This window comes from Paraburkholderia sp. Cy-641 (assembly GCF_011752945.1).
GTDB lineage: Bacteria > Pseudomonadota > Gammaproteobacteria > Burkholderiales > Burkholderiaceae > Paraburkholderia.
In genome coordinates this window covers 57,442-113,029 of the sequence record NZ_VWWM01000024.1, presented here as the reverse complement: position 1 = coordinate 113,029, position 55,588 = coordinate 57,442, and the positions used below count along the sequence as shown (strand labels likewise).

The window sequence follows — 55,588 nt, the reverse complement described above, 5'->3', positions numbered from 1 at the left end:
GCCCGGAGACCGCGTGCGCGTGACCGCGCGCCACGGCCTCACGCTGAGCGTCGAGCCGGTCGAGCCGGTCGTGCCGGTCGTGCCGGTCGTGCCGGTCACGCCGGCCGGCGCCCAGATAAAAGGAGAACGCTCATGATCGGTTTTACATTCGGCTTCAGCAGCATCCTGATCCTGCTTGCCGCGGCGCTGATTGCGTCGTCGGTGCGGATTTTTCGCGAATACGAGCGCGGCGTCGTGTTCATGCTCGGGCGCTTCTGGAAGGTCAAGGGCCCGGGGCTCGTGCTGATCGTCCCGGTCGTGCAGCAGGTGGTGCGCATGGATCTGCGCACGGTCGTGTTCGACGTGCCGCCGCAGGACGTCATCACGCGCGACAACGTCTCGGTCAAGGTCAACGCGGTCGTGTATTTCCGCGTGGTCGATCCCGAGAAGGCGGTGATCCAGGTCGCGCGCTACTTCGAGGCGACCAGCCAGCTTGCGCAGACCACGCTGCGCGCGGTGCTCGGCAAGCACGACCTCGACCAGTTGCTGTCGGAACGCGAGCAGTTGAACGCCGACATCCAGAAGGTGCTCGACGCGCAGACCGACGCGTGGGGCATCAAGGTGTCGATCGTCGAGATCAAGCACGTGGACATCAACGAAACGATGATCCGCGCGATTGCGCGCCAGGCGGAAGCCGAGCGCGAGCGGCGCGCCAAGGTGATTCACGCGGAAGGCGAGCTGCAGGCGTCGCGGCAACTGCTCGAAGCCGCGCAGACGCTCGCCCGGCAGCCGCAGGCGATGCAACTGCGCTACCTGCAAACGCTGACGACGATCGCCGCCGACAAGAACTCGACGATCGTGTTTCCGCTGCCGATCGACCTCGTCAGCGCGGTGCTGGAGCGCTTCGGCAAGCCGTCCGCGCCGTGAGGGTCGGATGTTCTGAGCGAGAGCCTGTCATGAAAAAACTTTCCCGTATCGAATGCGGCGTACTGCTGGCCGCCGCCTGTATCGGCACCGTGTGCGCGCCAGCCGTAGCGCAAGCCGACCCGGCGGCGTCGCCAACGCGCGCCCAGGTGCGCGCCGATCTCGCCGAGTGGCGCGCCGCCGGCTACGAACCGCTCGACTGGCTCGGCTATCCGGTCAGCGCCCAGCGAGCAGGCCGCATCGTCGCCGAGCGGCGCGCGCAGCAGCACTCCGAGGCGGCGACGGTGCACTGAGCGGCGACGATGCGCTGAGCCGTGGCGGCCGTCAGTTCGCGCTTGCGGGCCGCGGCGAGGTATCATCACGGCCCTTCGATACCCTCGCCGCCGCGCAGCCGCGGCACAGCAGCCGGAGCCCGCACCATGCCAATCTGGGTCGATGCCGACGCCTGCCCGGCCGTCGTCAAGGACATGCTCTTTCGCGCGGCGCGCCGTACCGGCGTGTCGCTGACGCTCGTCGCCAATACGTTTCTGCGCGTGCCGCCCTCGCCGCTGATTCGCGCGATCCAGGTGCCGGCCGGTTTCGACGCCGCCGATCAGTTGATCGTCGAGCGCGTCGCCGCAGGCGATCTCGTCATCACCGCCGACATCCCGCTCGCCGCCGCCGTGCTGGAAAAGAACGCGCACGCGCTCGATCCGCGCGGCAACTGGTTCACGCCCGGCACCATCGAGGAACGGCTGCGGATGCGCGCGATGCTCGACCAGTTGCGCGGCAGCGGCGTCGATACGGGCGGCCCGTCCGCCTTCAGCCCGCGCGACGGCAAAACGTTCGCGGGCGAACTCGATCGCTGGCTCGCGCGCAACGTGCCGCGCGGCGATGCACCATGAGGCGCGATGGTGCGCAATAACGCGCAGTGATGCGCCGACGCCACACTCGGACGGCCAATCCACCGGCTGACGGGCCCCGGCGCGCCGCGCAAGCCGCCGCGAACGCCGGAGCGCCGCCATTCGTGATTACAATTCCGCGATAACGCTGGCGCGGTGCCCGCAGCACGGTCGGGAACCGCCGCCGCGCACGGGCCGCGCTGCCGCCCCCGCCGCGGTGAATCGAAGAAAATCGAAGCACCCGCATCAATCACAGAAACAGAAACGCCGCAGCAACGCCACAGAAACACCCGCCCCACGCCGCAAACAACACCTTCAGAACGACGAGAGAGAAAAGACCCGCCACATGGACTCGATCAAACGCTACTTCGGCTTCGACGCCGTCGACACCAACCTGCGCACCGAAGTGCTCGCCGGCGTGACCACCTTCCTGACGATGGCCTACATCATCTTCGTCAACCCGGCGATTCTCGGCGACGCCGGCATGCCGAAAGACGCGGTGTTCGTCGCAACCTGCCTCGTGGCCGCGCTCGCCTCGATCATCATGGGCTTCTACGCGAACTACCCGATCGCGCTCGCGCCCGGCATGGGCCTGAACGCGTACTTTGCCTACACGGTCGTGAAAGGCATGGGCTATACGTGGCAGGCCGCGCTCGGCGCGGTGTTCATCTCCGGCTGCCTGTTCCTGATCGTCACGCTGTTCCGCGTGCGCGAGGTGATCGTCAAGGGCATTCCGCACTCGATCCGCATCGCGATCACCGGCGGCATCGGCCTCTTTCTGGCGATCATTTCGCTGAAGTCGGCCGGCGTGGTGGTCGGCAATCCGGCCACGCTCGTCACGCTCGGCAATCTGCACGACCCGCACGTCGTGCTCGCTGCGATCGGCTTCTTCGGCATCGTCACGCTCGACTATCTGCGCGTGCGCGGCGCGATCCTGATCGGCATCGTCGGCGTGACGATCCTGAGCTTTTTCTTCGGCGGCAACGAGTTTCACGGCGTCGTGTCCGCGCCGCCGTCGATCACGCCGACGCTGTTCCAGCTCGACATCCGCGCCGCGCTGTCGTCGGGCGTGCTGAACGTCGTGCTCGTGTTCTTCCTCGTCGAACTGTTCGATGCAACCGGCACGCTGATGGGCGTCGCGAATCGCGCGGGGCTGCTCGTCGAGGGCAAGATGCACCGGCTGAACCGCGCGCTGCTCGCCGACAGCACCGCGATCCTCGCCGGCTCGCTGCTCGGCACCTCGTCGACGACCGCGTATATCGAAAGCGCGTCGGGCGTGCAGGCGGGCGGGCGCACCGGCGTGACCGCCATCACGGTCGCCGTGCTGTTTCTCGCGGCGCTCTTCTTCGCGCCGCTCGCGGGCGTGGTGCCCGCCTACGCGACCGCGCCCGCGCTGCTCTACGTGTCGTGCCTGATGCTGCGCGAAATGCTCGATCTGCCGTGGGACGACGCGACCGAAGTCGTGCCGGCCGCGCTGACCGCGCTGCTGATGCCGTTCACCTACTCGATCGCCAACGGTGTCGCGTTCGGCTTCATCTCGTACGCGGGCCTCAAGCTGCTGACGGGCCAGGCGCGCCAGGTGAAGCTCGTCGTGTGGATCATCGCGGCGATTTTCCTGTTCCGTTATTTCTATCTCGGCAGCGAGTAAGGACGTCGGCGCGTGGCGACGCTTCCGGGGCGCGGCCGCGCGTGCGAACGGGGCGGGCAGCGGGCAGCGGCCCCAGGCGGTGAACCCCGGCAGTGAAACCGGACGGGCGGACCAGACGAGCGGCCCCAAACGGGGCACGCCACCCGGCAGCCTCGCGGCACGTCAGCCACGGTCAGGCAACTGCCGGGCAACCGCCAGCCCGTGCCCCGGCGCCGCTCGCGTCCCGGCTAAGGGGCGCTTAAGCAAAGATCGACGATCGTTCTCCGAAACTGCAGCCACCCCCTGGCACCGTTTATCATCCGTTGATTCCGAAAACGACCGACTTCTCCCGAGGAGCCCCGCATGTCTTCCTATAACCGCGCGACGGACCGCTACACGAGGCCCGCCGTCTTTTTCCACTGGATCATTTTCCTGCTCGTCGCGCTCGCCTATCTGGCCATCGAGATACGCGGCCCGCGCGGCTCCGACAGCCGCGCGTTCTGGACCGGCATTCATTTGTGGGCGGGCACGCTCGTGCTCTCGCTATCGGTCTTGCGGCTGCTCTGGAAACTCTGGGCCGGCGCGCCCGAGGAAATCGAAAACACCCGGCTGCTCGCGTTCGCGGCACGCGCCGTGCACCTCGCGCTCTACCTCTTCATCTTCGTGCAGCCGCTGCTGGGCATGCTGATGCTCAACGCCGGCGGCCACCCGGTCACGCTCGCGGGGACCGGCATCGGCTTCACGCTGATCGGCGCGGATTCGATCGCCCGCCCGCTGCTCAAGGACGCGCACGAATTGCTCGGCAACGTGTTCTACGGGGTGATCGGCGTGCACGCGCTGGCGGCGATCGTGCATCACGTGATCTTCAAGGATCGCGCGCTGCGGCGGATGATCTGAGCGCGAGGCGCGCAGAAACACGCTCGCCGCGATCTTGCACGGCGCGGCGTGGACAATGCTCGGGCAGCGTTCAGCAGCGCTCACATAAGCGCCCAGGCGGCGCCCAAACGGCGTCGCTCAATTGCGCCAGTTGGCCTCGTAGAAGCGCACATAGCCGCTTCTAAGCACGAGGCATTGCGCCCGCGTCTCCGACAGCAGGCGGCGCGTGGCGGCCTCGATGCGGGGCCGGTGCGCGTCGAATGCGACGACCATGTCTTCGAGCCGCGGCGATAACGCGCCGAAGTGATCTTCGAGGGCTTCCGCAGTGATCATGCACTCCACCCTCTGCCCGTCGATCATCGCGGGAAACGCCAGGGTCAGTTCGCGACCTGAATATTCAGGCGCTTCGTTCGGGAATTGGATCTGCATGGGAATCACCTGGAAAATTGCCGCGCATGAGGTGATGCGGTAATGCGCGCACGGGTTGCATCCTGTCGTGTCCGCCGCTCGTTCCTCCTTGTCCCATGCAGCCGACGCGGGCCGTCACCTTGTTGCGGCAGCGAGTTCGCGGCGCGCCGAGGTGAATTGATTCACTTTAGACGAGTTCGCGCAAGGCGCAAGCCTTACCTGGGTTTTCCTTGAGATGCGTGCTGGTGGTGTGCGATTCGGTGCGCGATTCGAGGTGCCTTCAATGGGCTCCTGATGCGCATTTCGCCGCACACGCCGGTGCATGTTGCGGCGCGGTATGGCGCAACGGCAAAGAAAGGCGCGAAAACGGCGGTGAGGGCAAAACTGCGGAAACAACTGCGAAACCGGCCGCGCGATTGCGTGTAAAGTGTCGCGCTCGACCGCTCGCTGCCGCGCGCCGCCCCTCATTCGCACGATGCCCGACTCCATCCGCCCGCCTCTGGTTCGCGTCGAACCGCTCGGCCAGAGCTTCGAAGCCCCCGATTCGCTGACGCTTCTCGAAGCCGCCGCTTTCGCGAATCTGCGTTTGCCGCGTTCGTGCCGCAATGGCACATGCCGTACCTGTCTGTGCAGGATGACGGCCGGCCGCGTGCGTTACACGATCGAATGGCCGGGCCTCAGCCGCGAGGAAAAGACCGAGGGTTATATCCTGCCGTGCGTGGCGATCGCCGAAACCGATCTCGTGATCGAAGTGCCGGACGCGATCGAATTGCCGGCGCGCTGAGGAGCGAGGCAGCGACTTAGCGCCCGCGGTTCAAGGCTCGTAATTCAAGGCCCGCGATTCAATACCTGTGATTCAGGGCCGGTGACTCAGCGCCCGTTGCCGAGCGCGCGGGAAATCTTCTTGTCCGTGTTGTACTGGCTCAGCGCATAGACCGACCAGATCGCGGCCGGCACCCAGCCGATCAGCGTGACCTGCAGGATCAGGCAGATGATGCCCGCGAACGGACGGCCAATCGTGAAGAACTGCAACCACGGCAGAAGGATGGCAAGCAATAGACGCATTCGGTTTTCCTGTGGGTTTTCCTGTGGGTTTTCCTGTGGGTTTTCCTGTGTTTCTATCCGTTTCTATCGTTCCGGCAGACCGCGTTGAGGCGCATTTACCACGCATTTAGCACGCATCTGCCGCTCGTTCACGGCTCATGTGCGGTATCAATCGTCGATCGGCGCAAAGCGCGGCGCCTTCACGCCGTCAAGCTCGACAAGCTCGAAAAACACTGTCGCGGGCCGGGTCCAGATCGTACCATTGGCCGCCCGGTAGACGATCATCGTGACCGTCGGATCGGATTCGAGCGTCGCCTCGCAAATCAGTTCGTAAATGCCGCCCTTGTAGTGCCGGTAGCGCACGGTATCAGTCCTCATATCGGGTTCGATCGAAACATTTGCAAGTGCGGTCCGCGTGCGTTCAAGCACGCATCAGCCGCCCTCTTTCAGCTGCTTCAGAATCTTGTAGACGGTCGCGCGGCCCATCGTCAGCACCGCGGCCACGTAGTTCGCCGAGCTGCGTCCGCGAAACGCGCCCTGCGCATGCAGCGCCTCGACGATTTCGCGCTTGTGCTCGCGCGTGAGCGCATTGATGCCGATCTGCCGTTCGCGCAGCCAGGTATGCAGATAGGTGTTGATGCGGTCCTGCCAGTCGTCGCGGAACAGATCCTCGGCGGGCGCGTCGGTCATCGAGCCGCCCTTGATGAACAGATCGAGCGTCGAGCGCACGTCCTCGAACACCGCAATATTGAAGTTCACGCACAGCATGCCGGCGGGCCTGCCGTCGTCGTCGAACAGGATGTTGCTCACGCAGCGCATGCGACGGCCGTCCCAGTTCAACTTCTCGTACGGGCCGATGGTTTGACCGCGCGCCGCGAAGTGCGCGTCGTCGAGCACCGACGGCGCGCCCACCTCGAGTCGCGACAGATTGTTCGCCAGATACGCGACGGTCTGATCGCGCAGATCGTGAATCACCACTTCGGCGCACGGATAGAGCAGCGCGGCGATGCCGTCGGCGATCGGCGCGTAGCGCTTGAGCAGCAGGTCTTTGACAGGCGACACGTTCTGATTGCGCATGAGATAAACGCGGGGTTCGAAGAAGGCGGCAAGGGTGCGGGCCGCGAATAGCGCAGCGATGCGGCTCGCCGAAGCCGGGTGGTAAAGCGCGCGCGCCGGCCCGGCTCGCAACGCGCCATTGTAGCGAGATGGGCCGGGCATCGCGACCGATGGCCGCCGCCGCGACATCGACGGCATGATGCCGGGTCCGCACGCCTGCGTGCAAAGCCCCGCCAGACGGGCGATGCGGGGCACATGGGGGGCGTGCGCGGAACTTTGCACTATCCAATCAGGCCCATTTAAGGCATCATATTGCAATAGTTGCATTTCGCACCCAGCAGCACTGGCAGCACCAGGCAGTCTCAAACCGGCATCTCCGCACCACCCCCGACTGTTCGACCGCCGCTCGCCGGCGATCCCGTCACCCCGGCAATGCGCCGCATGCATTCGCCGTCGCGAGTCGTACAACTGAGCGGTTCAGCTTCATGCGTCCGATGCGCGCGGCGTCCGCGCGACTTCAGCGTGTTTTTTCCGTCGAATCCGCGATTTCGCGCGGCCGCTCGAGCCATTGTCATTGAGCCTGCCCGGCCGGTTAGCCTGGCCTGTGCCAACCCTTTTTCATCGCGGCGCGCCTTCGGGGCTGCGCCGCCCGGTCCGCGCCGTCGCGCCGTACATCATCACGCGCGCCACGCGGATCACGCCATACAGGACACGTTGTTCATGAATCCAGCAGTCAAGACCTACAAGGGTTACGAAATTCATCCGCTCGTTTATCCGCACCGCCCGGCGGGCGCGCAGACGAGCCGCGATCCCGGCGCCGGCTACGACGCGTCGGTGCGCATCTGCCGCGTCGGCGCGAATGCGGCCGCCGACGGCCGGGTGTTCCGCCTGCAGTATCTGTTTCCGTTCGACGGCATGGGCAAGGCGCGCATCGCCTGCATGGCGCACGCCGAACGGCTCATCGACGGCCAGGTGAACGGCCAGTCGGTCGCCGATCTTTGAGCGGCCAGGGCGGCCGGCGCCATCGCAGGCACGGGCCGGCGGCGCGCTCCGGCGCGACACCCCGCCCAACCACGTATTCTAGGCCGCGTCGCCCGGTTTTGCCGGCGACCGGCTCTCTACTCATCATCCATCGACCAGGAGTTATGCATGGCGAAAGAAGAACTGATTGAACTTGACGGTATCGTCGACGAAGTGCTTCCGGACAGCCGCTACCGCGTGACGCTCGACAACGGCGTCGTGGTCGGCGCTTACGCATCGGGACGCATGCGCAAGAACCACATCCGCATTCTGGCGGGCGATCGCGTGACGCTCGAAATGTCGGTCTACGACCTGACCAAAGGCCGCATCAATTTCCGCCACAAGGACGAGCGCCCGAGCGGCGGCGCGCCCCGCCCGACGCAGGCTGCGCGGCGGAGATAAGCTGAAGCAGCGCATGGCGCACTGCGTACCCGCAAGATGCGGCGATGCAGTGCGCGCAAGTAGCGGGAAGGCACACCTCGCACCGCATGCTGCGCGCACGGCCCCCTACCCCCCGAACACCGCCCCCAGATCCTCTGCCGCTGCGCTTCTGCGCACCTGCTCGATCACCCGCTCCTCGAGTTCCGATAGATGCTCGCGCATCGCCGCCAGCGCGGCCGGCAGGTCGCCGGCATCGAGCGCGTCGATGATGCGCGCGTGCTCGTCGGCGGAACAGCTCGAACCCTTCGACGGATCGAACAGCGCCTTGTACAGCTCGGTCTTCGCGACCAGTTGCCCGACCATGCCGAGCAGTTCGGTGCCGCCCGCGAGTTCTGTCAGCAGCACGTGAAACTGGCCGGCGAGGCGCACGGATTCGTCGATCGCACCCGTGCGCAGCGCCTTCTCCTCGCTGCGCACATGCGCACGCAGACGGCGCTTGTGAGCGGCGCTCAGCGCGCCGCACAGCGACGCGGCGATGCCCGCCTCGACGATCTGCCGCGCGCGATACACCTGACGAATGTCCTCCTCCGACGGCGACGGCACGAACGCGCCGCGATTCGCCTCAAGCACGAGCTTGCCCTCGAAGCCTAGTCGCGCGAGCACCTTGCGCAGCGCGCCGCGCGTGCAGCCGAACGCCGCCGCGAGGTCGCGCTCGACCAGTTGCGCGCCCGGCCGCAGACGGCCTTGCAGGAGCGCCGCGGTAATCGATGTGTAGATGCGCTCTTCGACGCTCGGCGCGGTGTCGTCTGTCGTCCCTGTAGCAGGCGCGGCGGATTCGGCAGGTAAAGGACGGCGGGTACGTGAGGCCATGAATTCAGTGACGGAAAAAGCGGGTAACGATGGAGCGAAGACCATGCAGAGCCGGTGTAAAGCCGGCGAGCATGGGCGATGCCGCCTTGCACGCCCGCGGCGTCCAGCCCGCGCGTAAGCGGCACCTTAGCCGCTCCTGAGCGGCAAGCCGGCATCGCGGCATCGCGGCATCGCGGCATCGCCTGGCATTCTAGCGGTGGCCCATGCGAGACGCCAAGGCGCTCGCGGCTCAGCCTGCATCGCGGCTTATGTGACGGCTTATACCGGACATTCCTCAAAATGGTTAACCATTTCAGGTTATTATGGCTAACCAAAAGAAAGCTTTCAGCGGTTTTTTCCGTTTCCGCGCCGCCCGCCCCATCGGGCTCCGGCGCACGCATGCGCCGCTGCTCGCCCGGTTCCATTCCGCGCCGCCGTTGCTCTTGTCAGGCCGCGCCGCTTTTTGCCTTCAGGTCCATCGTGAATTCGTCCTCCAGCGCCCGCTCGTCCCGCACCTCCGCGAACCACGCCAACCACGTGGTCCATGCCGCACTGACGTGGCACGACATCGTGTGGCTCGGCGCGATCGTCGTGATCGGCATCAATCTGCGGCCGTTGCTCACGTCGATCAGCCCGCTGATGACGACGATCCGCAACGCCACCGGCCTCAGCTTCTACGGCGCGTCGCTGCTGACGAGCCTGCCGGTCGTCGCGATGGGGCTCGGCGCATTCGGCGCGGCCGCGTTGACGCGCCGCCTCGGCGAAACGCGCGGCGTCGCGCTCGGCCTGCTCGCGATCGCGCTGGCCTGCGCGGCACGCGCGCTCGCATCGAGCGGCGCGACCCTGCTCGCGACGGCCTTGCTGGCCGGCGCGGGCGTCGCCGCGATTCAGGCGCTGCTGCCCGCCGTCATCAAGCAGCGCTTTCCCGCGCGCGTGCCGCTCGCGATGGGCGTGTTCTCCGCGTCGATCATGGGCGGCGGCGGTCTCGGCGCGAGCCTGAGCCCCTTGGTGAGCCGCGCGGCGCAATCGTGGCACGCGGGTCTCGCGGTCTGGGCGATGCCGGCCTGCATCGCGCTTGCGTGCTGGTGGCGGCTGACGCGCGGACACACCGCCCCCCACGCCGCGCATGAGCCCGCCGCAACGTCCACCGCACGCTTCTCGCCTTGGGTCACGCCACGCGCATGGACGCTCGGCCTCTACTTCGGCATCGTCAACGGCGGCTATACGAGTCTCGTCGCATGGCTGCCCGCGTTCTATCAGCAGCACGGCGCGAGTGTCGAGGCAAGCGGCTCACTGCTCGCGGTGATGACGCTGTTTCAGGCCATCTCGGCTTTGCTGCTGCCGCTCGCCGCGGCGCCGTTCCGCGACCGCCGGCCGTGGCTCGCGCTCGGTCTCTCCGCGCAACTGGCCGGCGTGCTGGGCCTGATCTTCTGGCCCGACGGCGCGCCGCTGTTGTGGGTCGGCATGGCCGGCGCGGGACTCGGCGGCGTGTTTTCGCTGACGCTCGTCACGGCGATGGACCACTCGGCCGATCATCGCGTGGCCGGTCAACTGGTCGCATTCACGCAGGGTGTCGGTTTTATCGTCGCGGCGCTCGCGCCGCTCGTGGCCGGCATCGTGCGCGGCTGGAGCGGCGGCTTCGTTGCCGCGTGGATCATGCTCGCCGGCTGCATCGCCGCAATGATCGCGTTGACGCTGGTGTTTTCGCCACGCAGTTATACGCGCTGGCTTCGAGCGCTTCAGTAAAGCCAGCGCTTCAGGCCACCCAGCCTCCCGGTTCGAACGCGGCCGTCCACGTGCAGTTCAGACCGCAATGCAGCGTGACGTGCCGCTTTAACAGACCGTACCCGGACAGGCCGTGCGCCTCGAATCCGGTCGATGCCCGCCGCTGGCGCGTAGCCACCCTACGCGCCGAATAGCGAGCCTGCCAACACCGAGCCTAGAAATTGAAGTTGTCGATATTGCTCGCGTCGAACGTGGTCGGCGGTCCGAGGATGATTTCGCCGTGCGCACCGACCGTGCGCTTGCCGAGCTTGCCGGCATCGAACGATTCGCCTTCCTTGCCGGTGATCTTGCCCGACGCGAGCGCGGCCGCCGCATACGCGGCGAGGTAGCCGAGCTGGTTCGGGTCCCACAACTGGAACGCCTGCACGGTGCCGTTCTTCACGAACGCGCGCATCTGGTTAGGTGTCCCGAGGCCCGTCACGGCCACCTTGCCCTTGCTCGACGACGACGAGATATAGCGCGCCGCCGCCGCGATTCCGACCGTGGTCGGCGCGACGATCGCCTTCAGGTTCGGATACGCCTGCAACAGACCCTGGGTTTCGACGAACGACTTCTGATCGTCGTCGTTGCCGTAGGCGATCTTCACGAGCTTGATCTTCGCGTACTCGGGCTTCTTCAGTTCTTCCTGCATCCACTTGATCCAGGTGTTCTGATTGGTCGCGTTCGGCGTGGCCGACAGAATCGCGAACTCGCCCTCGCCGCCCATCAGCTTCGATACGAGTTGCACCTGGCCCCGGCCGATGCCTTCCGCGTTCGCCTGATTCACGAACAGTTGCCGGCCCTCGGGCGCGGTGTCGGAATCGAACGTGACGACCTTGATGCCCTGGCCCATCGCCTTCTTCAGATACGGCACGACCGCGTTCGCATCGTTCGCGGCAATCACGATCGCATCCTGATGCTGCGTAATCAGCGTGTTGATGTACGAAACCTGCGACGACGCGCCCGCATCCGACGGTCCCACCACCTTGCCCACGCCGCCGAACTCCTTGATCGCGGCCATGCCGCCATCGTCGGCGATCACTTCATAGGGGTTGTTGATCTGCTTCGGCAGAAACGCGATTTTCAGGCCGCTTTTGAGGTCCGCGGCCCATGCGCCGCTGCAACTGACCGCGAGCAACGCGGCGCACAGCGCAGCCATACCGGTGTGACGTAGAGGTTTGAACATGAAGTGTCTCCTGCGTTGTTGTCGGGCATCGGAAGACCCGGGTTATCGGTCGTTGGGACTACGGAGATACGGAACTATCAGGAAACCGAAGCAGCCTCAGCAGTGGATGCCGCCGCGGACTTTGCGATGAAGCGCCGGTCGCGCGCCGCACGCCAACGCGCGACGAGGTTCGGTATCAGCACCGACGCGAGCAGCAGCACACCGGTCACGATGGTCAGCGTTTCGCTCGAAACGTCGTCGAGCGTCAGCGCGTTTTTCAGCACGCCGATAATCAGCAGCGACAGCAGCACGCCGACCATCGAGCCGCGTCCGCCGAAAATGCTGACGCCGCCGAACAGCACCGCCGCGATCACCGACAGCTCGAAGCCCTCGCCGTTATCGCCGCGCGCGCTCGTAAAACGCAGCGTATAGACGATGCCGGCCAGCGCGCTGACGAGCCCCGACAGCACGAACAGACGCAGCCGGATCTTCGCGACCTCGATGCCGGAGAACGCGGCGGCAGTCGGATTCGCACCGATCGCATAGAGGCTGCGGCCGAACGCGGTGGCTTGCAGCAATACCGTGAACAGCACGGCCGCGACGATCATGATGACGAACGGCAACGGAATAAAGCTCGCGCCGAGCGTGTCCATGCCGAACGCCGTATAACCCGCGGGAAAATCGGCGACCGCCTGGTCGCCGAGCAGCACATACGCGAGGCCGCGAAACAGCGCGAGCGTGCCGATCGTAACCGCGAGCGAAGGCAGGTTCAGCCTGACGATCACGAGACCGTTGAGCAGCCCGGCCAATGCCCCGGCGATCAATACGAGCACGATCACGACCGGCATCGGCAAACCCATATGCCACAGCACGCCCATCAAGGCGCTGGAGGCGCCGAGCACCGATGCAACGGAAAGATCGATTTCGGCCGCGACGATGATGAGCGTCATCGGCAGCGCCATCAACGCGATCTCGGTCAGATCGGCGAGCACGTTGCTCAGGTTCGCGCCCGTCAGAAACACCGGCGAGAGCCAGCGCCCGAGCCCGAGCGACGCAATCAGCACGAGCACGAGCAAGGCTTCCCATTGCAGCGGCGTTTCGCGTTTGCGCGTGAGCAGCGCGGAATCGGGTTTAGCCATGATCGCGTTTCCTCATCATGCGTTTGGCGACGGAGCGGGCCAGCAAGGTATCGGCGGCGATCGCGGCGACGATCAGCGCGCCCTGGATCGCCTGCTCCCAGAACGGCGATACGTGCAGCACCACGAGCGCGATGCTGATGACGCCGAGCACGAGCGCGCCGAGCGTCGCGCCGAGTATCGTGCCGACGCCGCCCGTGATCGCGACGCTGCCGACCACCGCCGCCGCCACGACCTGCAATTCGATGCCCTTCGCGGTGCTCGCATCGACGGTGCCGAAGCGCGCGAGCCACAACGCGCCCGCAAAGCCCGCGATTGCGCCGGACAGCAGAAAGCCCGCCATCACGCGCCGCTCGACGTTGACACCCGCGAGCCGCGCGGCTTCCGGGTTCGAGCCGATCGCATAGTGCTCGCGGCCGCCGCGAAACTGCTTCAGATAGACCGACAGCCCCGCGAGCACGACGGCCGCGATCAGCGCGAGCGTCGGGATGCCGAGCAGCGTGCCGGTGGCGAGCCGCGAATACGCGTCGGGCAGACTGGTCGCGTTGATCTGGCCGCCATGCACCCACGCGTAGTCGGCGCCGCGAAAGATGTAGAGCGTGGAGAGCGTCGCGACGAGCGACGGCACGCGTCCCACCGCGACCAGCAGCGCGTTGATGCCGCCCGCGACGAGACCGATCGCGAGCCCCGCCGCGAGCGCAACGAGCACCGGCATATGCGGAAACGCGACGTAGAGACTGCCGACCGCATATGCGCTGACGCCGACCGTCGAGCCGACCGACAGATCGATATGCCGCATCAGGATCACGACGGTCATGCCGGCCGTCAGCAGACTGATGATCGACACGTTGAGCAGCAAGTCGCGCAGATTCTGCAGATTGAGGAACTGCGGCCTGGCGAGCCCGGTGCCGACGATCAGCAGGATCAGGACGACGAACAAGGTGGTTTCGCGGCTTCTCGCGATGCTTGCGACGAGGCCGCCCGATGTGCCCGACGAGCGTTTCGGCAGCGACGGCCGGACCGGTGCGGGATGAGTCGAATGGCGCATCATGCCGCACGTCCCAATGGTGAAAGACCCTGACCGAGCGCGGCGCCCATGATGCGCTCCTCGTTCGCGTCGGCGCGCGCGATCTCGGCGCTGATGCGCCCTTCGTGCATCACGAGCACGCGATCGGCCATGCCGAGCACTTCGGGCAACTCGCTCGAAATCATCAACACGGCCATGCCGTCACGCACGAGTTCGGCGAGCGCGCCATACACCTCGGCTTTGGCGCCGACGTCGATGCCGCGCGTCGGCTCGTCGATGATCAGCACTTTCGGACCGGTCGCGAGCCACTTGCCGAGCACGACCTTCTGCTGATTGCCGCCCGACAGCGTGCCGACCGGCGCATGCGGATCGCCCGCTTTCAGGCGCAGGCGCGTGCCCCATCGGTTCGCGAGTTCCGTCTCGCTGCGCGTCGAAATCAGGCCGTGGCGCACGAGGCGGCCGAGCACCGTCAGCGAGGCATTGCGCGCAATGCTGAGTTCCAGGGCGAGCCCTTGCTGGCGGCGGTCTTCCGGCACGAGCGCGAGTCCCGCGCGCACCGCGGCGGCCGGCTTGCCGGTTTCGAGGCGCCGGCCCGCGAGCCACACTTCGCCGGCATCGAGCGGATCGATACCGAAGATCGCGCGCGCGACCTCGCTACGTCCCGCGCCGACGAGACCCGCGAGCGCGACGATCTCGCCTGCGCGCACCTCGAACGAAATGTCCTTGAACACGCCGATGCGCGTCAGCCCGCGCACCGACAGCCGCACCTCGCCCGGCGCGCAATCGGCTTTCGGATAAAGCGTTTCCAGATCGCGGCCGACCATCTTCGCGACGATCGCGTCGGTCGTCAGATCGGCGGTCAAGGCGTCGAACACTTTCGCGCCGTCGCGCATGATCGTCACGCGCTGCGTGAGCGCGAACACTTCGTCGAGCCGATGCGTGATAAAGAGGATCGCCACGTCGCGTTCGCGCAGCTTGCGCACGATCGCGAAGAGCCTCTCGACTTCGGGCAGCGACAACGCGGCGGTCGGCTCGTCCATGATCAGCACGCTCGCGTTCAGCGACAACGCCTTCGCGATTTCGATCACCTGCTGATCCGCAATCGACAGACCGCGCACGAGCTGATCGGCGCGCAACTCGACGCCGAGCGATGCGAGCAGCTCGTCCACTTCGCGATGCATCGCCTCGTACTGGATGCGGCCGAAGCGGTCGACCGGCTGCCGGCCCATGAAGATGTTTTCCGCGATCGACAGATCGAAGAACAGCGTCGGTTCCTGATAGATGACCGCGAGCCCGGCATCGCGCGCTTCGGCGGGCGTTGCAAAGCGGCGCGGCGCGCCGTTCACGAGCAGTTCGCCGGCATCGGGCTGATGCACGCCGGCCAGTATCTTCACGAGCGTCGACTTGCCCGCGCCGTTCTCGCCGAGCAGCGCATGCACTTCGCCGGGCCACAGCACGAGATCGCCGTCGGCCAGCGCGCGCACGCGGCCGAATGATTTGCTCGCATGCCGTAATTCGAGTCGCGGCACGGCGGATGAGGATTGCTGCACTGCCTGTCTCCTGAGTCTTTTTTCGCCGGGGTTTTCAGCGGGTTTTTTTGCGGATTCTTCCGCATTGCCGCCTCGCTGCTTCTGCGTTCTTTCCGTGCCTCGGTTGTACCGCGTCAAATGCGATAACAACGTTCCGCATTGCCGCGAAACAGCGCGTTCTTTTCAGCCTCGCTCGCATCGGCGACGATCGCCGCATACGCGCTCCACCACTCCGTATACGAACCGAACAGCCGGTCGACGGGAAAGTTCGACGCGAACATCGCGCGCTCGACGCCGAACGTATCGATCGTTTCGAGCACATAAGGCCGCAGGCTTTCGACGGTCCAGCGGTGATCGAACATCGCGAGGCCGCTGATCTTCACCGCGACGTTCGGGCAAGCCGCGAGCCTACGCATGCCCTCGCGCCACGCGCGATAACCGGCCACGCTATTACGATCGACGAACATGCCCGCATGGTTGACGATAAAAAGCGTGTCGGCGTGCTCGCGTGCCAGCGCGGCGGCCTCTTCCATTTGAGACGGATACAGTTGCAGATCGAACGACAGATCATGCCGGCGCAGCAGCGCGAAATGCTCGCGCCATTGCGGCTCGCGCATGAAGTGGCGGCCGACGTAATCGAACAGCCTGTTGTCGTGCACGTTGAGAATCTGCCGGATGCCGCGCGTATTCGCAAACGACGCATGCGCTTCGAGCAGCGCGGGTGCGTTCGCCGCGGACAGATCGACGGCAGCGACAATCGCATTCGGCATGCCGCGCGATTCCTTGCGATCGGCAATCGACTGAAGCCAGCGCGTTTCTTCGACCGGATCGGCGGGATCGTGATTCGCCTCGACGTGCACGAGTTTGAGCACTTCGATCTCGCCCGCTTCGCCAAGCAGATCGTCGAGCAGATAGTCGTGCTTCAGATCACGCGCGTCGCCGACGAACGACACGCCCGGATTGTCGAGCCACGGGTAGCGATGCGTCTTCAGGTCCCACAGATGAATATGCGAATCGACAACCTGCATGCGGCACCTTCGTCGAGTGAAAAGCGTTTCGAGGCTCGTTCGTGAGATTCGTTCCTGCGGTGCCCGGCCATAGTCACCGGCACCCGGCGGTACTCAACGGTATGCGGTACTCAACCGCCGAGCTGAAAAACCGGTTCGAGCCTCTGCTGAAACGGTGTGTGATCGGACTCGGTTCGCATGATGTCGGCCATGTAATCCCACCATTTGCGCATGATCGCGAGTTGCGGCAACTGGTCCATCGTGTGCTCGCTCGTGCGTGTCAGGATGGCGAAAAGATGATGCGAACCGGGATCGAAGAAAATCCTGTAGTCGCGCACGCCGGCGTGGTGCAGCGCGTCAACCAGCTCGGGCCAGATCTGCGCGTGACGCCGTTCGTATTCCTCGCGCATGCCGGGGTTGAGCACCATCCGGAAAGCGATTGTCTCCATTGCGGCCTGTCTCCACCCTACACGATGCTTGCGGTTCGTCGCTTTCTCGGGGAAGCGTATGGAACGACTATAATTCCAGCGTCGATAGCATCTCAATCCGTTGTTGGGATTGGGCGATCCACAAACCGAATCGCACCGGAACCATGAGCCAACATTCAGCCGCCGTCTCACTCGTCAACCGGCTCAAGTTCAAACACCTCGCCCTGCTCGTCGCACTCGACGACACCCGCAATCTCCATCAGGCCGCCGAGGCCGTCAACGTTGCCCAGCCCAGCGCGAGCCGCATGCTCGGCGATATCGAGGAAGCCTTCGGCTTCCTGCTCTTCGAGCGCAACGCGCGCGGCATGACGCCCACGCCGCTCGGCGTCGTCACGCTCGCCTACGCGCGGCGCGCGCTCGCCGAACTCACGCGCTTCGCCGAAGACCTCGACGTCAAACGGCGCGGCGGTCACGGGCAATTGACCGTCGGCGCGATCATGGGCGCCGCGCCCGATCTGCTGGCGATGTCGGTGGCCGTGCTGAAGACCGAAAGCCCGCTGCTCAACGTGCGCATTCTCGGCGAAACAAGCGACCAGGTCGTGCAATTGCTGCATCGCCGCGAAATAGACCTCGCACTCGGACGCCTGACGAATCCTCTGCAGCACAACGACTTCAGTTTCGAGCCGCTCGCGCGCGAAACGCTGCTGCTCGTCGTGCGCGCCGTGCATCCGCTCGCGCGCCGCGCGCGCATTACGCTGCGCGAACTGGTCGACTGGCCGTGGGTCGCGCAGCCGGTCACGAGTCCGGCGCGCGTGCTGTTCGAGGAAGAACTCGCGCGTGAAGGGCTCGCGACGCCGGTCAATCTGACCGAATGCGCGTCGATCTTCGCGACGCTGCAATTGCTCGAAAACTACGATGCGGTGGCGATGCTGCCGGAGTCGGTCGTGCGCGATCATGTGCGCGGCGGCCTGCTCGTCGCGTTGCCGCTCGAAATCGGCAAGAGCCTCGCGGGCTTCGGCATTCTCACACGCAAGGAAGAACCGCTCGCCGAACCGGCGCTGCGTTTCATCGAACTGCTGCGCGGTTTCTCGCGCAAGCTCGCGCGTGACGAAGGCGTGTCCGTCGGCAACGCGGCCGATACACCCGATACACCCATTACGCCCGCCACGGTGAATTGACGCAAGCATGGCTATTGCGCTCGACTCGCGCGCTTATTGCAAATTGACGAACAGGCCGCCATCGACGAGCAGCGCCGCGCCCGTCACATAGCGCGCGCGGTCCGAGGCGAGAAACACCACGCAATCGGCGACGTCTTCAGGGCGCCCCAGGCGACCAAGCGGAATGCGCTTCTCGAAGTAGGCTTTCTTCGCTTCATCGGCAAGGTCTTCCGCGTTGAGGTCGGTTGCGATCGTACCGGGCATCACCGAATTGCAACGGATGCCGAACGGTCCAAGCGCAATCGCGCACGACTGCATCAGCGAATGCACGCCGGCCTTGGTCGGTGTGTAATGCGTCTGCATCGCGCCGCCCACCAGCGCGCTGATCGAACTCGTCGCGACGATCGCACCGCCCGTGCCCTGCTTTTTCATCTGCTGCGCGGCGGCCTGCGTGACATAAAACGCGCCGTTCAGATTGACCGCGACCGTCGCTTCGAGCACCTCAGGCGTCATGTCGAGAAACGCGTGAAACGGGCAGATGCCGGCATTGCTCGCGAGCACGTCGACCTTGCCGAATGCGTCGACCGTGCGGCGCACCAGTTGCTGGCCCGTGTCGCGCTCGGCGACGTTGCCCTCCACCGCGATCACGCGCCGCCCTAGCGCCTCGATTTCGTCGACCACTTCCGCGACGGCGGAGCGGCGGCCATACGATGCGTCGTTATCGCCCCAGTAGTTGATCGCCACGTCCGCGCCTTCGCGGGCGCAGGCCACCGCGATCGCGCGGCCGATGCCACGCGAGCCGCCGGTGACGATCACCGCTTTGTCCTTGAGCAGCACGTCATTCTCCTTTGCTTCATTCGTCGTTTGGGGCAGGCGTAATGCGCCCAACGTGCTCAGCGTGCTCAGCGTGCTCAGCGTGCTCAGCGTGGATAAGGCCGCACCAGCGCGCATTCCGGATTGAGCCGCACGCCGAAGCCCGGCGTGTCCGGCACCTTCATGCGGCCATTCACGGGCACGGGCTCGTCGAGCAGTAGCGGGTTGAACATCGGCACGACTTCGTCGGCCTTCGGCGCCATCATCAGGAACTCGGAGAACGGCGAGTTGTGCCGCGTGACGACGAAGTGATAGCTGTACACCGACGAACCATGCGGCACCACCATCACGTTGTGCGCATCGGCGAGCGCGGAAATCTTGATCAGTTCGGTAATGCCGCCGCACCAGCCCACGTCCGGCTGGATCAGATCGCAGCACTGCATCTCGAGCAGCATGCGAAAGCCCCAGCGCGTCGCCTCGTGTTCTCCGGTCGACACCATCATGCCGCGCGGCACGTTGCGGCGCAGTTCGGCGTAACCCCAGTAATCGTCAGGTGGAAGACACTCCTCGACCCATTTGAGGCCGTATTCGTGCGCGCCTTGCGCGAGCCGCGTCGCATAACGCACGTCGAGACTCATCCAGCAGTCGTACATGAGCCAGAAGTCGTCGCCGACGCGCGAACGCATGTCGGCAAGTTTTTCGAGGTTCTGCTTCAGCCCCGCTTCGCCCTCGGCGGGACCGTGCTGCAACGGCAGCTTGCCGCCGATAAAGCCCATGTTCTTCGCGAGATCGGGCCGCGCGCCGGTCGCATAGAACACCAGTTCGTCGCGCACCGGACCGCCCAATAGCTGATATACGGGCTCCTTGCGCACCTTCGCGAGCAGGTCCCACAGGGCGAGATCGACGCCGGAAATCGTGTTGAGCACGATGCCCTTGCGTCCGTAATAGAGCGTCGCGAAGTACATCTGATCCCACATCTTCTCGATGTCGGTCACGAGCTGTCCTTCGAGAAAGCGCGCGAGATGCTTCTCGACGATGAACGCGCCGATCTCGCCGCCGGTCGTCACCGCGAAGCCGACCGTGCCGTCGCTCGCCTCGATCTCGACGACCAGCGTGCCGAGCACGTTGATGCCGAACGACTGGCGGCTCTGCCGATACTCGGGATAACGCGCCATAGGTGTCGCGATGTGATCGTCGATCCAGTGTCCTCCGGCTTGATCGTGATAGTCCGCACCGCCGCCGCGAACGATGAAGGCACGCACGTGCCGGATGGTAGGCATGGCCATGAAGGGACTCCGTGTGGGATGCGTCAAGGCATCGTCAATGCATGTGCGATGCGCGTTTCAGGCGGGCGCGATGCGCGCTCAATAAGTGGCGCGGCCACCCGACAGATCGAACACCGAGCCGGTGCTGAACGCGCAATCTTCCGAAGACAGCCAGAGGATTAGCGAGGCCGCTTCTTCCGGCAGCAGAAACCGGTTCATCGGAATCTTCGAGAGCATGTAGTCGATATGCTGCTGCGACATCGAATCGAAGATCTCGGTCTTCGCCGCAGCCGGCGTAACCGCATTAACGAGGATGTTTTTCGTCGCGAGTTCCTTGCCGAGCGACTTGGTCAGGCCGATCAAGCCGGCCTTGGATGCGCTGTAGTGCGAGGCATTCGGATTGCCTTCCTTGCCCGCTATCGACGCGATATTGACGATGCGGCCATAGCCCTGCCTGAGCATATGCGGCACGACCGCGCGGCAGGTCAGATAGGGGCCGATCAGGTTCACGTCGATCACGCGGCGCCACACGTCGGGCTCGAGCTCCCAGGTCGTGCCGTTGCCGCCGGTGATGCCCGCGCAATTGATCAGCACGTCGATCGAGCCGTGTTCGGCGACGGTCTGTTCCGTCGCTTTCTGGACCGCGGCTTCGTTGGTCAATTCGACCGTGACGGCGCTGACTTTGCCGAGTTCGGCCAGTTCGCGCTGGCTGCGCGCGAGACGCTCGCCGTCGAGATCCCACAACGCCACCGACGCGCCCGAGCGCAACGCCCGCTGCGCCACCGCATAACCGATGCCACGCGCGCCGCCCGTGATGACGACCGCGCGCCTCTCCAGATCGATCCGATTCATTGCCATGCTCCTGTGGGCACGCTTGGGCAGCATGCCATCGAGTTGTTGTATCGCTGCTATGCGCCTTGTTCGTGCCGACGCTTCGGTGAGGTCACCCGGCTGAGTCACTCAGTCAGGTCACTTAATCAGCTCAATATACGGGCGCTGCGATGCGCCAACAATTCGAGTATTGGAGAGGGCGATAGCAAAAGTGAATCGGGGTGGGCCGCGCGTACTTCACGAACACTTCGCGAGTACTTCATACTCGCCGGCCGCGAGGCGATGCAAGGCGAGGCGAGGCGATGGCGTAATCCTGCAAAAGCAATGTCCCGCCACCGCTAATCCGCGTCGACAAAAAGCATCGAAATATAAAGAATCGTCGACACGACGATAATGCCGACGCCGACCAGTACCCGCGTCCGGTCGAAATTGATGCCGCCGATGATGACCACGCCGATTCCCGCGATTGACGATAACGTGCCGAACGCCGCGAGGCCGACGTGAATCTTGCTGCTGATGAGCTTTCTGCGCTCGGCGTCTCCGTTAGGCTGCGATTCGTTCCGTTCCATTCGATGCTCCTTCGCGCGTTGCAATCGATCCGGATGCAGCGGCGAGCTTCATATCGAAAGACACCGCCGTCCATCCATGATGCGCTTCAACACGCATCCGCGCCTATGACGCGGATCACGCTGCGTTACTTCACCTCGGTGCCGCCTCGCGTCACCGACGCGGCCACCGCCGCGACGAACACCGCGTGCACCGAGTCGCCAACCTTGATCTGATCCAGCGCGACGTCGGGCGACACGTCGAGCGTTTCCATGCGCGTCGGGCCGCGCAGCGTGATCGTGCGGTTCTTGTGATCGATCTTGCGCACCGTCGCCACGACCTCGATGCGCCGCGCCGACGCAACGACACCGTTGGCCGCCGGCTGCGTGACTTCGGTATCGACACGCTTGCGGATGCCGTTCGGCGCGAGCCTGTCGACGCCGATCAGCACTGCCTTCTTGTAGGCGATCGTCACGATATCGCCGATATGCAGCTTGCTGACGTCGGCTGCCTGCGGGTTCACCTCGAACGTGTCTTCGCCGCCTCGCGGACCGCGCAGCGTCACGCTATTCGTCGCCGGATCGATCGCGACGACTCGCGCCTCGACATGCAGCAGCGCGGCCGCCGGCGCGTTTTGCTGCGCGAGCGCGGGCCCCGCCGTCGCGGCCAGCACCGCCAGTGCGATCGTCAGCGCTGTCACGCGCCCCCATCCCGAACCCGGTGTATTGCAAGCCATGCAACTCTCCTTTTGATTGCGTCGTTGGTATAGGAAAAACTCGTTATTGCCGATGACGTGCTACGCACCCGCACTCGAAAAAACGGGCGGACAAAAACAACGATGTGGAAAATAAACCGTGAATCGTGACGCGCGAAACACAATGCAATAAAGTGAACAACGCGTTGCCTTTATTCGCGAGACGAAAAAATCGCGCAACGCCGCCGCGCTTTTGCCCATGCAGCGAATAAGCGGACTTCTTCCGGATCACGGCGCGCGACGAGCCGTGCGGCTTCAGGCACGCGCTCGTGTGGGCGTCAGCGGCTGGGTCGGCGACGAGCCATAACATCTTCCTCGCGAGGATATCGATGACTGCACGATCACAGCACGGCCCGATTGATCCGGGCCAGGAAGTTGCCAATAAAAATTGGCAATGAATCGACAACGTTATGACTATTTCAAACTGTCAGGTGATGCTAACAAACGCGTAAAAGAATGGCAAGGCGAGTCACGCAACATCGCAATACACGCATTATCGAATGCATCATCTCTGCAAATTTTCGTGAAGATTTTCGTCAATCCGGATGCTGCCTCGATATCGATCGACCGATTGTTCGCATGACGATGCGAAACGAGTCATTCGTTGAGCTTCGATGCGCGGCGGCACGGCTCCTGCTCCGCGTTGCCGGGATACGTGAAAACCCTTAATGATAGGCATCGTAAGGGAATCATCGATTGCGCATCGCCAGATACAAAAAATTGTCGTCAATCATTGGAATACTGCGAGTATCGCTTTATCGGTCCGACGGAATTGCCGTCAAGCATCGCGCATGGAACTGCGAACCCGGGCATCGCGCTTGCTGCCCGCGTCGGCATCCGGCACAACACTTATTCAAAGGACATTGCACATGATTACCGCCCGCCCCTGCACCGCCGCCTGCGTGATCGACGGCCGGCTCGTCACGCTGACTTTCTACCCGGACAACGGCGTGCTGCGCATTGCCGATCCGTCCGGCGCGTGCCTGCGGGAAACGCGCTGGCACGGCTCGTGGCGCGCGTTGCTCGACGAATTCCGCGGCTATAACGACATCCCGGAAACGAATGAAACGGCGCGCGGTTACGACGATATCGTCGCGCGCCTCGGCGACCCCGCCTACCCGACGCGCGACATGGCCCTCGCGTGAAAGACCGTGTGAAAGATGAGCGAAGCGGTGCCGCTCCGCACTCGTCGCTGAAGATGCATTTAAAAACCGCTGCATTAAAAACGCATCGTTTCGCGGCACCGCGTTTCCGCACCGCTCGTCGTCAATGATTCGCCAACCGCACGCCGAGCCGCTCGCCGACCTTCACTGCCCGACATAGACCTTGCAGGGCGCCCCGGAAGCACATGAGCGACCGCCGCCCGCTTCCGATTGCCCCTCCGACGCGCCGCCATAAGACACATTGCGCACCGTCTGCGCTTCCTGCCTCGGCTGCCAGCCACGGCCGAACGACATGTCGGTGGTGGCCTGCGCCGATTCGTTCGCGTTCTGCTGCATCAGTTCGCGGCCCGACATGCCGGACCCCGGCTGCTCACCCGGTTGCGCCGCATGGGCCGTTCTCGGTGCGAGAAACAGCACGGTGCAGGCGGCAACCATCAATACGCGTACTTTCATTTCCGGACTCCTTGCATCCGGCGCAGCAGCTTTCGTCCTCCAGAAGAATTGATCCGCAAAAAGCCGGCCGCCCAAGCGGGCCGAGGAACGGGTCGATGCCAATGCGCCACTGCTGCGACGGGTCATCGAACTAAACGGGTGAAGAATTGCCACACTTGCAACCGACGTCGGACACGCATTCGCGCGTCGCCGGAATCGGCCGCCGCAAGAGCGGCAGCAAGTCTGCGTTCCGCAGTTTCTGTAGTTCTTTTATAGTTCGAACGAGAGGGAATTCAATCGAGGCGGTTCCGTCGATGTGGTCAAATGTCCACACCGTTCGATAAACCGCATTTGCCGATAAAATCCGTGCAGACAAAACGTGCCTTGCGCGCGCATTGCGTTATGATGTCGTCATAACGCACAAAAAGCGGCGGCCGTGCATCGGCGAAAGTCCGGTGAAAGACGGAAAGCGTGGAATTGATCCCAGCCATTCGCACTCAATGCGTCGAGACAAGGTTTTTTCATCGCGGACACCGGGCCTACCGGCCCCGTTTGCCGCGCTGCGACATGCTGAAATATTTTCTGATCGAAACACCGGGTTTGACGGTCGATTTTTCACGCGACCGTCTTCGGCATAGGCCGTCGTATTGCAATTCAGGGAGCAACGTTTTTTAACGCGGCTCGTGGCATTCCCTTCAATCAACAACCCCACCGCGGGCCGGCCCTCTTCATTGGGCTCGATGCTTCGCAGCTATTGCCTGCTATCTGTACCGACAGAACGCCGGACGTTTTAGAAGGACGAATATCTTATGGACGAAAGGAAGCGAGATAGCATGATTGCGTATCTCCGCCATCGTATGGACGAGTTTGGCATCAAACCGGAAGACCTCGCCGCCGCACTCGCCTCCGAGTCGATGGCGAAACAGGCCGAGCGCTATCGCAATGCGACCGGAGACAGTTGGGACGGCAACGGCGAAATGCCGCAATGGCTCAAGCAGGCCATTAGTGCCGGGCAAAGTATCGAACACTTCGAATTGTCGCCAAAGCCGGTGCCCACGCCCCAGCCGAAAAAACAGGTGGACTGGTCGAAAGATCCGTTTGCCGGAACACCGCTCGCGCGCCAGCAGGGCCGTTGAAGCCGGGCCGCCCTGCTTGCCTCAGGGCACGATTGAAATTGCGCCGGCTTCGAAATGCGCCGCCGCGCCGCGCACCGTTTTTGTGCCGCCATTCGTTCCATTTGCATCGTGCGCAACATTCGCGGCATGCTGCGCATATTGCGGCAATTCGATAAAAGCGCTCACCTGCCGCACGATTTGCCAGAACGTCTTGTCGAAAAGACGCGCCTGCTCGTCATCGGATACGTTGCCGCCCGCGAGTGGATCGGCGATCGCCCAGTCGAGAAATAACGGCTCGCCGGGAAATACCGGCGCATGAAGTCCGCTGACCGAAGCGTCGAGCGCGATCACGACATCCATGCGCGGCGCCCATTCTCCAGTGAATTCGAGCCAGCTTTTCGGACTCAGCATCGCGCGCCCGGAAATGCCGGGCCGCAATTGCGCCAGCGCCAGCGGATGAATTCGCGCAGCCGGCTCGGGGCCCGCGCTGAATGCTTCGAACCGGTGTCCCGCCAGTTCTCGCAGTAAAGCTTCGGCAATGATGCCGCGAATCGAATTGTCCCGACAAAGAAACAGCACCTTATATTTTCTGGTCACGCCGATCCCGTACCCATGTTTTCTATTGGCCCCTGAGCGGCATTTTGCCGCCCCTGTCTTGCGCCCCCGTGACACGATGGCGTCTCCACTTTTTGCGCCACGGGAATTCGTACTGGCATCGATTCACGGGCACTGAGCACAACGCACTGCCAAACATTGCGCAGTGTACCAGTGAGCGATACGTCTTACATTATCCTGTCAATATTCGATGAATCACGCGGCACTCGCGCCATCGTACCGCACCGGCGCGATGCGTCGTTCAGAAGCGCAGGCCGTGCAGAAACTGCAACCAGAGATTGCTGAGCGTGCTGGCTGGGTGTATCCCGCTCGCGGGTTCGTCGTGCTTCACATCCTGTCTCGCATCATGCTGCGTGTCGCCTGCGTGATCTGCGCCGCCAGATCGATGCGCGTCGTGACCGGTGGCCTGATTCGTCTGCGCTGTGCCGGTCTCCGCCGTGGCTTCAGGTGAATCGTCTGCGCCAGCTTCGGCCTTCGTGCGCGCGCTCTGCGCGGCCGCTTTCGCCTGCTTCTTCGCATCTTTCGTTTTTTGCGCGGCTTGCGCTTCCTCTCTGCGCGCCGTCTGCAACGCAGCCACGCTGTCCGCAATCTGCGCGGCACGCTGCGGCTCGCATTGACGGCCGAGCAACACGCCGAACAACACGTCGCGATTGTGCCCTTCGTCGGCGAAGCGCATCGCGAGCGACACCATCTCCGCATACGCCGCTTCGTCGGCCGCGCGCGCCACCGCTTCGCGTTTCGCCTGGGCGCGTTGACGGCGCGCGAGCTGCGCTTCGAACGCGCGCATCTGCTCGGCGTAAACGGCGTCGTAGACCTTGCGCTGTTCGGCGTCGGAAAGAATCGCGTACGCGTCCTTGATCTCCTGGAACGCGGCGCGCGCCGTGTCTTCGGCGCCATGATTGCGGTCGGGATGCCACTTCATCGCGGCTTTCCGGTAGGCCCGCTTGATTTCTTCGTCGCTGGCGTGCGCATGCACGCCGAGCGTGTCGTACAGGGTTGCCATGCTTTGCTCGATCTCGCCGGTCATTGACCAGGCCATCGTAGCATGCGAAAAACGGCGTCACCGTGAAGCGGCCGCGCCCCGCGACCGGGCGCGCGGGAACAGCGGCAAAAATCGCGAAAAACCCGCAAAAAAAGGCCTCGCCACCGATGTAGCGAGGCCGAGTCCCATGTCAAAGGAGATGCCATGGAGGAGACGAATCCATCATAAGCGCCATGCGGTGCGGGCCCAACCAATGGTTCGCCATATGCTTATCGGCCGCGCCTTCACGTGCATTGCAGCGCGCCGGCCATCGCGCGGTTATATCGTTAGAACAAAAAGTCGCTTAGCGGCGCGGCTCGGCGTCATTAAGATGACACTTCAAAGTCCGGTTCGCCGGCCGGCTCTCGCGCAGTCCGCCTGAACCGCATCATGAACCGCGCCATCCGCCGCTACCGAAGGAGCATTTCGTTGAGCAGATTCGATCATTCCCGCCGGCCGCTTATCGTCGGCATTGGCGGCACGACACGCGCGGCCTCGTCGACCGAGCGCGCGCTCGCCTTTGCGCTGCGCGGCGCCGAAGCCGCCGGCGCCGACACCCGGCTGTTCGGCGGCGCCTTCCTGCATAGCCTGCCGCATTACGCGCCGGAACAGCCCGAACGCACCGCGGAACAGCTCGAACTGATCGAGGCCGTGCGCCGCGCGGACGCGCTGATCGTCGCGACGCCCGGCTACCACGGCGGCGTGTCGGGCCTCGTCAAGAACGCGCTCGACACGCTCGAGGAACTGCGCGCCGACGCGCGTCCCTATCTCGACGGCCGCGCGGTCGGCTGCATCGTCACGGCCTATGGCTGGCAGGCGGCGGGCTCCGTGCTGAGTTCGCTGCGCTCGATCGTGCATGCGCTACGCGGCTGGCCGACGCCGTTCGGCGCCGGCATCAATACGCTCGAAACGCGCTTCGATACCGCCGATAGCTGTTCCGACCCGAAGGTCGTCGAACAACTCGCGACAGTCGGCCAGCAGGCCGCGCAATTCGCGCTCGCGTTCAATGCACACCGTACTTCGGGCGCCTCGGGTGCCGTGGGCGCATCATCGGGCGCTCCATCCAGCCAGACAGCCGGCAAGCCCCTTGCCGCCGCGGCCGACACCCGCTCCGCGCGTATCCTGCAAGCAGTCTGATCCGCCTGCTTTCGCGCTCCGTGGCGCCTCCTCGGCGGCGCGCGGCGACGCGCCGCGCGCAAACCGTGCGCCACATAACAGACACCTCGGGCGTGCTGCCGATAGTGTTACCGGACACAGCGCCTTTGATCCGATCCGGGCTCCTGACTATCGCTCCGGCGCCTCGCTGATTTGCTTACGACGAAAGATTGGTTCACCCGCTGCACAGTGCGGCCCTATCTTAGGGTCTGTGCGCCGCTTCGCGAGCTTCTCGCACGATGGAGCGGCGTCGCACGCACTGGTTTCGATACAACGCACGGGGCAATACCGACAAGATCATGAACTCACACATCCGCTATAAGGGCTACGAAGTCGAAGCGGCTACGCAACTGCTACCGAATGGATTATTCGCCGCCAATCTGACCATAGAGGAATCCAGCGCGACGCGTCGCAAAGCGTATTCGTTCGATGCGCTCGATTACTTCTTCGACGAAGAGCATGCGCTCGCCTATGCGTCCGACTGGGGGCGCATGTGGATCGACAATCGTCAGTAACGTCGGCAAGCCACTGGAGTTGACCCGGTCATTCCGGACACAGCTTCGTACCACGGTTGCCGAATCCATCGAGCGCCGGAACTCGCAAGGCGAGCGGTATTTCCGCGCGCTATGGCGATGCTTCCCGTTGCAATGCTCGAATGCGATAGCACAGATTATGCGAGCCATCTTGTCGGCCTGCGCCACAATCACCACGTTCGGTGTCCGTTCGCGACTAAAACGACAAGCTGCGTGATCGCGCGGGTTGATTGGTTTGCACCCCATCCCCATTCGAAGCCAGTGCGTCCAACACCTCGTATGCGCCACTACCCAGGTTGGACCTAAATACGCTCAGGATAGCGGTACGGGCCCGTTTGTCTGTGACCGTACCTCCACCCTCCCGATCTCTGACGGAGTTTCTGACACTGGTCCTGACAACCGTGCCCGTAATGGCAATGCCGCACTCCGTGGCGTTGCCGACCTCGCGAATGAAATCCATATTGCGACGCACTTGCGCCTCCACAGCGTGGACGAATCTCTCTGAATGGTTGTTCCTCAGATCCGTCAACTCCTGAGTCAATACCTTTTCAGCCCAGTTCAAACGCTGCCGCTCTCCAGATTTCATCGTGACTTCGGGGATGCGCCGGCACAACGCTTCGATCGAATTGTTGCGTACGTTGCTTGTGAAAATGAAGATCGCGTCAATATCGTGCCGGGCACCGCCGTTCGTGTATTGCTTGAAGTTGTCGGAATCCATAATTCGTTTGATATCCGCCACTTTGGCCGAGTGCTCGTCGTCGCCGAAATCTGCTTCGTTGACGAGGACGATAACGTCGTTGCGGCCAAACTCCATCTTCTTCGCGTGCAGTATGCCGGCGACTTCGGGCAGTGGCGCATTCAGGGTGCCTAAGGACCAATCGCCAGGCGGCCCCCAGAATTTCGGGCTCAGCAGTTCTTCTAGCGTGGTCTCCACAATAGGACGCTTCACCACGGCGGAAAAATTTTTGACGAACTGCGTTTTTCCAACCCCGCCTCTCCCGGTCAAAAAAACGGCGGGCCGGCTTTCGATGCCCAACTTGTCGAAGAAAACCGTTTTCAGTTCGTCGGCCGTGGAGTCCGGGAAAAAGTCGGCCAGCTCATCCAGCTCTTTGCGCACCCTGGAACTCTTGAGCCACTCATTCCCGTGCCTTGTCACCATCCGCGAGCCCACCAGCACTTCTCGCCTTGCCATCAACAGCTCGGCTTGCGCCAGTCCTTTCATACCATTGGCTGGATTTTGCAGGCATTGGACAATTTGGCTATCGATATCGTTGATTTTCCCCTGGGTCAGGGGATCAAGCGCTTGAGCCATGTAATCTCGGGACTCATCCATCAATTTAGTGTGCACCCGGATTTTCGATTGGTAGGGATCGAGTTCCGTGCGGGGACGCTGCGATGCGCGCAACTGTTCGATCCCGTTGTGCACTGCAGCCCAGGTTCCTTCATAGGCGAAATTGCTCAACGTGTTCCTGGCGAGCGAAACCACGATGTTGCGGGCGCTCAGCCCGTCAGGCATTTTTTCGACCGAATCTCCAGCCGCCTGCGGCTTTGCGCCGGCAATCATGCCCGTCGTCTTGCTAGTGACATACCAGGCAAGCGCGGTGGTGACATCGCTGACGGTCTGAGCCACGGCGGGAGCAGTCGTTTTCATTACGCTCTCGCTCGAACCCAGCCAGAATGCCTCCCGCATCTTGCTGAAATCGAAAGATAGCGGCTCGTCATAGTGCCTGGCGGCAAGCAAGGTCTTGAGATTGCGGCTCCGGGCCGCAAGCGAAAACGGGCTTTCGGCAGGAGCTGGTTCGCTCGATGCACGCTCCTTCTCAAGCACTTGCTCGCGGGCGGTTTCGCCTGTTTCCGATGTCGGCCTGATCGACGGCGGCTGGTCCTTGACACGCACTACAGCCTGCTGTGACTTGATCGCGGGGATCAGCCTGGTGCGTACCTGCTCCGCGGGCACGATCCCCGACGATAGAAGGTACCGTGCGACCTTGAGACGGTTATCCAGTTCGGGGAGTCCTCCCAGCGCACCGGAGATAGGCTGGCGGGTCGGCGGAGATGATCCTGACGGTGCAGTGAGAACGTCTGCGGACGGGGCTTCAGGAGAAAAAACGGTCGTCAATAAAGACGACACCTTGTCGATGCCTAGCATGTTGTCCCCTGCGATCTTGACAGAAATTCGCTTGCTATCAATTCATCGCAGATTGCCAGCGAACACATTTTCTAACCTGAACGCCACCGTGTGTACGGTCATGCAGGAGCGAGTCCAAATAGTTGACTCGCATGCATCTCGCACCGGCTTCCAAAGTAGTTACCCACCCCACTTTGACGCCCGGGCATGGCACATTCAGCAGGCCTTATGCCGGACGGAGTATCACCGGAAATGATCGGTCGAACTTCGCCTGGGAAACTCTTTTGATGCGAAGCATGTTTCAGAAAAACGAACGGGCTGTTGCCAAGGCAGGCAATTCGGCGACAAATCGCATGCCGCTCGCCTTAACCCGCTGCGCGGGTGGACGCGATTCCTGGCCGGCACGGCAAGCACAGACACCCCTTACGCCAGCCCCAAATCGGGCAAGGCGGCCGTGGATAGAATTCTGGCGCGCAGGCGTTGATGCCCGTTACCTCTGCGCCGCCGTTGCATTACCCGGCATCCTCTTTCAGGCGGTTGTGCCAGAATAGCTCAACCCCTGCGTTCGCTTTCCGCACGCGTAACCTGTCCGCTACTTCGACGGATGCCGCAGAAACTCCCGCCCCCTCTCTCCGGATTTCGTGTTTGCCGGACAGCACGCCCATCCCGGAGCAGGTTGCGAGCATCGATACGGAGCCGCCGCTCATGACATGGACCGTCGACGCACAACTCGCGCTGACCGCGACACAGGCGGTCGAGGCGCTGCAGTCGGGCCGCCTCAAAGCCGCCGACTACGTCGCCACGCTGCTCGCGCGCGCCGCCGCGCTCGCGCATCTGAACGCGCTCACCACGCTCGATCTCGACGGTGCGCTCGCGGCCGCGCGGCATATCGACGCCTTGTCCGCGCAAGCGCGAGCACGTCTGCCGCTGGCCGGCCTGCCGATCGTCGTCAAGGACAATATCAACACGGCGGGCTTGCAGACCTCGGCGGGCACACCCGCGCTCGCGGGCTTCGTGCCGGCGACGAACGCGCCTTCGCTGCAACGCCTTCTCGATGCGGGCGCGATCGTGCTCGGCAAGGCCAATATGCACGAACTCGCATTCGGCATTACGAGCACGAACTTCGCCGCGCATGCGGGGCCGGTACGCAATCCCTATGATCCCTCGCTGATGCCGGGCGGTTCGTCGGGCGGCACGGCCGTCGCCATTGCGGCGCGCATCGTGCCTGCCGGACTCGGCACCGACACCGGCGGCTCGACGCGCATTCCCGCCGCGCTGACGGGCACTGCGGGATTGCGTCCATCGGTCGGCAATGGCGGCGCCGAGCGGCGCTATCACGATCCCGACGCGGTCGTGCCGATCAGCCATACGCGCGACACGGTCGGACCGATGGCACGCAGCGTGGCCGATCTCGCGCTGCTCGACGGCGTAATCAGCGGCGACGGCACGCTACCCACGCTCGCGCCCGACCAGCTTCGCATCGGCCTGCCCGAACCGTTGTGGGACGGACTCGAAGCGCAGGTCGACGGTGTCGCGCGGGCCGCGTTGCGCAAGCTCGAAGCGGCCAGCGTGACGTTCGTGCCGCTCGCGCTGAGCGAACTCGAACATCTGAACGGCATGGTCGGCGGACCGATCGCGATTCACGAAGCGCGCGACGACGTGCTCGCGTGGCTCGTCGCGAATCATGCGCCGGTGAAAACGGTTGCCGGAATAGCCGCGCGCATCGCGAGCCCCGACGTGCGCGCAATCTACGACGAAGTACTCGCCGACGCGCTCGGCTCGCACTATCCGACGGCGCTCAATTATTGGCGTCCGCGTTTGCAACGCTATATGGCCGCCGCTTTCGCGCACGCGCAACTCGACGCGCTGCTGTTTCCCACTACGCGGTTGACCGCGGTGCCGATCGACGATCTGCAAGGCTCGTCGACGGTATCGATCGACGGCGGCCCGCCGATCGATACGATGGAAGCCTTCCTGCGCAATACCGATCCGGCCAGCACGTCAGGCATTCCCGGGCTCTCGCTGCCGGCCGGCATCAGCGCGAACGGCTTGCCGGTCGGTCTCGAACTCGACGGCCCGCTCGGCAGCGATAGACGCTTGCTCGCAATCGGCATCGCGTTCGAACACATTCTCGGCGCGTTGCCCGCGCCCGTGCTTTGACGACCACGCGGCCGACCGCGGCGATGTCATCCGCCGCTGTTATCCCTTGAAGTTATCCCTCTATATCATCCTTGATACCCGCGCCTTTGACAGGCTTTTGAAAACACTCCGTTAAACAACAATGACGACACCCGCCACCGCTCATCCGCAACGCGGCCTTTTGCATCGCCTCTCGCTCCTGACCGCGGCACTGGCAGCCGCCCTCGCCACGACTTCATGCGCACGCCTCGCAACGGTCGATTCCAACGCGCTATGGAAAATCGTCGACATACGCTGCGTGCCGTCGCAGCAGGCAACCGGCACGCCGGGCCAATGCACGCTCGTCGATCTCGACAAGCGCTATGTCGTCCTGAAGGATATTCTCGGACGCTCGCAGTACCTGCTGATGCCGACGGACCGCATTACGGGAATCGAAAGTCCGCTCGTGCTCGCGCCCGATGCGAAGGACTATTGGAGCGACGCGTGGGACTCGCGCCACTACGTGCAGGAAGCGGTCAAGCGCACACTACCGGACGATCGGCTGGGCCTCGAAATCAACTCCGAATATCGCCGCTCGCAAAACCAGTTGCATATCCATATCGACTGCATGCAGCGGGAAGCTGGCGTCGCACTCGCGAACCACGCACACGATACGCCCGGCCAATGGCAATGGGACACGCTCGACGGCAAACGCTACCGGATCATGCGCGTCATGTCGCTGACGGGCGCCGACAACCCGTTCCGGATCGTCGCGCGCGATAACCCCGAGCCCGCGACCATGGCGAGGCAAACCATTCTCGTGACGGGCGCGGGAGCCTCCGCCGCGACCGATGGCTGGCTGATCGTCAATAGCGGCATCGACGTCGACAATGGCAGCGGCACGGCCGAAGGGCTGCTCGACCATGCGTGCCGCGTCGCCCAGGATCATTGAGCGTTGGCCGCACACGCGCTATTCACGATGGCGTGGATGCATGGCTCGATAAACCAGTTCGGGGCGCGCCGCGCAGTTGACGCCTGAGATTACCGGCGGCTCCCCTCAACCATCAACGCCGAAACAGCCCCCGCGCTGCAGCGCTCCGATCACAGGAGCGATGCATGCGCGGCCCCCTCCGATCAGAACGCGTGGCGAATCCCGACCATGCCGACGAACTGCGAAGGCCCGGACGACGGCGTACTGCTCTGCGAATCGCCCACCACCGCCACCGTGTCCGCGATCGTTACGCCCGAACCCGACGCGATCAGCGACTTGCCGTGCGCATGCTGATAGGCCTCGAGCGCGTAGAGCGTGGTCCGCTTCGACAGATTGTAGGTTTGCTCCAGCGAAATCTGATGGTATTGAGCCGGGTCTTCGATACCGTTGGCCTTGCTGGCGCGCGTATAGCTGTAGCCGATGGCCGCAAACAGGGCCGGCGTAATCTGATAGGTCGCAATCGTGCCATAGGTGTTGAATACGGCCTCGTTCACGAACAACGAATGTGCGTTCGGCGTGTAGCGCACGTTCGAGTAATTCAGACCGAGCACCAGATTGTTGAGGCTATAGCGCGCCGCGGCGGCCACCATCTGCGTCGTGTTGGCGGTCGCATAGCCGTTGTTGACCGGCGAGCTATTCGCGAAGCTGCCGAGCGCCTGGCTCGTCGCGATGTTCCTGAGATTGACGTAACCCACGGCTGCCGACAGTGCCTGATAGTCGTAGCGCAACGCCGCGCTGAAATGGCTGCCGTTGGTCACGCTGCCCGGCGTACCGCCTAGCCCGTACTGCGCGCCGAACGTCAGTCCGGCGATATTCGGCGAAGCGTAGTTGATCGAATTGTTCAGGCGCAGCGTGGTATCGAGCGCATCCAGATCGCCAGGGTGCGCGCCCGTTGCACCTGTCAGCACGTTCGTCGGGCCGAGTGCACCGACCAGCGTGAAGTAAGGCGTGTATTGGCGACCGAGCGTCAGCGTGCCGTACCGGTCATTGCTCAAACCGACATAGGCCTGGCGGTTGAAGATATATCCCGCACTGCTCTGCGCCCCGGTCGCGGAGTTGAAGCCGCTCTCCAGGCGAAATACCGTTTTGGTGCCGCCGCCAATATCCTCCGCCCCCATCAAGCCGAACTTACTGGCCCCCAGTTCGCCCTGGCCCATGTAAAAATTCGCCTTGCCGTGCTGGTTGCTGGAGTAGGCCAATGCGTTATCGATCGTGCCGTACAACGTGACGCTGCTTTGTGCCAGAGCGCCGGCCGACAGAAAGGCGCCCGCCAGCGGCAGACAGTTCAAAACCAGAGCGCGCGTGCGCTTGATCGTTTTCATGGTAAAGGGTCCCCAAAAGAAATTTGAATTGCGAGTAAGGCAAGGTTTGTTGTTAGGGTTACTTATAGATTTTCGACTGCCACGCCGCCATCCACGATGTCGCCGCAATGGATGCCCATCGCGCCGGCGATGCGCGCATACATCTTCGCGTTGGTCGCCGGCTTGATCGACAACACGGAATGGGCGCCGCCGGCGATCTGCCCGCCGCGTCCATCGGGTCGTAGCCGGGGCACGTTCATGAACACGGGCCCGTTGGCCGTCACGGGCGCGGGCGGCAATAAGCCGTCCGCGCCTGGATTGCGATAAGCGTTACCGGAAATTCAGGCCCGCTTCGCCGCCGGCGTCCGATCATTCAAGAACCAATACATGATCGCGACGGCCGCCAGATCGATCAGCCCCAGGAAGATCAGAATGGGTTTGTAGCCGCTGACGCCGACAATCGCGCCCATCACCAGCGAGAAAATCGTGCCGCCGATCCACGCGACGCTGCCTCTAAACCCGTTGACCGTGGCAACCTTGTTCGGCTCGAATTCCTCGATCACCAGATTCGTGAACATCAGGGACTTGATCATGTGCCCCATCCCGCTAATGGAAATCAGGGCAATCGCCGCCGTCGCACTGCTTACATAAGGCACGGCCATCATCGGGATCATCAGCAGCGCCCCGATGAGCGCGGTCGCGACACAGCTATTGACGACCGTCAGATCGAATCGGTCTTTGAAAAACGCTTTCAGATAGCCGGTGCTGATACTGCCCAGATCCGACATCAGGAACGGCAGCCAGGTAAACATGGCAATCTGCTTCAGCGGCATGCCGCGCTCGTTGGCGAAATAGAGCGGAACCCAGAAAATCAGGAACTGCCAGCCCGGTTCCGAGAGGCCCGCGGGAATTGCAATGCCATAGAATTTCCGCTGCTTGACGGTTTCCTTGAATGCACTCCACAGCGAACGCCGTTGATACGAGGTAATCGGATCCTGGTCCGATACGATGTATTCGAGTTCGGCCGGGGAAATCAGCTTGCTCTTGGCCGGCGGGCTATACAGCCGCCACCATGCCAGGGCCCAGACGATCCCGACGACGCCGGGAACCGCGAACGCCGCACGCCAGCCCCAGAGCACGCCGATCCCGCCGATAACCGGAGCGGCCAGCAGCGCGCCGACCGAGAAGCCCATACTGACCCATCCCAAAGCGACGCCGCGGCGCCTCTTCGGAAACCACTCGCCGACGATTTTCGGCTGTGCGGGCAATGCCACCGCTTCGGTCGCGCCCATGAAAAAACGCAAGAAGGCGAGGCTCATCCAGTTCGATGCGCCCGCATGCAGCAAGCACGCCATCGACCAGATGAAAGCGAACAGCGCCACGCCGACTTTCAGCCCGATGGCATCGACCAGCCAGCCGCAGATCGGCTGAAACACCGTGTAGCCCACCTGAAACGCGGCCACGACCCACGAGTATTCCTTGGTCGTGATGTGCATGTGCGTCTGCAATTCGGACGCCAATACGCCCAGCGAATTGCGGCTCACATAGTTGAGCGTGACCCCGATCAGCCAGAGCAGGGAAATTGCCCAGCGCACGTTGCCAATCTTTATTTTTCCCTTCACATGGGCAGGATTGCTTTCCTGCCCATCACTGCGCAAGGCGCTTTCTTCAGAAATAGACATGTCTCCTCCAGGGCCTGGCCCGTACTCCCACGCTCGATTGAATTCACCCGTAAACAATCAACCCTGCAGATCAGTAATCCTGATATTTGTTGCTGGCTTCATGAAATCGAAAGGCTCTCAAGGAGACGCCGGGGTGATTGCGAATCAATGGAAAACCCGACCGGGACCTTCCTTGCGGAAGTCCCGGCCAAGCGCGTTATTCGTTACCGAAGCCGAAGCGACGCGATGCGGGAACCCAATCGCTGTACCTCGGATGATCCGCAGCGATCGGCAGTTGAATGGCGTTGCCGGTTTCCGCCGAGTGATAGATCGCCGTAATCAGCTCGAGCGACTGGCGTGCGTCGCTCAACGTAACCGGCGTCTCCGCCCCATTGACGAGCGTGTCGTAAATCAGCTCGAACTGGCCCGCGAACGAGCTATGCCGCGGTACGAAATCTTGCAACGCGGCCTCGATGGCTGCATCGATCTCGGCGCTCTTGCCCTTGAAATGCCACGGATCGTCGCCGGGACGATAAGGATGCGTGCTGCGGCTTTCGACGGTCAGGTCGGAGAACATGAAGCGAATTCGCGAGAGTTCCTCGGCAGCACCGAGCGTGACGGCCAGAGTCGCGACCGAACCGTTCTTCATGCGTACGGAAATCGCCGCGCAGTCCTCGGCTTCGACCTTGTTCACGCGCGTCGCGAGATTCGCATAGAGGCTTTTGATCGGCCCGTTCACATAGGTCAGGATGTCGTGCGCGTGAATGGCGTGCGTCAGGCAGCAGCCGCCCAACTCGGTGGCCCATTTACCGCGCCATTCGACCGCGTAATAGTCCGCGTCCCGGCGCCATGAGGTTTCGACGGTCGTCAGAAAAGGCGTGTGGGCAAACCCTTTCGCCTGCAAATGCTTCAGCTTCTGCAAGCCGTGACCGAAGCGATATTGGAAGATCGGAAACAGTACGCCCTTGGCCTGCGCTTGCGCGGCGGCGATGGCATCCGCATCGGCCAGCGAGCCGACCAGCGGTTTTTCGCAAATCGCATGCAGTCCAGCCGCGAGCGTCTGTTCGATCAGTTCGCGATGGATATGCGGCGGCGTGCAGATGTCGATGATGTCGACCTTGTCGCCGCTCAGCAGCGATGCGAAGTCGGTCGTGACGTGCGGCACGCCGAATTTTGCAGCAGCCTCGCGCGCTTTGGCTTCATCGAGATCGCAGACAGCCACGACGTCGAACAACTCGGGGACTTCGGCATAACCTTGCAGATGCGCCTTGCCGATGCCCAGTCCCACTACCGCCACTCTCAGTTTCTTGCTCATGCTTTTGCTCCAATTCGAACGGCCATCGCTTCGGCCTTCAGGGCCAATTCTGTTGCGAGGAAACAGTGTTTCTGACTCATGGCGGTTTCCGTGCGGTTCAGCACGTCGTCGATAAGACGCGAGCCATACGTCAGTTGCTCCTGCGAGCAGTCGATATGCTGGGTGCCCCGTTTGTCGACGAGGAACAGGTGATCGCGGCCAGGACGGCCCGCGATGTCGATGTACTTGCGCACTTCGATATAACCTTCCGTGCCGAGCACCGTCAGACGGCCGTCGCCCCACACGCCGAGACCTTCCGGCGTGAACCAGTCCACGCGGACGTAGCCCGTGCCGCCATTGCCGCGAACCATCAGTTCGCCGAAATCTTCGAGTTCGGGCGTGGCCGGATTCGCGATGTTGCCGATATGCGAAGCGACGATTTCCGCTTCGGTGGAGCCGGTGAAATACAGGAACTGGTCACACTGGTGAGCGGCAATGTCACAGAGAATGCCGCCATAACGCTGACGCTGGAAAAACCAGTCCGGACGCGGCTTGCTTGCTGCTTCGCGATTGCCGCTCAGGCGGTGCGGACCGAGGCCGACGGTTTGAATGACCTTGCCGATCGCGCCGGCGGCCACGAGTTCGCTGGCTTTCTGCGTTGCCTTGCTCTCGAAACGCTCGGAGTAGCAGACGGAGAAGATACGCCCGGTTTCCGCTTGTGCGGCTTTGACGCGGTCCAGTTGTTCGAGCGTGATGACACCGGGCTTATCGACCATCACGTCCTTGCCGTGACGCATGATCTCGATGGCCATATCCGCGCGAACATCCGGGATGGTGGCGCTCACGACCAGCTGAATGGTCGGGTCTTCGAGAATCTCGCGTTTGTCGGCAACCCGTTTCACTTGCGGGAATGCCTTGATGTATTCCTCGACGAGATCGTCTTCTTCCGCATAGACGCTCACGAGTTCGGCGCCGGCGTCGAGTACGAGCCTGGTTTGACCGTAGATATGGTTATGATTGAGACCGATCGCGGCAAAGCGGATTGTTTCTTTTCGTATGATGTTCATTGCTCTCTTTCCTGTTTAAGATGTGAGGCGTATTCCAGAGGAGCACGCCTCCAATTCGTTAATGACAAAAAAACCAAGCGTTACGATTCGCGACATCGCGGCGCAAGCGAACGTCTCCGTCTCGACCGTGTCGCTGGTCGTGCGGGAAAGTCCTCTTGTCGCGCCGGAAACCCGCAAGCGAGTCCTCGCGACGATGGCCGAATTGGGCTACGTTCATAACCGCGGCGCGGCGGCCATGCGCTCGCGTAAAAGCGGCGTGATCGCGATGTCGGTCAACGATCTCGCCAATCCCTACTTTGCCGGGCTGACCTCCTCGGTCGAACACGCGCTGCAGAAAATCGACCGGACCGTGCTGCTGACCGACGTGCGCGAAGATCCGCAACTGCAGGCACGCTTCATCGAGAAAATGCGCGGCTACAACGTCGATGGCCTGATCCTGTGCCCGGCGCATACGACCGACGTCACGCGGTTGCTGGAGCAATTGCGCAGCGCGCCGTTTCCGTGCGTACTCGTCTCGCGCGACCTGGCCGGCAGCGGCCTCGACTACGTCGGCTACGATCACCGCCGCGGTATGGCACTCGCCGTTCGACATCTGATCGAGCTGGGTCACGAGCGCATCGCGCTGCTCGGCGGGTCCCATCGCACGTGGGTGGGCCATGAACGGCTGTCGGGTTATCGGGAGGCACTGCGCGCGGCGGGATTGCATCACGATGCCTCTCTCGAAGTCGAGGGGGAATTGACACGCGCATCGGGCATGAGCCTGCTGGATCGCGTGCTCGATATGAAGACTCCGCCAACGGCGGCGGCATGCGCGAACGATATCGTTGCGTTCGGCGTCATGCTCGGCTTGCGTCGCCGCGGGCTCGAACCCGGCATCGACTTTTCGGTGACGGGAAACGACGACCTGCCCGAAGCCGAACTCTGGACGCCCTCGCTCACCACGTTGTCGATCGACTTCGACGAGATCGGTCGCCAGGCGGCAACGCTTCTGCTACAGCGCATCGAAAATCCCGCATCGGAGGTCCGGCATGTCAGCTTGCCCGTGCAGCTCGGCGTGCGGAATTCCACGCGCGCGCCAAAATCGCATGCGTAAGCACCCCGCTGGAGGCTGACGGCAATGGCGTCTGATCGCACTGTATTCATTCCGATAACGAGTGTCCGGTCAATTTATAACGTTCTAATTCGTGAGGCGAACAAACGGCTCATCTACCAGGAGCCGCTATGGTTCGTTTTCGACATTCGAATTAGAACGTTCTAATATACGTAGGATATCCGACAACAGGCTCGTCTCCAAATTAGTGTTTACCAGACTATCGACGACCGGTTGGCACATAATTGTCGCGTCACTGTCATATTTTGGTGAACATAGTCAGTCGTCGTACAACATGGGTGCCATGCCCACCTATGACGGGAGCGGACACCTTCCCGCCTCGCCGCCCAACCAGCCCGGGTATTGCATCGGCAATGCAACCCACGCTGCGGCGCGTTTGCCGAAGTCTTCCGCGACCGCTTTGAGCGATTCGTCCAGTGCCTGTGCCAGAAAGGTACGGCCTGGAAATACGCTGACAAGTCCACACCCTGTTGGACATAATGATCGCCGCTGACTGGACACAACGGTAGCCCGTTTCGCTCACGACGACCATGCGCACCGACCACCCTTCCGATTTCTCGCAACCCGTCTGGACCACCATCCGCAGCGATGCCCCAAACGACCCGCGCACGGCCACGGTCGAGATCAGCGGATGGATGACTCCGCTCGACCCCGCACAGTCATCAGTCGACTATTTCCTGCTTGCGGAACAAGAACCGTGTTGCGGTGCGTGCGTGCCGCGCGATCCTTTCAACTGCATTGAAGTCATCACGTGTGAGCCCGTCGCGCTCGAAGGCGGAGCCGTCCACTTGCGCGGACGTCTGATACGGCTGGTCGACGATCCTGCCGGCTGGCGCTATCGACTCGAATCCGCCGAACGGGTTCAGGATGCAGGCGGCTCATCCCTGCCCGCATCCGGCTTACGCCGCCGGGCGTTTCTCGCCTCGGGAGCCGCGCTGGGTCTCGCGGCATGCGCGCCCGGACGTTTCGCGCAATACACCGATACGCACGACGAAGCGCCCTCCAGCAACAGCGAACGCCCACCCTGGCAAGCTTCCGCAGGTATCCTGACTATCGACATGCATAGCCACGCGGGTCATGTCATCGTCTCGCGCAATCCCGCCATCGGTGCGCGTCGGCCACTGACGCCCGTCAGCGCGCCGATGCGCGCGGGCGGCATGAACGTGATCTGTCTCGCCATCGTTACGGATACCGTCGTCACGCGCGTATCCGCCGACCGCAAGCGCTTCGAAGCCTGGCGCACACCCGAGCCGGGCGAGCTTTATCGGCTCAGCCAGATCGAGTTCGAAAGAGCGGGAAATCTGGTGGAGCGCGAGCAACTGGAAATCGTCACCGGTGCGGACATGCTCGCTGCGGCCAATAGACAGGGGCCGCGCGTCATCATCGCAGCCGAAGGCGCGGACTTTCTCGAAGGCCGGCTCGAACGCATCGACGAGGCCTATGCATCGCACCGATTACGGCATCTTCAGTTGACGCACTACCGTGTCAACGAGCTTGGCGACATCCAGACGGAAGCGCCGGTTCACGGCGGGCTGAGCGATTTCGGCGCCGACGTCGTGCGCCGCTGCAACACGCTTGGAGTCGTCGTGGATGTCGCGCACGGCACCTATGATCTCGTGAAGCGCGTGGCGTCCGTCACGACGAAGCCACTGGTGCTCTCGCACACGGCGCTCGCGGGACACCCTGGCCCGCGCAGCCGCCTGATCACGGCGGATCACGCACGCGCCGTGGCGCAAACGGGCGGTGTGATCGGCGTATGGCCCAGCTCGGGGACATTTCACGATCTCGATGCCATGGCGCACGGGTTCAGACGCATGGCGGACATCGTAGGCGTCGAACACGTGGGCCTCGGCACGGACATGTACGGGTTCATCTCACCGCCCGTATTTCGCAGCTACGAGCAGTTGCCGGCGCTGGGCGCAGCGCTGCTCGCGGCCGGCTTCTCGCAGCAGGAAACCGAACAGATGCTCGGCGGCAATTATCGGCGCGTATTCGAGGCGTCGTTAGCCTGACCTGCCCATTTGCCATTTGCCCATCGGCTCGCCAGAACATCTTCTGGCATGGCCCGCGAAGAAATGCCGTGCGCTCACAATCCCGCGAGCCAACCGTTCGGCGCCTATGCGGACAACAGCCGGCGCACGCGCGGCACGACCTCTTCCGCGAAACCGCGCATGTCCGCTTCGAAGGGCTGAAACTGAAGCATGAAAAGTTCGATGCCCGCCCGGTGAAACGCCGCAACGCGCTGCGCGACGGTGTCGTAATCGCCGACGAGTCCCGCTGCCGTGCCGCCGTTCGAACCGACCCGCGCCGAGCGGGCAAAGGTCTGATGCATCACGGTATGGGGATCGGTGTTGGCCTTCTGCCGCTCGCGCAATGGCTTGTCGAGTTCGGCCAGCGCGAACAGATGTTGCAGATGATCGTCGGCCTGCGCCTGTGTCTCGCGCGCGATGACAAAAGCCGACAGACCGAAGCGCAGCGGCGCGTGCCCGGCCGGACGCGCACGCGCGGACACGTCGGCGATCAGGCCCGCGACGTCGTCGTGCGGCTGGCCGTTGATGAACCACACATCGCCATGCGCCGCGACCAGCTCGCGCGCCGGTTCCGATTCGCCGCCGACGTAGATCAGCGGGCGCGCGCGATACGGATCGGCCGGAAGCAGCCGGTAGTCGTCGATGCGGAAATTGTCGCCGCGATGGTTCACGCTCTCGCCGCGCAGAAGCCGCTCGACCACTGAAATCCATTCGCGGCCATACGCGTAGCGTTCGTCATGTTCCGCGAAACCGATCCCGGCGCGTTGCAGTTCCGGGCGATTCCATGCATTCACGAGATTGATCGCGAAACGCCCGCCGCTGATGTGCTCGATCTGCTGCGCCATCTTCGCGAGCACGACCGGATGATAGAGATACGGCTTGATCGCGGCGATGATCTCGATGCGCGAGGTGAGCGCCGCCAATGCGGCGCAAGCCGTCCATGCTTCCAGTTGATCGAGCGACGGGTCGTGCGGATTGACCGTATGCTGCGCAACGAGCACGGAGTCGTAGCCGAGACGCTCGGCTTCAAGCACGAGGGCCCGGTTTCTGGCCCAGGAAGCGTCGTAGGGTTCCGCGGGGTCCTGAAGCGCGGCGCGGCTGCCGTGCACGAGCGCCCAGACACCGAAGCGTGGAAATTTAGCTGACATTGACTTGAGACACGGAAAGACGGTTTGAAGGGGTAGTCATCCTAATCTTGTCCGCGTACTCGCCGATCTATTTTCTATCGATATGGAATGCACCGAATGACGGTAGAAGCTTATGCCTCAATAGACGCCTATTCTTTTCGAACCGCAAGCGAACGCGGCATTGGCGCGAAAGCGTGAGAAACGACCATTTCGCGGAAAGAAAGCCACTACAACGGAAAAATACGCGACACGACGCCTATCCATTCTGCGATCGCACGCACTCCGCCGGCAAAGCCAATCGCATCGGCGCATATCCATAGCTGCAATGCTTGCTTGTCCTGAGGAATGAGCTCGACAAGAATAAGCGCTCCATCACAACGCCACTATTCATCGCAATCACGGAATCGGCATGGCTGATATCACAACCTCTTCTTCACACAGCCCTGTCCCGTGGTCCCGGGCTGCGGACCGCTTTTATCACGGGCTCTCGTGGGCTATCCCGCTACTGATCGTGGTGTTCTGGGAAGTCGCCGCGCGTACGGGATGGATCGCGGCACAGGTGCTGCCGGCGCCGAGCAGCGTCGCGGCGACCGCGTGGAATCTTGCCCGCAGCGGCGACCTGTTCGTTCATCTCGGCGTCTCGCTGCTGCGCGCCATGACCGGCTTCCTGGCAGGCGGCACGATCGGCCTCGCCCTCGGCGTGCTGTCCGGCTTTTCCCGGCTCGCGCAGGCACTTGTCGACCGCCCGCTCCAGATGGTGCGCGCGATTCCCTTTCTCGCGATGCTGCCGCTCGTTATCGTATGGTTCGGCGTGGGCGAAGTCGCGAAGATTTTTCTCGTCGCGCTCGCCGTGCTGTTCCCCATCTACGTGAACACGATGCTCGGCATTCGCCAGATCGATCCCAAACTGATGGAACTCGCCAAGGTGATCGGCATGAACTGGCCTGCGGTTGTGCGCCGGATCATTTTGCCCGGCTCGATGCCGTCGATCCTCACGGGCATTCGCTATGCGCTCGCGCATGCGTGGCTCGCCCTCGTGATCGCCGAAACGCTCGCGACGACCCGAGGCATCGGCTTTCTCGCGATGGACGCACGCGAATTCCTGCAAACCAACGTCATTCTTCTGACCATCATGATTTACGCGATTATCGGCGTCGCCGCGGACGCTCTCGTTCGTTCGCTCGAAGCGCGCTTCCTCTCGTGGCACGCGAACTACGCCAACGGAGGCAAGCCATGAGCGCCACCCTCGCACTATCGCGTCACGCGACGGACGAACCTGGCGGAGCAAGCGAAGCCGCCGTGCAGCCTTCAGCCGTATCGGTGCGCGGCCTGCAGCGCCGGTATGGCGCGCGCGTCGTCATCGACGCGCTCGATCTCGATATCCGTCAAGGCGAATTCGTCGCGCTGCTCGGTGAAAGCGGCTGCGGCAAGACCACGCTACTGCGCGCGCTGGCGGGTCTCGACAGACTCGATGCCGGACTGATTCGCGCCCCCGAGCGGCCATCCGTCGTGTTTCAGGAGCATCGCCTGTTGCCGTGGGCCACCTTATGGGAAAACATCGCGCTTGGCCACGAGTCCCGCATTGGCCGCACAGGCGCGGCGCATGCGCTGGCCGAAGTCGGACTGGCGGGCCGCGAGGACGACTGGCCGCGCAATCTCTCCGGCGGTCAGGCGCAGCGTGTCGCACTGGCGCGCGCGCTCGTGCGCGACCCCGCGCTGCTGTTGCTGGACGAACCGTTTGCCGCACTCGACGCACTCACGCGCATCAAGATGCACGGGCTCGTCAAGGAACTGGTCGCGCGCCATGCACCGGGCGTGCTGATCGTGACTCATGACGTCGACGAAGCACTCACGCTCGCGGACCGGCTTCTCGTCATGCGTGCCGGGCGCATCGCCGCGTCGTTCCGCCCGCAGGATCACACGCCGCGAGCATTGCGGCTCAGGCTGCTCGAAGAACTGGGCGTTCAATCCCACTGAACCGCTCGCTCTCCACACAAGGAACCACCACGAATGAACGATGCTTCACTGACTCGCCGCCAGCTTCTGCGCGCGGCGGGCGGACTGCTGGCCGGCGCCGTCGCCGCGAACTTCCTTCCCGCCCGCGGTGCCGAACCGCGCAAGCTCACGCGCAATACCGACACGGTTCGCATCGGCTGGGGCTACGGCAGCCTGCCCGACATCGCGAGGCAGCGCGGCGTGTTCGAGAAAACGCTCGGCGCGAAGGGGATCAAGGTCGAATGGATCGGGCCGTTCCCGAACCATGCGCCGTCGATCCAGGCCGTGGTCGGCGGCAGCGCGGACTTCGGCTTCTGGGGCTCGACGACGCCTGCATTTGCCGCGATGCTGGCGGGCTCGCCCATCGTCTTCACCGCCTTCGACGTGTATTCGCCGCGCTCGACCGCCATCATCGTCAAGAAGTCGAGCGGCATCCACTCGGTTGCCGATCTCGCCGGCCGCAAGGTTGCGGTGAATCGCTCGGGGCTCGGCGAATTCCTGCTGATTGCGGCGCTGGAGAAGCATCATGTCGATCGCAGCAAGGTCGAGTTCGTCTATCTGAATCCGCCCGATGCCGCGCCCGCATTCGCGCAAGGCAAAGTCGACGCGTGGTCGATGTGGTCGCCCGCCGTGGATATCGCGCGCTATTCGAACGACGCCCGCGACATCTTCAGCGAAGGGCGCGATCTCGACTTCCTCGTCGACTACAGCTCGCTCGTCACACGCCGTCAGTTCGCCGAAGAAAATTCCGCACTGGTGCGCGCCGTACTCGACGCGTATTACGTGGAAGGCGCGTGGCAGTCGGCTCACCCGGGCGAATCGGAATCGCTCGCGCAAAACGAGGCCAAATATCCGGATCAGGTGCGCGACTATCTCGCGAGCCTGAAGCGCGTGAACCAGTTTCACGAGCCCGACGACGCGGCCTTCATGGCGCAACTGCAACGGGCCGCCGACTGGCTCGCCCAGCGCAGGATCATCAACGCGCCGATCAAGGTCGCCGATTACAGCGTCAAGATATGAGCCACCGCGCCGGCAACGGCGCGAAGAAACGCGGTGCGCAGCCGGCGCGCAACCGCACCAATGGCGCCAATGGTCAACGGGCGTCAGTCGATATAACGCAAGCCCAGCTTTTCTAGCGGCTCGCGCATCTTGTACATGTCGAGCCCGAGTACGCCCGAGGCGAGCGTCGCGCGCTTCTGCGCTTCGTTCGCCTCTCGCGCCTGGGCGTTTTCGAGCGTTTTCTCCGCCATCGCTTGCGGCACCACGACCACACCGTCCTGATCCGCCACCACGACATCGCCGGGTACGACGAGTGCGCCCGCGCAGACCACCGGGATATTGACCGAACCCAGGGTCGCCTTGATCGTGCCTTTCGCCGAAATCGCCTTGCTCCACGCGGGGAAGTTCATCTCGGCGAGCACGCTGACGTCGCGTACGCCCGCGTCGATAATCAAGCCGCGCGCGCCGCGCGCCTTGAAGCTGGTGGCCAGCAAATCACCGAAGTAGCCGTCCGTGCAATCGGCGGTCAGCGCGGCCACGACCATGTCGCCGGGGCGAATCTGCTCGGCCGCGACGTGCAGCATCCAGTTGTCGCCGGGATGTAGCAGCACGGTGACGGCCGTGCCGGCCGCCGTCGCGCCCGCATAGATCGGGCGCATATAAGGCTTGAGCAGGCCCACGCGGCCCATGGCCTCATGCACGGTGGCGCTGCCGAGCGCGCCTAGTTTTTCGGCCACGCCGGCATCCGCGCGCTCGATGTTGCGATAAACCACTCCGAGTTCATACATGATTACAGCCCCTTTGATTTGAGCAAGGCATCGAGGCGCGGATAAACACGCCGTGCATTTCCTTCATAGATCTTCTGGCGTTCCTGCGCATCGACATGCGCCGCTTCGATATAGCGCTTCGTATCGTCGAAATAGTGGCCCGTCTCCGGATCGATGCCGCGCACCGCGCCGATCATCTCGCTCGCGAACAGGATGTTGTCGACGGGGATCACGCGCGTCAACAGATCAATACCCGGTTGGTGATAGACGCAGGTGTCGAAGAAAATATTGTTGAGCAGATGGTCCTTCAACACAGGCTTTTTCAACTCCTGCGCGAGACCGCGAAAGCGTCCCCAGTGATACGGCACCGCGCCACCACCGTGCGGAATCACGAAACGCAGCGTGGGGAAGTCGCGGAACAGGTCCGAGGTCAGGCATTGCATGAAGGCGGTCGTATCCGCATTCAGATAATGCGCGCCGGTCGTGTGGAAGCATGAATTGCAGCTCGTGCTCACGTGAACCATGGCCGGAATGTCGTACTCCACCATCTTCTCGTAGATCGGGTACCAGTAGCGATCCGACAGCGGCGGACTGGTCCAGTGACCGCCCGACGGATCGGGATTCAGATTGATCGCGACATTGCCGTATTGCTCGACGCATTTGACGAGTTCAGGAATGCAGGTGGCCGTATCCACGCCCGGACTTTGCGGCAGCATCGCGGCCGGCACGAAATGCCCGGGGAACAACTGGCTCACGCGATAGCACAGTTCGTTGCAGATCGCGGCCCATGTTGCCGAGATGGCGGCATCGCCAATGTGATGCGCCATGAAGCTCGCGCGCGGACTGAAGATCGTCAGATCAAGGCCGCGCGCGAGCATGAGCCTCAACTGATTGTTCTCGATCGACTCGCGCAGTTCGTCGTCGCTGATCTGCAACTCCGATACCTTGGGCATCGCCGACGGATTCGCAATGCCTGCGATCTGGCGGTTGCGCCACGTCTCCAATGCTTTCGGCGCAGTCGTATAGTGGCCGTGGATATCGATAATCATGCCTGGCTCTCCCTGGAAATTCAGCGCGCGATACCGCCAACGCGCGTTTGCCTGTCGGTTTGAACGGTTAGAACAGCACGTCGAGACCCACGGTGACGGCGGTCTGACTCGACGCGCCGGCCGGGTTCAACGTGCTGACCACGGCGTGTTTGTACGACGTGTAATCGAGTTCGCTGTACAGCGTAGTGCGCTTGGACAGCAGATAAGCGAGCGACACCACCGAGATGCCGCGGCGGCTCGCCTTGTCGGTGGAAACGGTGGTCTCATAGTAGCCGCCGGTGAAGACCAGGTCCGGCTTGATGCTCCAGGCAAGGCCGCCGAACGCGTTGTTCGTCACCTGGTGCGCCGCGTTGGGGTTCTGCTGGTCTTCCGACATGAAGCCGCCCGACACACGCACCGGGCCGATCTGGTAAGCGGCGCCGGCCATGTAATAGCTGTCGCTGACGTAGGTCGTGCCGCTCAGAATGTTGCGATGCCCGTACACGCCGCCGATGCTGGCCGGCCCCATGCCATAGCTCAGGCCGACCGAGCGCGTCGCCCCGCTGCTGAAATCGCCCGCCACGCCGCCGAACGAGTTGTCCGCTTCGAACAGCAGCGGCCCGAAGTCGTTCTTGTACTTGATGGCGTTGTTGTTGCGCGTGCCGTCCGACGCGGTGGTCAACGGCAGGATCGGCGTGAAGTGAAAGCCGAATGGATCGTAAATGCTGATGATGTCGTGCGAGATCGTGTACTGGCGCCCGAGATCGATCGACCCGTATTTCGTGTGCCCAATGCCGACATACGCTTGCCGGTTGAACAGCACACCGTTGGTGTTGTCCAGCTGGCCATTGCCGAGATTGAATCCGCTCTCCAGCCGGAAGTGCGCGTTCCAGCCGCCACCGAGGTCTTCCCGGCCCAGAAAGCCGAGTTTGTTCGAACTGTAGTAGCCGTTGGAATTCATCGTCACCACCGAGCCGCCACCGACGGCCGCATTGTTCTGGTAACGCACGCCGCCATCTACCGTGCCGTATATCTGGACACTGGTTTGCGCATGCGCGGACATCGTGCCCGCCGCCAGCGACAACCCTGCTCCAATCGTTCTCCAAATCTTTATTTTCATGATATGTCTCTAATCCGATGTATTTATCTGGATTGAATGAAGAGAAAAAACCTCTCATCCGATTCGTATAACTCGTTACGCGAAGTGATCCGTTGCATTCTTTTCGGGTGCGTCGAACCCGCTGAACCGGCTCGGCGGCTCAGCTGGTGTGACAGGCAAGTGCTTCAGGTGATTTAAGTGCTTTTAACTGCCGGCCTGGCCGCCGCTCGGGTGGCTCGTGTGGCTCAGGTGGCCGGACGCAATCGCATCCGGCCGGAAGCCCGCCGCCAGTTCGCGGCTCAGCGCAACGCGGTCGAGCGCCTTTTCCCAGTTCGCCACGACAATGGTTGCGACGCTGTTGCCGATGATGTTGGTAAACACGAATCCGCTCGACATGGCTCGGTGAATACCGAGCACGAGAGCGATGGATTCGACCGGAATCGTGTTCGACGCGGTCAGCGTAGCCGCCAGCACGGCGATGGCCGCGCCGGACACCCCTGCCGCGCCTTTCGACGTGAGCAGCAGTACCGCGAGCAGGACCAGCTGATCGTGCCAGTTCATCGGCGTGTTGGTGGCCTGGGCGAGAAAGACCGCCGCCGCGGCGAAGTACAGGCAGGTGCCGTCGTGATTGAACGTATAGGCCGTCGGCAAAACCAGACCGACCACCGACTTCTCGCATCCGAGCCGTTCGAGCTTGTCGATCAGTTGCGGAAATACCGTCTCCGAAGAACTCGTGCCGATCACGAGCAGCAACTCCGCGCCGATATAGCGCATCAAACGCAGCAGACTGAAGCCGTTGACCCTCGCGATCGGCCAGAGAATCAGCAGAATGAACAGCGCGCAGGTCAGATAGAACTCGAGCACGAGCTTGCCGAGCGAGATCAGCGTGCCGAACCCGAACTTGCTGACCGTGAAGGAGATCGCGCCGAATGCGGCGAGCGGCGCGATTTTCATCGTGAGCCCGATGATCCAGAAGAGCGAACCCGACACCGCTTCGATCAGGTCCATGGCCGGCTGTGCGCGCTCGCCGATCGCGGCGAGTCCGAATGCGAATAGCACCGAGAAGAACAGCACCTGCAACACGTCGCCGCCGGCGAACGCGCTGATTGCCGTGTGCGGAATCACATTGAGCAGGAATTCGCTCGTCGTGACGAAGTGATGCGCCTTGGCGACATACGTATCGACGGCGGCGGAATGCACGCTGTGCATGTCCACGTTCATGCCGACACCGGGCTTGAGCAGGTTCACGACCACGAGACCGAGTACCAGCGCGATCGACGTCACCACTTCGAAATAGAAGAGCGCCTTGATCGCGACGCGGCCGACTTTCTTGAAATCGCTCACGCCCGCAATGCCGCTGCACACCGTACAGAAGATGATCGGGCCGATCAGCATCTGGATGATGCGGATAAAGGCATCGCCGAGAGGTTGCAGGTTGATGCCGAACTTCGGAAAGAAGTAACCCGTGGCGATGCCTAACGCCATGCCGGCCAATACCTGGAAGGACAGATCGAGGTAGAACGGACGGCGTTCCCTGGGTTTCGCGGCGGCGGATTTGCCGGGCAAGCTCATGGTGTCTCCTTGACGGACTGCGGCGAATTCGGATTCGCTCAGGATGCGTGAAGCGGACGTGCGTTGCGCTAACGCGCGGCGTCGCCCAGAATGCCGAGGCTGTCGGCGAAGATTTCCTCGACGCTCAGCTTGCGCGGCAGCAATTGCTGTTGCTCGCAGAAGGCCAGGGTTTCTTCGAGCGGCCCGCGTAGTGCGTCATAGCCGAACAGCAGCTTGTCGGGCTGGCCCGTGCTCTGCCCGGCAGCCGCGGCCTTGCCGCGTTTGAGCAGGTCGTACACCGCGCGCACGGCTTGCGGATTCGCATCGGCCAGCGCCTGTGTCACCACAACGACATGATTGATCGGCACGTAACGATGCAGCGCGTACCACTCACGGTCGGCGACCGCGGCATTCTCGATCAGCGGCTTGAATTCCGGCTCGCCCGGCAGATCGTTGCCGAGGATCGCGGCGTCGATCTCGCCCTCACGCAGCATCGACAGCAATTGCTTGCCGGCCTCGGCACGGCGCACGAAAGCGGGTTCGACATACTCTTCCAGATGTGCGCCTTCGATCGTCACCCACTCGATCTCGTCGAGCGGCACGCCGTAGGTTTCCCCGAGAATCGCGCGCACCCACACGCCGGTGGTCTGCGAGTAGGCCCGCACGCCGATCCGCTTGCCCGCGAGATGGCTCAGGTCGGGCTTGTCACGCTCCGCGTTGTAGATGATGCAGCCTTGCTGGAAGCGCGCGGCCACGACCGCGGGCAAGAGCACGAGCGGCTTGCCGTAGGCTTTCGCCTGAAGATACGTGACGATGGCCAGTTCGCTGACGTCGAACGCCTGGCGGCGCGCCATCGGCGCGAACGCGCGATGGATCGGCTCGATCTCCTCGAACAGCAGTTCGACCGCCGGGTCCGTCAGCTCGCCCGCTTTCAGTGCTCGCGTATGCGGATAGGTTTTCAGTGCGGCCTTCAGGCGCAGAGGTTGCGTTGCAGTACTCACGTTCGGGTCTCCCGGTTGCATTCGAAGTCGACGTTTCAGGCGGCGAGCGCCGGATAGATCGCGCGCGCGGTGCCGGAGAAGATCGCGGCTTGCGCGTCGGCCGGCAGCATCGCAAGACTCTCGCGAGCGTCGGCGAGCAGTTGCGGCAGCGCGCCTTCGGCCGCCGGGAAATTCGAGCCCCACGCAATGCGATGCGCGCCGAACGCTTCGAGCACGCGCGGGAAAAACGCCGCGGGCGTCGACGCGCCTCGGCCGGCTTCGGCGATCGTGCGATTCGTGAGCTTCAGATACACGCCCTGATGCGGCGCGAGGCTGAAGAGCGGCGCGGCTGCTTCGTACGGCGGGCCGCCGGCCAGTTCGGGACGCGCGAGGTGATCGAGCAGAACGCGGATGTCCGGAAAGCGCGCGAGCATGTTCAGCAGCGCGGGAATGCCCTGTGCGGTCATCTGCAGACAAATCGACACATTGTGGCGCTGCGCGTATTCCCAGACCGGGAACGAGCGCTCGTCGTCGAGCCAGCCCGCCTGCCCCGGCATCGTGCTGCCGGTCGTGAACAGACGCAGGCCCGAGAGGCCCGCGTCGAGCCAGCGCTGCATCTGGGAGACGGCGTCGTCCGCCAGCACGTCGATCGAGAACACCCCCGCGAAGCGATCCGGATGGCTGCGCACCGCCTCGACCACATAACTATTGTCGTTGCCATACACCGTCGACGCCTGCACCACGACCGCCCGGTCGATGCCCGCTTCGTCCAGCGACGCGAGCAGCCCTTCGAAGCTGACCGGGCGCTTCGCCGACCACTCCGACTGGTGGCCGCCGACCGGGGCGATCGGATAGCGTTGTTTATCGGGGGAAATTGCATGAGTATGCGTGTCGATGACGATTGACATGAAGGCGCTCCTGACGGGAAATGTTCTGCTGGAATGGGTGTTAATGTAAGCTCGATAGCATTGAACGCCTCAATATGAAGTGAGGCCCAGCTCATAAATTCTGGTTAATCTAAGGGTTTTTTCGGGGCCGTCTGGAGGGCCAATGAAAGCGTCAGGAGAAACGTCATCGGATGAAGATCAGGCGCGCCTGCGGCGCCTTTTCCTGTTCGATGCGGTGTGCGAGGCCGGTGGCATCGGGCAGGCGGCGATCCGCGCGGGGCGCACGCAGCCGGCGGTCAGCGTCGCGATCAGCAAGCTCGAAGCGGGCTTTGGCGGCCCGCTGTTCGAACGCGGCTTCGGCGGCAGCGAATTGACCGGCGAAGGCCTCATCCTGCAGCGGCGCGTGCGCCGCATGCTCGATCAGATCGAGCGTGCCGTCATGGGCCTGACGGGCCAGGCGACGGCCACGCACGCGGCGAAGATCTGCCGCCGCCTCACCGACGCGCAGGTGCGCTGCCACATCGCGATCGCCGACGCGGGCTCCGCGGCCGAGGCCGCGCTGTCATTGGGCATTTCGCAGCCCGCCGTGCATCGGGCCGCGCGGCAAATCGAACAGAACGTCGGCGTGTCGCTATACCGGCGCCGTGTGCATAGCGTGTCGGCGAACGCTGCCGGCATCGAGTTCGCGCGCTGTTTGAGCCTCGCGCTTCATGAGATCGCGCAGGCGGGCGAGGACCTGGCCTACGCTCGCGGGCAGCTCACCGGCAAGGTGGCGATCGGCGTCCTGCCGCTGCTGCCGCCGCGCCTCGTCGCGCGCGTCATTCAGCGCTTGCGCGAGGGCTATCCTGCCGCACGCGTCACGGTGGAAGAAGGCTCGCATGCGCATCTGCTGCGCAAATTGCGTAGCGGCGCGCTCGACATCATCATCGGCGGCTTGCGCGGGGCGCGTCTTGCCGGGGCCGCACAGGAAACGGAGCTGTTTGCCGACCCTTACGTGGCGGCCGTGCGCAAGGGGCATCGGCTGGCAAGGCGCAAGCGCATCGCCCTGCTCGATCTCGCCGGCCACGACTGGGTCATGCCCGAGCACAACGTGCCGCGCCGCGCGGTGATCGATTCGATTTTCGAGCAGTTGCCAGTCAAGCCGCCGCTGGTGCTCGAAACCAGTTCTCTTGCGATGATGCTGGCGATGCTGATGGAAAGCGATTGCATCACGTTGTTGTCGCGCGCGCAGATTCGCGACGCCTATCCGGGGCGCGAACTGGTCGCGCTGGAACTGGCCTTGCCCGAAGCGCGCCGCGCGGTCGGCTATACGGTGCGCAGCGACTGGCTCGGCACGGCGGTCCAGCAGGCCTTCGTCGAGCTTCTGCGCTCGGAGAGCGCGTTAGAATCCGCTCACGAACGATGAAACGCGCACCTGTGCGTCAATTGCACGGCCAGGGCGCGCCCTGCTTCGAGCAAACGGTAGCTCAGGCCTGCTCGTTCACGAGGCCGCCGGTTTTCCCGGAGCCGAGCATCAATTGGGACAGCGCGGCCGTCGCCTGCTCGATGGCCGACGAAATCGACGCGACCTGACCGCGCAGCGCGCTGGCCGCGCTCTGATCCCCGGGTGACGACAGCTTCGTCAGTTGGGATTGAAGATGCGCCAGTTCCTGCTGAAGGCGCCGGATTTCCGCCTTCAGCGCGCGCATGGCCGGAGACTCGGATGAAGATGACGAAGAGGCGAAACCCGATGTTTCCGCTCCCGCGCTATGGCTCGCGGGATTCGAATTCGCCGCGCCGTTGCTCGCGGCCGGCGGCTTCCCGCTATCGGCGCTAGTGCCCGGGTTCTGCGCTGGCGAAACGGAAGCGGCCGAAGTGCTGCCGATATTGCCGACTGGCGTAAGCGTCATTGGTAAACTTCCCATAGTTGTTTCGATAGCTGTATGTCGGCAAGATGAAAAAAGTTCTTGAGGCCAATCACGCATACTCACGGCCGGGTGTTCCGGCTTCGCCGATGAGTTCCGGGTACATACGGCGAACTATTGGCAGGAAGCCGCTTTTCAGAGGACATCATGAACGATCCCCTTCACGCGCTCTCATGGGACGACCTGCGCATCGTCAAGGCAATCGGCGATAGCGGCGGCCTCGTCGCCGCGGCCGCCGTGCTCGACATGAATCACTCCACGGTCAGCCGCCGGCTCGCGGCCGTCGAGCGCGTGCTGCAAGCCGTGCTGTTCGACCGGCGCCGCAACGGCTATGTGCCGACCGGCGCGGGCGCCGAGCTGATCGCGCTGGCCGGGCGCATCGAAACCGACATCCACGCCGTGACCCGGCGCGTGTCGGGTCATGCGCACAGCTATACGGGCAACCTGCGCATCACGACGAGCGACGCGCTGCTGCTCGACTTTCTCACGCCGATCATCGCGGACTTCCAGCGCCGCAACGCGGGCCTGCGCATTGAAACCCTCGTCGGCAACAAGTCGCTCAATCTCGCGCGCGGCGAATCCGACATCGCGTTTCGCGCCACCGTGGCACCGCCCGAGAACCTGTTCGGCCGCAAGCTCGCCACCATCGCATGGGCCATTTATGGGCGCAGGGCCGACTACGTCGGCGTATCGCCGTCGAGAGAAGTACTCTATCAGCGCCGCTGGGTATCGTACGGCAAGAACCTCGCCGGTCTCATGGCGTTCGACTTCGTCAACGCACACGTACCGGCGGAAAACATTCTCCATCGCAGCGATTCCGTCGTCGGCGTCACCTCGGCGATCGCGGCCGGCATCGGCATCGGCCTGCTGCCCTGCATGCACGGCGACCTGCTCGGCGGACTCGTGCGCATCGGTCCTGTCGAGCCGCGAGTCTACGACGAATTGTGGGTGCTGACGCATCCCGACATCCGCAAGTCGGGCCGGGTTCATGCGTTCATGAAGCATTGCGCGGAAGCGATTACGCAGCATCGCAACTTCATCGAAGGCAG

Annotated in this window: 57 protein-coding genes (1 of these 57 cut by a window edge); 23 read left to right on the top strand and 34 right to left on the bottom strand. The window is 63.3% G+C overall.

Features of this window, described 5'->3' with window-relative positions; translation table 11 throughout:
* Positions 1 to 132: 132 nt before the first annotated feature.
* The 5 genes from F3J20_RS15810 to F3J20_RS15790 all read left to right on the top strand — a co-directional run bounded on the left by F3J20_RS15810 (position 133) and on the right by F3J20_RS15790 (position 4,308).
* Positions 133 to 906 (top strand): slipin family protein, encoded by a 774-nt coding sequence (locus F3J20_RS15810; protein WP_167041558.1) that lies wholly within the window; start codon positions 133 to 135, stop codon positions 904 to 906.
* A 29-nt stretch (positions 907 to 935) separates the two neighbouring features.
* Positions 936 to 1,196 carry a DUF4148 domain-containing protein gene (locus F3J20_RS15805; protein WP_167041555.1) on the top strand — a complete coding sequence of 87 codons (261 nt, stop codon included), beginning with the start codon at positions 936 to 938 and terminating at the stop codon, positions 1,194 to 1,196.
* A gap of 126 nt (positions 1,197 to 1,322) precedes the next feature.
* Entirely contained in the window at positions 1,323 to 1,787 is a 465-nt protein-coding gene (locus tag F3J20_RS15800; RefSeq protein ID WP_167041552.1) for a YaiI/YqxD family protein, read from the top strand.
* Between the two features lie 343 nt (positions 1,788 to 2,130).
* The gene (locus F3J20_RS15795; RefSeq protein WP_167041549.1) at positions 2,131 to 3,432 is read left to right on the top strand and encodes an NCS2 family permease; all 1,302 of its coding nucleotides are present in this window, start codon (positions 2,131 to 2,133) and stop codon (positions 3,430 to 3,432) included.
* Positions 3,433 to 3,774: 342 nt separating this feature from the next.
* On the top strand, positions 3,775 to 4,308 hold the full coding sequence (locus tag F3J20_RS15790; RefSeq protein WP_167283843.1) for a cytochrome b/b6 domain-containing protein: 534 nt from the start codon (positions 3,775 to 3,777) through the stop codon (positions 4,306 to 4,308).
* Between the two features lie 117 nt (positions 4,309 to 4,425).
* On the opposite strand, the gene F3J20_RS15785 is transcribed toward F3J20_RS15790, so the two are convergent.
* Entirely contained in the window at positions 4,426 to 4,716 is a 291-nt protein-coding gene (locus F3J20_RS15785; protein ID WP_167041543.1) for a DUF1488 domain-containing protein, read from the bottom strand.
* Between the two features lie 454 nt (positions 4,717 to 5,170).
* Between F3J20_RS15785 and F3J20_RS15780 the strand changes: the two genes are divergently transcribed.
* Positions 5,171 to 5,479, top strand: coding sequence for a 2Fe-2S iron-sulfur cluster-binding protein (locus tag F3J20_RS15780; protein ID WP_167283842.1), 309 nt, complete (start codon positions 5,171 to 5,173; stop codon positions 5,477 to 5,479).
* 86 nt (positions 5,480 to 5,565) lie between these two features.
* On the opposite strand, the gene F3J20_RS15775 is transcribed toward F3J20_RS15780, so the two are convergent.
* The 3 genes from F3J20_RS15775 to F3J20_RS15765 all read right to left on the bottom strand — a co-directional run bounded on the left by F3J20_RS15775 (position 5,566) and on the right by F3J20_RS15765 (position 6,816).
* Positions 5,566 to 5,760 carry a YqaE/Pmp3 family membrane protein gene (locus F3J20_RS15775; protein WP_167041537.1) on the bottom strand — a complete coding sequence of 65 codons (195 nt, stop codon included), beginning with the start codon at positions 5,758 to 5,760 and terminating at the stop codon, positions 5,566 to 5,568.
* Positions 5,761 to 5,907: 147 nt separating this feature from the next.
* Positions 5,908 to 6,117 (bottom strand): DUF1653 domain-containing protein, encoded by a 210-nt coding sequence (locus tag F3J20_RS15770; protein ID WP_167283841.1) that lies wholly within the window; start codon positions 6,115 to 6,117, stop codon positions 5,908 to 5,910.
* Between the two features lie 54 nt (positions 6,118 to 6,171).
* The gene (locus F3J20_RS15765; RefSeq protein ID WP_167041531.1) at positions 6,172 to 6,816 is read right to left on the bottom strand and encodes a PAS domain-containing protein; all 645 of its coding nucleotides are present in this window, start codon (positions 6,814 to 6,816) and stop codon (positions 6,172 to 6,174) included.
* Positions 6,817 to 7,515: 699 nt separating this feature from the next.
* Here F3J20_RS15765 and F3J20_RS15760 point away from each other — a divergent pair.
* The gene (locus F3J20_RS15760) at positions 7,516 to 7,797 is read left to right on the top strand and encodes a hypothetical protein (RefSeq protein WP_167041527.1); all 282 of its coding nucleotides are present in this window, start codon (positions 7,516 to 7,518) and stop codon (positions 7,795 to 7,797) included.
* 147 nt (positions 7,798 to 7,944) lie between these two features.
* Positions 7,945 to 8,217: a translation initiation factor IF-1 gene (infA, locus tag F3J20_RS15755; protein ID WP_167283840.1), complete on the top strand. Its 273-nt coding sequence runs from the start codon at positions 7,945 to 7,947 to the stop codon at positions 8,215 to 8,217.
* 105 nt (positions 8,218 to 8,322) lie between these two features.
* Here the strand turns inward: infA and F3J20_RS15750 are convergent, their stop codons facing one another.
* Positions 8,323 to 9,066, bottom strand: coding sequence for a GntR family transcriptional regulator (locus F3J20_RS15750; RefSeq protein ID WP_205299311.1), 744 nt, complete (start codon positions 9,064 to 9,066; stop codon positions 8,323 to 8,325).
* 516 nt (positions 9,067 to 9,582) lie between these two features.
* Between F3J20_RS15750 and F3J20_RS15745 the strand changes: the two genes are divergently transcribed.
* Positions 9,583 to 10,791, top strand: a complete 1,209-nt coding sequence (locus F3J20_RS15745) for a cyanate transporter (protein ID WP_345889892.1) — start codon at positions 9,583 to 9,585, stop codon at positions 10,789 to 10,791.
* 193 nt (positions 10,792 to 10,984) lie between these two features.
* On the opposite strand, the gene rhaS is transcribed toward F3J20_RS15745, so the two are convergent.
* The 6 genes from rhaS to F3J20_RS15715 all read right to left on the bottom strand — a co-directional run bounded on the left by rhaS (position 10,985) and on the right by F3J20_RS15715 (position 17,122).
* Entirely contained in the window at positions 10,985 to 11,995 is a 1,011-nt protein-coding gene (rhaS, locus tag F3J20_RS15740; RefSeq protein ID WP_167041518.1) for a rhamnose ABC transporter substrate-binding protein, read from the bottom strand.
* Positions 11,996 to 12,072: 77 nt separating this feature from the next.
* Complete coding sequence (locus F3J20_RS15735) at positions 12,073 to 13,113, bottom strand: ABC transporter permease (RefSeq protein ID WP_167283838.1); 1,041 nt, start codon at positions 13,111 to 13,113, stop codon at positions 12,073 to 12,075.
* Positions 13,106 to 14,161 (bottom strand): ABC transporter permease, encoded by a 1,056-nt coding sequence (locus F3J20_RS15730; protein ID WP_167283837.1) that lies wholly within the window; start codon positions 14,159 to 14,161, stop codon positions 13,106 to 13,108. Before F3J20_RS15730 ends, F3J20_RS15735 begins: the two co-directional genes overlap by 8 nt.
* Positions 14,158 to 15,687, bottom strand: a complete 1,530-nt coding sequence (locus F3J20_RS15725) for a sugar ABC transporter ATP-binding protein (RefSeq protein ID WP_167041510.1) — start codon at positions 15,685 to 15,687, stop codon at positions 14,158 to 14,160. Before F3J20_RS15725 ends, F3J20_RS15730 begins: the two co-directional genes overlap by 4 nt.
* A gap of 113 nt (positions 15,688 to 15,800) precedes the next feature.
* A complete protein-coding gene (locus F3J20_RS15720; RefSeq protein WP_167283836.1) occupies positions 15,801 to 16,694 on the bottom strand; it encodes an amidohydrolase family protein in 894 nt (297 codons plus the stop codon).
* 110 nt (positions 16,695 to 16,804) lie between these two features.
* Positions 16,805 to 17,122 carry an L-rhamnose mutarotase gene (locus F3J20_RS15715; RefSeq protein WP_167041504.1) on the bottom strand — a complete coding sequence of 106 codons (318 nt, stop codon included), beginning with the start codon at positions 17,120 to 17,122 and terminating at the stop codon, positions 16,805 to 16,807.
* A 143-nt stretch (positions 17,123 to 17,265) separates the two neighbouring features.
* Between F3J20_RS15715 and F3J20_RS15710 the strand changes: the two genes are divergently transcribed.
* Complete coding sequence (locus F3J20_RS15710) at positions 17,266 to 18,279, top strand: LysR family transcriptional regulator (RefSeq protein WP_167041501.1); 1,014 nt, start codon at positions 17,266 to 17,268, stop codon at positions 18,277 to 18,279.
* 33 nt (positions 18,280 to 18,312) lie between these two features.
* On the opposite strand, the gene F3J20_RS15705 is transcribed toward F3J20_RS15710, so the two are convergent.
* From F3J20_RS15705 to F3J20_RS15685, 5 genes are all read right to left on the bottom strand, one after another.
* Positions 18,313 to 19,095, bottom strand: coding sequence for an SDR family NAD(P)-dependent oxidoreductase (locus tag F3J20_RS15705; RefSeq protein WP_167041498.1), 783 nt, complete (start codon positions 19,093 to 19,095; stop codon positions 18,313 to 18,315).
* An 83-nt stretch (positions 19,096 to 19,178) separates the two neighbouring features.
* Positions 19,179 to 20,357, bottom strand: a complete 1,179-nt coding sequence (rhmD, locus tag F3J20_RS15700; protein WP_167283835.1) for an L-rhamnonate dehydratase — start codon at positions 20,355 to 20,357, stop codon at positions 19,179 to 19,181.
* A 78-nt stretch (positions 20,358 to 20,435) separates the two neighbouring features.
* The gene (locus F3J20_RS15695; RefSeq protein ID WP_167283834.1) at positions 20,436 to 21,188 is read right to left on the bottom strand and encodes an SDR family NAD(P)-dependent oxidoreductase; all 753 of its coding nucleotides are present in this window, start codon (positions 21,186 to 21,188) and stop codon (positions 20,436 to 20,438) included.
* Between the two features lie 317 nt (positions 21,189 to 21,505).
* Positions 21,506 to 21,736 (bottom strand): hypothetical protein, encoded by a 231-nt coding sequence (locus F3J20_RS15690; protein WP_167041489.1) that lies wholly within the window; start codon positions 21,734 to 21,736, stop codon positions 21,506 to 21,508.
* A 125-nt stretch (positions 21,737 to 21,861) separates the two neighbouring features.
* A complete protein-coding gene (locus F3J20_RS15685; RefSeq protein WP_167283833.1) occupies positions 21,862 to 22,449 on the bottom strand; it encodes a hypothetical protein in 588 nt (195 codons plus the stop codon).
* 887 nt (positions 22,450 to 23,336) lie between these two features.
* Between F3J20_RS15685 and F3J20_RS15680 the strand changes: the two genes are divergently transcribed.
* Positions 23,337 to 23,612, top strand: a complete 276-nt coding sequence (locus F3J20_RS15680; protein WP_167041482.1) for a hypothetical protein — start codon at positions 23,337 to 23,339, stop codon at positions 23,610 to 23,612.
* A gap of 162 nt (positions 23,613 to 23,774) precedes the next feature.
* Here F3J20_RS15680 and F3J20_RS15675 read toward each other — a convergent pair whose 3' ends face one another.
* Both F3J20_RS15675 and F3J20_RS15670 read right to left on the bottom strand, forming a co-directional pair.
* Complete coding sequence (locus F3J20_RS15675; protein WP_167283832.1) at positions 23,775 to 24,083, bottom strand: hypothetical protein; 309 nt, start codon at positions 24,081 to 24,083, stop codon at positions 23,775 to 23,777.
* 299 nt (positions 24,084 to 24,382) lie between these two features.
* Entirely contained in the window at positions 24,383 to 24,553 is a 171-nt protein-coding gene (locus F3J20_RS15670) for a hypothetical protein (RefSeq protein ID WP_167041477.1), read from the bottom strand.
* A 318-nt stretch (positions 24,554 to 24,871) separates the two neighbouring features.
* On the opposite strand from F3J20_RS15670, the gene F3J20_RS15665 reads away from it, so the two are divergent.
* Complete coding sequence (locus F3J20_RS15665; protein ID WP_167041474.1) at positions 24,872 to 25,198, top strand: H-NS family nucleoid-associated regulatory protein; 327 nt, start codon at positions 24,872 to 24,874, stop codon at positions 25,196 to 25,198.
* 21 nt (positions 25,199 to 25,219) lie between these two features.
* On the opposite strand, the gene F3J20_RS15660 is transcribed toward F3J20_RS15665, so the two are convergent.
* Both F3J20_RS15660 and F3J20_RS15655 read right to left on the bottom strand, forming a co-directional pair.
* Positions 25,220 to 25,774, bottom strand: a complete 555-nt coding sequence (locus F3J20_RS15660) for an arsenate reductase ArsC (RefSeq protein WP_167283831.1) — start codon at positions 25,772 to 25,774, stop codon at positions 25,220 to 25,222.
* Between the two features lie 259 nt (positions 25,775 to 26,033).
* Complete coding sequence (locus F3J20_RS15655) at positions 26,034 to 26,795, bottom strand: J domain-containing protein (protein ID WP_167283830.1); 762 nt, start codon at positions 26,793 to 26,795, stop codon at positions 26,034 to 26,036.
* A gap of 447 nt (positions 26,796 to 27,242) precedes the next feature.
* Here F3J20_RS15655 and F3J20_RS15650 point away from each other — a divergent pair, with 447 nt between their 5' ends.
* Together F3J20_RS15650 and F3J20_RS15645 are read left to right on the top strand one after the other, a co-directional pair.
* On the top strand, positions 27,243 to 27,950 hold the full coding sequence (locus F3J20_RS15650; RefSeq protein ID WP_167283829.1) for an NAD(P)H-dependent oxidoreductase: 708 nt from the start codon (positions 27,243 to 27,245) through the stop codon (positions 27,948 to 27,950).
* 317 nt (positions 27,951 to 28,267) lie between these two features.
* A complete protein-coding gene (locus F3J20_RS15645; protein ID WP_167041464.1) occupies positions 28,268 to 28,483 on the top strand; it encodes a transcriptional regulator in 216 nt (71 codons plus the stop codon).
* A 214-nt stretch (positions 28,484 to 28,697) separates the two neighbouring features.
* Here the strand turns inward: F3J20_RS15645 and F3J20_RS15640 are convergent, their stop codons facing one another.
* The gene (locus F3J20_RS15640) at positions 28,698 to 30,650 is read right to left on the bottom strand and encodes a hypothetical protein (RefSeq protein ID WP_167283828.1); all 1,953 of its coding nucleotides are present in this window, start codon (positions 30,648 to 30,650) and stop codon (positions 28,698 to 28,700) included.
* 684 nt (positions 30,651 to 31,334) lie between these two features.
* On the opposite strand from F3J20_RS15640, the gene iaaH reads away from it, so the two are divergent.
* Positions 31,335 to 32,789 (top strand): indoleacetamide hydrolase, encoded by a 1,455-nt coding sequence (gene iaaH / locus F3J20_RS15635; RefSeq protein WP_167283827.1) that lies wholly within the window; start codon positions 31,335 to 31,337, stop codon positions 32,787 to 32,789.
* 121 nt (positions 32,790 to 32,910) lie between these two features.
* Positions 32,911 to 33,699 carry a CDP-diacylglycerol diphosphatase gene (locus tag F3J20_RS15630; RefSeq protein WP_167283826.1) on the top strand — a complete coding sequence of 263 codons (789 nt, stop codon included), beginning with the start codon at positions 32,911 to 32,913 and terminating at the stop codon, positions 33,697 to 33,699.
* 182 nt (positions 33,700 to 33,881) lie between these two features.
* On the opposite strand, the gene F3J20_RS15625 is transcribed toward F3J20_RS15630, so the two are convergent.
* From F3J20_RS15625 to F3J20_RS15605, 5 genes are all read right to left on the bottom strand, one after another.
* Positions 33,882 to 35,060 carry a porin gene (locus F3J20_RS15625; protein WP_167041452.1) on the bottom strand — a complete coding sequence of 393 codons (1,179 nt, stop codon included), beginning with the start codon at positions 35,058 to 35,060 and terminating at the stop codon, positions 33,882 to 33,884.
* Positions 35,061 to 35,122: 62 nt separating this feature from the next.
* Complete coding sequence (locus F3J20_RS15620) at positions 35,123 to 35,305, bottom strand: hypothetical protein (RefSeq protein WP_167283825.1); 183 nt, start codon at positions 35,303 to 35,305, stop codon at positions 35,123 to 35,125.
* 75 nt (positions 35,306 to 35,380) lie between these two features.
* The gene (locus F3J20_RS15615; RefSeq protein WP_167041980.1) at positions 35,381 to 36,721 is read right to left on the bottom strand and encodes an MFS transporter; all 1,341 of its coding nucleotides are present in this window, start codon (positions 36,719 to 36,721) and stop codon (positions 35,381 to 35,383) included.
* A 196-nt stretch (positions 36,722 to 36,917) separates the two neighbouring features.
* A complete protein-coding gene (locus F3J20_RS15610; RefSeq protein WP_167283824.1) occupies positions 36,918 to 38,015 on the bottom strand; it encodes a Gfo/Idh/MocA family oxidoreductase in 1,098 nt (365 codons plus the stop codon).
* Positions 38,012 to 39,061, bottom strand: a complete 1,050-nt coding sequence (locus tag F3J20_RS15605) for a Gfo/Idh/MocA family oxidoreductase (protein WP_167283823.1) — start codon at positions 39,059 to 39,061, stop codon at positions 38,012 to 38,014. Before F3J20_RS15605 ends, F3J20_RS15610 begins: the two co-directional genes overlap by 4 nt.
* A 61-nt stretch (positions 39,062 to 39,122) precedes the next feature.
* On the opposite strand from F3J20_RS15605, the gene F3J20_RS15600 reads away from it, so the two are divergent.
* Together F3J20_RS15600 and F3J20_RS15595 are read left to right on the top strand one after the other, a co-directional pair.
* On the top strand, positions 39,123 to 40,154 hold the full coding sequence (locus F3J20_RS15600) for a LacI family DNA-binding transcriptional regulator (RefSeq protein ID WP_167283822.1): 1,032 nt from the start codon (positions 39,123 to 39,125) through the stop codon (positions 40,152 to 40,154).
* A gap of 548 nt (positions 40,155 to 40,702) precedes the next feature.
* A complete protein-coding gene (locus tag F3J20_RS15595) occupies positions 40,703 to 42,184 on the top strand; it encodes a membrane dipeptidase (RefSeq protein ID WP_167283821.1) in 1,482 nt (493 codons plus the stop codon).
* A 104-nt stretch (positions 42,185 to 42,288) separates the two neighbouring features.
* On the opposite strand, the gene F3J20_RS15590 is transcribed toward F3J20_RS15595, so the two are convergent.
* Positions 42,289 to 43,350 (bottom strand): LLM class flavin-dependent oxidoreductase, encoded by a 1,062-nt coding sequence (locus F3J20_RS15590; RefSeq protein ID WP_167283820.1) that lies wholly within the window; start codon positions 43,348 to 43,350, stop codon positions 42,289 to 42,291.
* A 388-nt stretch (positions 43,351 to 43,738) separates the two neighbouring features.
* Here F3J20_RS15590 and F3J20_RS15585 point away from each other — a divergent pair, with 388 nt between their 5' ends.
* Genes F3J20_RS15585 through F3J20_RS15575 form a run of 3 tightly spaced genes read left to right on the top strand, consistent with a single transcriptional unit; the run spans position 43,739 to position 46,344 of the window.
* Positions 43,739 to 44,566 (top strand): ABC transporter permease subunit, encoded by an 828-nt coding sequence (locus F3J20_RS15585; RefSeq protein WP_167283819.1) that lies wholly within the window; start codon positions 43,739 to 43,741, stop codon positions 44,564 to 44,566.
* Positions 44,563 to 45,306 carry an ABC transporter ATP-binding protein gene (locus F3J20_RS15580; protein WP_167283818.1) on the top strand — a complete coding sequence of 248 codons (744 nt, stop codon included), beginning with the start codon at positions 44,563 to 44,565 and terminating at the stop codon, positions 45,304 to 45,306. The genes F3J20_RS15585 and F3J20_RS15580 overlap by 4 nt, the downstream gene beginning before the upstream one ends.
* A gap of 33 nt (positions 45,307 to 45,339) precedes the next feature.
* Complete coding sequence (locus tag F3J20_RS15575) at positions 45,340 to 46,344, top strand: NrtA/SsuA/CpmA family ABC transporter substrate-binding protein (protein WP_167283817.1); 1,005 nt, start codon at positions 45,340 to 45,342, stop codon at positions 46,342 to 46,344.
* An 83-nt stretch (positions 46,345 to 46,427) separates the two neighbouring features.
* Here F3J20_RS15575 and ligK read toward each other — a convergent pair whose 3' ends face one another.
* The 6 genes from ligK to F3J20_RS15545 all read right to left on the bottom strand — a co-directional run bounded on the left by ligK (position 46,428) and on the right by F3J20_RS15545 (position 52,656).
* Complete coding sequence (ligK, locus tag F3J20_RS15570) at positions 46,428 to 47,111, bottom strand: 4-carboxy-4-hydroxy-2-oxoadipate aldolase/oxaloacetate decarboxylase (RefSeq protein WP_167283816.1); 684 nt, start codon at positions 47,109 to 47,111, stop codon at positions 46,428 to 46,430.
* 2 nt (positions 47,112 to 47,113) lie between these two features.
* Positions 47,114 to 48,139 carry an amidohydrolase family protein gene (locus F3J20_RS15565; protein WP_167283815.1) on the bottom strand — a complete coding sequence of 342 codons (1,026 nt, stop codon included), beginning with the start codon at positions 48,137 to 48,139 and terminating at the stop codon, positions 47,114 to 47,116.
* Between the two features lie 67 nt (positions 48,140 to 48,206).
* The gene (locus tag F3J20_RS15560) at positions 48,207 to 49,238 is read right to left on the bottom strand and encodes a porin (RefSeq protein WP_167283814.1); all 1,032 of its coding nucleotides are present in this window, start codon (positions 49,236 to 49,238) and stop codon (positions 48,207 to 48,209) included.
* A 183-nt stretch (positions 49,239 to 49,421) separates the two neighbouring features.
* Positions 49,422 to 50,789: a C4-dicarboxylate transporter DctA gene (gene dctA, locus F3J20_RS15555; RefSeq protein WP_240158902.1), complete on the bottom strand. Its 1,368-nt coding sequence runs from the start codon at positions 50,787 to 50,789 to the stop codon at positions 49,422 to 49,424.
* Positions 50,790 to 50,857: 68 nt separating this feature from the next.
* Entirely contained in the window at positions 50,858 to 51,769 is a 912-nt protein-coding gene (locus F3J20_RS15550) for a hypothetical protein (protein WP_167283813.1), read from the bottom strand.
* Between the two features lie 35 nt (positions 51,770 to 51,804).
* A complete protein-coding gene (locus F3J20_RS15545; RefSeq protein ID WP_167283812.1) occupies positions 51,805 to 52,656 on the bottom strand; it encodes an amidohydrolase family protein in 852 nt (283 codons plus the stop codon).
* Between the two features lie 142 nt (positions 52,657 to 52,798).
* Here F3J20_RS15545 and F3J20_RS15540 point away from each other — a divergent pair, with 142 nt between their 5' ends.
* Entirely contained in the window at positions 52,799 to 54,040 is a 1,242-nt protein-coding gene (locus F3J20_RS15540) for a LysR substrate-binding domain-containing protein (RefSeq protein ID WP_167041406.1), read from the top strand.
* A gap of 61 nt (positions 54,041 to 54,101) precedes the next feature.
* On the opposite strand, the gene F3J20_RS15535 is transcribed toward F3J20_RS15540, so the two are convergent.
* Positions 54,102 to 54,524, bottom strand: a complete 423-nt coding sequence (locus F3J20_RS15535; RefSeq protein ID WP_167283811.1) for a hypothetical protein — start codon at positions 54,522 to 54,524, stop codon at positions 54,102 to 54,104.
* A 162-nt stretch (positions 54,525 to 54,686) separates the two neighbouring features.
* Here F3J20_RS15535 and F3J20_RS15530 point away from each other — a divergent pair, with 162 nt between their 5' ends.
* Positions 54,687 to 55,588, top strand: the 5' portion of a protein-coding gene (locus tag F3J20_RS15530) for a LysR family transcriptional regulator (RefSeq protein ID WP_167041400.1). 40 nt of this gene lie beyond the right edge of the window; only the first 902 of its 942 coding nucleotides appear in the window; it begins with the start codon at positions 54,687 to 54,689; the stop codon falls past the right edge of the window.

Coding starts and splice junctions, on each gene's coding strand:
- F3J20_RS15685 (WP_167283833.1), bottom strand. CDS start 22,449: ATGGCTTGCAATACACCGGGTTCGGGATGGGGGCGCGTGACAGCGCTG.
- F3J20_RS15610 (WP_167283824.1), bottom strand. CDS start 38,015: ATGAGCAAGAAACTGAGAGTGGCGGTAGTGGGACTGGGCATCGGCAAG.
- F3J20_RS15600 (WP_167283822.1), top strand. CDS start 39,123: ATGACAAAAAAACCAAGCGTTACGATTCGCGACATCGCGGCGCAAGCG.
- iaaH (WP_167283827.1), top strand. CDS start 31,335: ATGACATGGACCGTCGACGCACAACTCGCGCTGACCGCGACACAGGCG.
- F3J20_RS15785 (WP_167041543.1), bottom strand. CDS start 4,716: ATGCAGATCCAATTCCCGAACGAAGCGCCTGAATATTCAGGTCGCGAA.
- F3J20_RS15640 (WP_167283828.1), bottom strand. CDS start 30,650: ATGCTAGGCATCGACAAGGTGTCGTCTTTATTGACGACCGTTTTTTCT.
- F3J20_RS15730 (WP_167283837.1), bottom strand. CDS start 14,161: ATGATGCGCCATTCGACTCATCCCGCACCGGTCCGGCCGTCGCTGCCG.
- F3J20_RS15670 (WP_167041477.1), bottom strand. CDS start 24,553: ATGGCTGGGATCAATTCCACGCTTTCCGTCTTTCACCGGACTTTCGCC.
- F3J20_RS15565 (WP_167283815.1), bottom strand. CDS start 48,139: ATGATTATCGATATCCACGGCCACTATACGACTGCGCCGAAAGCATTG.
- F3J20_RS15545 (WP_167283812.1), bottom strand. CDS start 52,656: ATGTCAATCGTCATCGACACGCATACTCATGCAATTTCCCCCGATAAA.
- F3J20_RS15765 (WP_167041531.1), bottom strand. CDS start 6,816: ATGCGCAATCAGAACGTGTCGCCTGTCAAAGACCTGCTGCTCAAGCGC.
- F3J20_RS15585 (WP_167283819.1), top strand. CDS start 43,739: ATGGCTGATATCACAACCTCTTCTTCACACAGCCCTGTCCCGTGGTCC.
- F3J20_RS15710 (WP_167041501.1), top strand. CDS start 17,266: ATGAGCCAACATTCAGCCGCCGTCTCACTCGTCAACCGGCTCAAGTTC.
- F3J20_RS15795 (WP_167041549.1), top strand. CDS start 2,131: ATGGACTCGATCAAACGCTACTTCGGCTTCGACGCCGTCGACACCAAC.
- F3J20_RS15690 (WP_167041489.1), bottom strand. CDS start 21,736: ATGGAACGGAACGAATCGCAGCCTAACGGAGACGCCGAGCGCAGAAAG.
- F3J20_RS15615 (WP_167041980.1), bottom strand. CDS start 36,721: ATGTCTATTTCTGAAGAAAGCGCCTTGCGCAGTGATGGGCAGGAAAGC.
- infA (WP_167283840.1), top strand. CDS start 7,945: ATGGCGAAAGAAGAACTGATTGAACTTGACGGTATCGTCGACGAAGTG.
- F3J20_RS15580 (WP_167283818.1), top strand. CDS start 44,563: ATGAGCGCCACCCTCGCACTATCGCGTCACGCGACGGACGAACCTGGC.
- F3J20_RS15590 (WP_167283820.1), bottom strand. CDS start 43,350: ATGTCAGCTAAATTTCCACGCTTCGGTGTCTGGGCGCTCGTGCACGGC.
- F3J20_RS15750 (WP_205299311.1), bottom strand. CDS start 9,066: ATGGCCTCACGTACCCGCCGTCCTTTACCTGCCGAATCCGCCGCGCCT.
- F3J20_RS15790 (WP_167283843.1), top strand. CDS start 3,775: ATGTCTTCCTATAACCGCGCGACGGACCGCTACACGAGGCCCGCCGTC.
- F3J20_RS15805 (WP_167041555.1), top strand. CDS start 936: ATGAAAAAACTTTCCCGTATCGAATGCGGCGTACTGCTGGCCGCCGCC.
- F3J20_RS15605 (WP_167283823.1), bottom strand. CDS start 39,061: ATGAACATCATACGAAAAGAAACAATCCGCTTTGCCGCGATCGGTCTC.
- F3J20_RS15630 (WP_167283826.1), top strand. CDS start 32,911: ATGACGACACCCGCCACCGCTCATCCGCAACGCGGCCTTTTGCATCGC.
- F3J20_RS15715 (WP_167041504.1), bottom strand. CDS start 17,122: ATGGAGACAATCGCTTTCCGGATGGTGCTCAACCCCGGCATGCGCGAG.
- F3J20_RS15735 (WP_167283838.1), bottom strand. CDS start 13,113: ATGGCTAAACCCGATTCCGCGCTGCTCACGCGCAAACGCGAAACGCCG.
- F3J20_RS15575 (WP_167283817.1), top strand. CDS start 45,340: ATGAACGATGCTTCACTGACTCGCCGCCAGCTTCTGCGCGCGGCGGGC.
- F3J20_RS15595 (WP_167283821.1), top strand. CDS start 40,703: ATGCGCACCGACCACCCTTCCGATTTCTCGCAACCCGTCTGGACCACC.
- F3J20_RS15800 (WP_167041552.1), top strand. CDS start 1,323: ATGCCAATCTGGGTCGATGCCGACGCCTGCCCGGCCGTCGTCAAGGAC.
- F3J20_RS15760 (WP_167041527.1), top strand. CDS start 7,516: ATGAATCCAGCAGTCAAGACCTACAAGGGTTACGAAATTCATCCGCTC.
- F3J20_RS15675 (WP_167283832.1), bottom strand. CDS start 24,083: ATGAAAGTACGCGTATTGATGGTTGCCGCCTGCACCGTGCTGTTTCTC.
- F3J20_RS15720 (WP_167283836.1), bottom strand. CDS start 16,694: ATGCAGGTTGTCGATTCGCATATTCATCTGTGGGACCTGAAGACGCAT.
- rhaS (WP_167041518.1), bottom strand. CDS start 11,995: ATGTTCAAACCTCTACGTCACACCGGTATGGCTGCGCTGTGCGCCGCG.
- F3J20_RS15695 (WP_167283834.1), bottom strand. CDS start 21,188: ATGAATCGGATCGATCTGGAGAGGCGCGCGGTCGTCATCACGGGCGGC.
- F3J20_RS15665 (WP_167041474.1), top strand. CDS start 24,872: ATGGACGAAAGGAAGCGAGATAGCATGATTGCGTATCTCCGCCATCGT.
- F3J20_RS15770 (WP_167283841.1), bottom strand. CDS start 6,117: ATGAGGACTGATACCGTGCGCTACCGGCACTACAAGGGCGGCATTTAC.
- F3J20_RS15540 (WP_167041406.1), top strand. CDS start 52,799: ATGAAAGCGTCAGGAGAAACGTCATCGGATGAAGATCAGGCGCGCCTG.
- ligK (WP_167283816.1), bottom strand. CDS start 47,111: ATGTATGAACTCGGAGTGGTTTATCGCAACATCGAGCGCGCGGATGCC.
- F3J20_RS15680 (WP_167041482.1), top strand. CDS start 23,337: ATGATTACCGCCCGCCCCTGCACCGCCGCCTGCGTGATCGACGGCCGG.
- dctA (WP_240158902.1), bottom strand. CDS start 50,789: ATGAGCTTGCCCGGCAAATCCGCCGCCGCGAAACCCAGGGAACGCCGT.
- F3J20_RS15535 (WP_167283811.1), bottom strand. CDS start 54,524: ATGACGCTTACGCCAGTCGGCAATATCGGCAGCACTTCGGCCGCTTCC.
- F3J20_RS15645 (WP_167041464.1), top strand. CDS start 28,268: ATGAACTCACACATCCGCTATAAGGGCTACGAAGTCGAAGCGGCTACG.
- rhmD (WP_167283835.1), bottom strand. CDS start 20,357: ATGGCCATGCCTACCATCCGGCACGTGCGTGCCTTCATCGTTCGCGGC.
- F3J20_RS15625 (WP_167041452.1), bottom strand. CDS start 35,060: ATGAAAACGATCAAGCGCACGCGCGCTCTGGTTTTGAACTGTCTGCCG.
- F3J20_RS15560 (WP_167283814.1), bottom strand. CDS start 49,238: ATGAAAATAAAGATTTGGAGAACGATTGGAGCAGGGTTGTCGCTGGCG.
- F3J20_RS15780 (WP_167283842.1), top strand. CDS start 5,171: ATGCCCGACTCCATCCGCCCGCCTCTGGTTCGCGTCGAACCGCTCGGC.
- F3J20_RS15655 (WP_167283830.1), bottom strand. CDS start 26,795: ATGGCAACCCTGTACGACACGCTCGGCGTGCATGCGCACGCCAGCGAC.
- F3J20_RS15775 (WP_167041537.1), bottom strand. CDS start 5,760: ATGCGTCTATTGCTTGCCATCCTTCTGCCGTGGTTGCAGTTCTTCACG.
- F3J20_RS15810 (WP_167041558.1), top strand. CDS start 133: ATGATCGGTTTTACATTCGGCTTCAGCAGCATCCTGATCCTGCTTGCC.